This is a genomic window from Oleiagrimonas soli, assembly GCF_000761445.1.
In the GTDB taxonomy this organism is placed as follows: Bacteria; Pseudomonadota; Gammaproteobacteria; order Xanthomonadales; family Rhodanobacteraceae; genus Oleiagrimonas; species Oleiagrimonas soli.
The window spans coordinates 2,612,340-2,670,010 of record NZ_KN196470.1 but is presented as its reverse complement, the minus strand read 5'-3'; the positions used below and the strand labels follow the sequence as shown (position 1 = coordinate 2,670,010).

General features: G+C 66.7%; 46 protein-coding genes (2 of these 46 cut by a window edge). 24 read left to right on the top strand and 22 right to left on the bottom strand.

Features of this window, described 5'->3' with window-relative positions:
• The 3 genes in view from LF63_RS11925 to murD are tightly spaced (each overlapping or abutting the next) and all read left to right on the top strand, a layout consistent with a single transcriptional unit that may run on beyond the window.
• Positions 1-2,362, top strand: partial view of a bifunctional aspartate kinase/diaminopimelate decarboxylase gene (locus tag LF63_RS11925; RefSeq protein WP_043103812.1) — the 3' portion only. It extends 194 nt beyond the left edge of the window; only the last 2,362 of its 2,556 coding nucleotides appear in the window; the start codon falls outside the window, past its left edge; its stop codon occupies positions 2,360-2,362.
• The gene (gene murL, locus LF63_RS11920; RefSeq protein ID WP_043102082.1) at positions 2,359-3,711 is read left to right on the top strand and encodes a UDP-N-acetyl-alpha-D-muramoyl-L-alanyl-L-glutamate epimerase; all 1,353 of its coding nucleotides are present in this window, start codon (positions 2,359-2,361) and stop codon (positions 3,709-3,711) included. The genes LF63_RS11925 and murL overlap by 4 nt, the downstream gene beginning before the upstream one ends.
• Positions 3,692-5,047 carry a UDP-N-acetylmuramoyl-L-alanine--D-glutamate ligase gene (gene murD, locus LF63_RS11915; protein WP_043103810.1) on the top strand — a complete coding sequence of 452 codons (1,356 nt, stop codon included), beginning with the start codon at positions 3,692-3,694 and terminating at the stop codon, positions 5,045-5,047. Before murL ends, murD begins: the two co-directional genes overlap by 20 nt.
• A gap of 118 nt (positions 5,048-5,165) precedes the next feature.
• Here murD and LF63_RS11910 read toward each other — a convergent pair whose 3' ends face one another.
• The 6 genes from LF63_RS11910 to LF63_RS11885 all read right to left on the bottom strand — a co-directional run bounded on the left by LF63_RS11910 (position 5,166) and on the right by LF63_RS11885 (position 16,883).
• A complete protein-coding gene (locus LF63_RS11910; RefSeq protein ID WP_043102081.1) occupies positions 5,166-7,295 on the bottom strand; it encodes a M13 family metallopeptidase in 2,130 nt (709 codons plus the stop codon).
• Positions 7,296-7,396: 101 nt separating this feature from the next.
• On the bottom strand, positions 7,397-11,149 hold the full coding sequence (locus LF63_RS11905) for a translocation/assembly module TamB domain-containing protein (RefSeq protein WP_043102079.1): 3,753 nt from the start codon (positions 11,147-11,149) through the stop codon (positions 7,397-7,399).
• Positions 11,146-12,918, bottom strand: a complete 1,773-nt coding sequence (locus LF63_RS11900; protein ID WP_043102078.1) for an autotransporter assembly complex protein TamA — start codon at positions 12,916-12,918, stop codon at positions 11,146-11,148. Before LF63_RS11900 ends, LF63_RS11905 begins: the two co-directional genes overlap by 4 nt.
• Positions 12,919-12,999: 81 nt before the next feature.
• Entirely contained in the window at positions 13,000-15,537 is a 2,538-nt protein-coding gene (locus LF63_RS11895) for a glycosyltransferase (RefSeq protein ID WP_425477065.1), read from the bottom strand.
• A gap of 249 nt (positions 15,538-15,786) precedes the next feature.
• Positions 15,787-16,197 carry a hypothetical protein gene (locus LF63_RS11890; RefSeq protein ID WP_052395028.1) on the bottom strand — a complete coding sequence of 137 codons (411 nt, stop codon included), beginning with the start codon at positions 16,195-16,197 and terminating at the stop codon, positions 15,787-15,789.
• 218 nt (positions 16,198-16,415) lie between these two features.
• On the bottom strand, positions 16,416-16,883 hold the full coding sequence (locus LF63_RS11885) for a Dps family protein (protein ID WP_043102074.1): 468 nt from the start codon (positions 16,881-16,883) through the stop codon (positions 16,416-16,418).
• 193 nt (positions 16,884-17,076) lie between these two features.
• Between LF63_RS11885 and hrpA the strand changes: the two genes are divergently transcribed.
• The 4 genes from hrpA to LF63_RS11865 all read left to right on the top strand — a co-directional run bounded on the left by hrpA (position 17,077) and on the right by LF63_RS11865 (position 25,514).
• On the top strand, positions 17,077-21,087 hold the full coding sequence (hrpA, locus tag LF63_RS11880) for an ATP-dependent RNA helicase HrpA (RefSeq protein WP_043103807.1): 4,011 nt from the start codon (positions 17,077-17,079) through the stop codon (positions 21,085-21,087).
• 55 nt (positions 21,088-21,142) lie between these two features.
• Positions 21,143-23,242, top strand: coding sequence for a RelA/SpoT family protein (locus LF63_RS11875; RefSeq protein WP_043102071.1), 2,100 nt, complete (start codon positions 21,143-21,145; stop codon positions 23,240-23,242).
• A gap of 75 nt (positions 23,243-23,317) precedes the next feature.
• Complete coding sequence (locus LF63_RS11870) at positions 23,318-24,997, top strand: hypothetical protein (protein WP_043102069.1); 1,680 nt, start codon at positions 23,318-23,320, stop codon at positions 24,995-24,997.
• A gap of 124 nt (positions 24,998-25,121) precedes the next feature.
• Positions 25,122-25,514, top strand: coding sequence for a DUF1761 domain-containing protein (locus tag LF63_RS11865; RefSeq protein ID WP_043102067.1), 393 nt, complete (start codon positions 25,122-25,124; stop codon positions 25,512-25,514).
• A 9-nt stretch (positions 25,515-25,523) separates the two neighbouring features.
• Here LF63_RS11865 and LF63_RS11860 read toward each other — a convergent pair whose 3' ends face one another.
• Positions 25,524-26,891, bottom strand: coding sequence for an adenosylmethionine--8-amino-7-oxononanoate transaminase (locus LF63_RS11860; protein ID WP_043102065.1), 1,368 nt, complete (start codon positions 26,889-26,891; stop codon positions 25,524-25,526).
• A 66-nt stretch (positions 26,892-26,957) separates the two neighbouring features.
• Here LF63_RS11860 and LF63_RS11855 point away from each other — a divergent pair, with 66 nt between their 5' ends.
• The 5 genes from LF63_RS11855 to mazG are packed head-to-tail and all read left to right on the top strand — an operon-like array spanning position 26,958 to position 30,767.
• The gene (locus LF63_RS11855) at positions 26,958-27,716 is read left to right on the top strand and encodes a type II secretion system protein N (RefSeq protein ID WP_043102063.1); all 759 of its coding nucleotides are present in this window, start codon (positions 26,958-26,960) and stop codon (positions 27,714-27,716) included.
• On the top strand, positions 27,713-28,492 hold the full coding sequence (locus LF63_RS11850) for an inositol monophosphatase family protein (RefSeq protein ID WP_200877550.1): 780 nt from the start codon (positions 27,713-27,715) through the stop codon (positions 28,490-28,492). Before LF63_RS11855 ends, LF63_RS11850 begins: the two co-directional genes overlap by 4 nt.
• 26 nt (positions 28,493-28,518) lie before the next feature.
• A complete protein-coding gene (nudE, locus tag LF63_RS11845) occupies positions 28,519-29,076 on the top strand; it encodes an ADP compounds hydrolase NudE (RefSeq protein ID WP_043102060.1) in 558 nt (185 codons plus the stop codon).
• Positions 29,077-29,085: 9 nt separating this feature from the next.
• Positions 29,086-29,895, top strand: coding sequence for a 3'(2'),5'-bisphosphate nucleotidase CysQ (cysQ, locus tag LF63_RS11840; RefSeq protein WP_052395026.1), 810 nt, complete (start codon positions 29,086-29,088; stop codon positions 29,893-29,895).
• A gap of 29 nt (positions 29,896-29,924) precedes the next feature.
• Positions 29,925-30,767 (top strand): nucleoside triphosphate pyrophosphohydrolase, encoded by an 843-nt coding sequence (gene mazG / locus LF63_RS11835; protein WP_043103803.1) that lies wholly within the window; start codon positions 29,925-29,927, stop codon positions 30,765-30,767.
• A 56-nt stretch (positions 30,768-30,823) separates the two neighbouring features.
• Here mazG and LF63_RS11830 read toward each other — a convergent pair whose 3' ends face one another.
• The 3 genes from LF63_RS11830 to LF63_RS11820 form a co-directional block, all read right to left on the bottom strand.
• On the bottom strand, positions 30,824-31,303 hold the full coding sequence (locus LF63_RS11830; protein WP_052395024.1) for a hypothetical protein: 480 nt from the start codon (positions 31,301-31,303) through the stop codon (positions 30,824-30,826).
• Positions 31,304-31,391: 88 nt separating this feature from the next.
• Positions 31,392-33,872: an ABC transporter permease gene (locus tag LF63_RS11825; protein WP_043102059.1), complete on the bottom strand. Its 2,481-nt coding sequence runs from the start codon at positions 33,870-33,872 to the stop codon at positions 31,392-31,394.
• Positions 33,869-34,555, bottom strand: coding sequence for an ABC transporter ATP-binding protein (locus LF63_RS11820; protein ID WP_043102056.1), 687 nt, complete (start codon positions 34,553-34,555; stop codon positions 33,869-33,871). The genes LF63_RS11825 and LF63_RS11820 overlap by 4 nt, the downstream gene beginning before the upstream one ends.
• Here LF63_RS11820 and LF63_RS11815 point away from each other — a divergent pair.
• From LF63_RS11815 to LF63_RS11800, 4 genes are all read left to right on the top strand, one after another.
• Complete coding sequence (locus tag LF63_RS11815) at positions 34,554-35,198, top strand: arylesterase (RefSeq protein WP_043102054.1); 645 nt, start codon at positions 34,554-34,556, stop codon at positions 35,196-35,198. The two genes, LF63_RS11820 and LF63_RS11815, sit on opposite strands and share 2 nt — an antisense overlap.
• A 91-nt stretch (positions 35,199-35,289) precedes the next feature.
• Positions 35,290-35,661: a BlaI/MecI/CopY family transcriptional regulator gene (locus LF63_RS11810; RefSeq protein ID WP_043103801.1), complete on the top strand. Its 372-nt coding sequence runs from the start codon at positions 35,290-35,292 to the stop codon at positions 35,659-35,661.
• Between the two features lie 19 nt (positions 35,662-35,680).
• A complete protein-coding gene (locus LF63_RS15310; protein ID WP_161782347.1) occupies positions 35,681-37,162 on the top strand; it encodes a M56 family metallopeptidase in 1,482 nt (493 codons plus the stop codon).
• Between the two features lie 183 nt (positions 37,163-37,345).
• The gene (locus LF63_RS11800; protein ID WP_043102051.1) at positions 37,346-38,293 is read left to right on the top strand and encodes an aldo/keto reductase; all 948 of its coding nucleotides are present in this window, start codon (positions 37,346-37,348) and stop codon (positions 38,291-38,293) included.
• A gap of 168 nt (positions 38,294-38,461) precedes the next feature.
• Here LF63_RS11800 and LF63_RS11795 read toward each other — a convergent pair whose 3' ends face one another.
• From LF63_RS11795 to LF63_RS11785, 3 genes are all read right to left on the bottom strand, one after another.
• Positions 38,462-39,037, bottom strand: coding sequence for a response regulator transcription factor (locus tag LF63_RS11795; protein ID WP_043102050.1), 576 nt, complete (start codon positions 39,035-39,037; stop codon positions 38,462-38,464).
• A gap of 53 nt (positions 39,038-39,090) precedes the next feature.
• Positions 39,091-40,353 (bottom strand): ATP-binding protein, encoded by a 1,263-nt coding sequence (locus tag LF63_RS11790; RefSeq protein WP_043102049.1) that lies wholly within the window; start codon positions 40,351-40,353, stop codon positions 39,091-39,093.
• A 96-nt stretch (positions 40,354-40,449) separates the two neighbouring features.
• A complete protein-coding gene (locus LF63_RS11785) occupies positions 40,450-41,997 on the bottom strand; it encodes a peptide MFS transporter (RefSeq protein WP_043102046.1) in 1,548 nt (515 codons plus the stop codon).
• Positions 41,998-42,254: 257 nt separating this feature from the next.
• On the opposite strand from LF63_RS11785, the gene LF63_RS11780 reads away from it, so the two are divergent.
• The gene (locus tag LF63_RS11780) at positions 42,255-42,629 is read left to right on the top strand and encodes a diacylglycerol kinase (RefSeq protein WP_043102043.1); all 375 of its coding nucleotides are present in this window, start codon (positions 42,255-42,257) and stop codon (positions 42,627-42,629) included.
• Positions 42,630-42,718: 89 nt separating this feature from the next.
• On the opposite strand, the gene LF63_RS11775 is transcribed toward LF63_RS11780, so the two are convergent.
• The gene (locus LF63_RS11775; protein ID WP_235205318.1) at positions 42,719-44,170 is read right to left on the bottom strand and encodes an alpha/beta hydrolase family protein; all 1,452 of its coding nucleotides are present in this window, start codon (positions 44,168-44,170) and stop codon (positions 42,719-42,721) included.
• Positions 44,171-44,224: 54 nt separating this feature from the next.
• Positions 44,225-44,716 (bottom strand): hypothetical protein, encoded by a 492-nt coding sequence (locus LF63_RS16320; RefSeq protein WP_235205317.1) that lies wholly within the window; start codon positions 44,714-44,716, stop codon positions 44,225-44,227.
• A gap of 166 nt (positions 44,717-44,882) precedes the next feature.
• On the opposite strand from LF63_RS16320, the gene lgt reads away from it, so the two are divergent.
• Positions 44,883-45,812 carry a prolipoprotein diacylglyceryl transferase gene (gene lgt / locus LF63_RS11770; protein WP_052395018.1) on the top strand — a complete coding sequence of 310 codons (930 nt, stop codon included), beginning with the start codon at positions 44,883-44,885 and terminating at the stop codon, positions 45,810-45,812.
• 10 nt (positions 45,813-45,822) lie between these two features.
• Here the strand turns inward: lgt and LF63_RS11765 are convergent, their stop codons facing one another.
• Positions 45,823-46,830 (bottom strand): TIGR00266 family protein, encoded by a 1,008-nt coding sequence (locus LF63_RS11765; protein WP_043102040.1) that lies wholly within the window; start codon positions 46,828-46,830, stop codon positions 45,823-45,825.
• 131 nt (positions 46,831-46,961) lie between these two features.
• On the opposite strand from LF63_RS11765, the gene LF63_RS11760 reads away from it, so the two are divergent.
• The 3 genes from LF63_RS11760 (at position 46,962) to mutT (ending at position 48,759) form a co-directional block, all read left to right on the top strand.
• Positions 46,962-47,756: a thymidylate synthase gene (locus LF63_RS11760; RefSeq protein WP_043102038.1), complete on the top strand. Its 795-nt coding sequence runs from the start codon at positions 46,962-46,964 to the stop codon at positions 47,754-47,756.
• A gap of 105 nt (positions 47,757-47,861) precedes the next feature.
• On the top strand, positions 47,862-48,347 hold the full coding sequence (locus LF63_RS11755) for a dihydrofolate reductase (protein WP_043102037.1): 486 nt from the start codon (positions 47,862-47,864) through the stop codon (positions 48,345-48,347).
• A complete protein-coding gene (gene mutT, locus LF63_RS11750) occupies positions 48,340-48,759 on the top strand; it encodes an 8-oxo-dGTP diphosphatase MutT (RefSeq protein WP_276525075.1) in 420 nt (139 codons plus the stop codon). Before LF63_RS11755 ends, mutT begins: the two co-directional genes overlap by 8 nt.
• Positions 48,760-48,763: 4 nt before the next feature.
• Here the strand turns inward: mutT and coaE are convergent, their stop codons facing one another.
• From coaE to pilB, 4 genes are all read right to left on the bottom strand, one after another.
• Positions 48,764-49,396, bottom strand: coding sequence for a dephospho-CoA kinase (coaE, locus tag LF63_RS11745; protein ID WP_043102035.1), 633 nt, complete (start codon positions 49,394-49,396; stop codon positions 48,764-48,766).
• A gap of 34 nt (positions 49,397-49,430) precedes the next feature.
• Entirely contained in the window at positions 49,431-50,306 is an 876-nt protein-coding gene (locus tag LF63_RS11740; RefSeq protein WP_052395016.1) for a prepilin peptidase, read from the bottom strand.
• A gap of 95 nt (positions 50,307-50,401) precedes the next feature.
• Entirely contained in the window at positions 50,402-51,658 is a 1,257-nt protein-coding gene (locus LF63_RS11735) for a type II secretion system F family protein (protein ID WP_043102033.1), read from the bottom strand.
• Positions 51,659-51,726: 68 nt separating this feature from the next.
• A complete protein-coding gene (gene pilB, locus LF63_RS11730; RefSeq protein ID WP_043102032.1) occupies positions 51,727-53,457 on the bottom strand; it encodes a type IV-A pilus assembly ATPase PilB in 1,731 nt (576 codons plus the stop codon).
• A 200-nt stretch (positions 53,458-53,657) separates the two neighbouring features.
• On the opposite strand from pilB, the gene LF63_RS11725 reads away from it, so the two are divergent.
• From LF63_RS11725 to LF63_RS11715, 3 genes are read left to right on the top strand one after another with little or no spacing between them, the layout of a single operon-like run.
• Complete coding sequence (locus LF63_RS11725; protein WP_043102029.1) at positions 53,658-54,509, top strand: glycosyltransferase family 2 protein; 852 nt, start codon at positions 53,658-53,660, stop codon at positions 54,507-54,509.
• A 45-nt stretch (positions 54,510-54,554) separates the two neighbouring features.
• Positions 54,555-55,715 carry a glycosyltransferase gene (locus LF63_RS15590; RefSeq protein WP_161782346.1) on the top strand — a complete coding sequence of 387 codons (1,161 nt, stop codon included), beginning with the start codon at positions 54,555-54,557 and terminating at the stop codon, positions 55,713-55,715.
• The gene (locus LF63_RS11715; protein WP_052395011.1) at positions 55,712-56,752 is read left to right on the top strand and encodes a glycosyltransferase family 2 protein; all 1,041 of its coding nucleotides are present in this window, start codon (positions 55,712-55,714) and stop codon (positions 56,750-56,752) included. Before LF63_RS15590 ends, LF63_RS11715 begins: the two co-directional genes overlap by 4 nt.
• Before the next feature lie 32 nt (positions 56,753-56,784).
• Here LF63_RS11715 and LF63_RS15585 read toward each other — a convergent pair whose 3' ends face one another.
• Positions 56,785-57,561: a class I SAM-dependent methyltransferase gene (locus LF63_RS15585; protein WP_152569321.1), complete on the bottom strand. Its 777-nt coding sequence runs from the start codon at positions 57,559-57,561 to the stop codon at positions 56,785-56,787.
• A 13-nt stretch (positions 57,562-57,574) separates the two neighbouring features.
• Positions 57,575-57,671, bottom strand: the 3' end of a protein-coding gene (locus LF63_RS15580; protein WP_161782345.1) for a glycosyltransferase. Its footprint extends 914 nt past the window's final position; only the last 97 of its 1,011 coding nucleotides appear in the window; its start codon lies beyond the right edge, outside the window; its stop codon occupies positions 57,575-57,577.

Sequence of the window (57,671 nt, the reverse complement as noted above, 5' to 3'; positions counted from 1 at the left end):
CGAGCGCCATCGCGCGCTGGCGGCGGCGATGCAGATCGCGCTGCCGGAGCGCGTCGGAACGCTGCTCGACGGTCTGCGCCAGCTGGCCGAGCGTGGGCCGGAGGCCGACGGCGATCCGCTGGCCTGGAAGGCGCTGGTGCAGGGGCACGGTGAACTGCTTTCCAGTGCGCTGGGCGCGGCGTTCCTGAGCGCCCAGCATCTGCCGACGCAGTGGATCGACTCGCGCGATTGCCTGCGCGCCGTGGCGCTGCCGAACCAGAACACGCGCACGCGCACGCTGTCGGCGACGGTCGATGCGCAGCCCGACGCCGCGCTGGCCGAACGCCTGGCCGCGCAGGGCGAGGTGCTGATCGCGCAGGGCTTCATCGCCCGTGACGAAAACGGCCGCTGCGTGCTGCTCGGACGCGGCGGGTCGGACACCTCCGCCAGCTGCTTCGGCGCCGTGCTGAAGGCCGCGCGCGTGGAGATCTGGACCGACGTGGCCGGCATGTTCAGCGCCAATCCGCGTCAGGTCGCGGGCGCGCGCCTGCTGCGTCAGCTGGACTACGAGGAAGCGCAGGAAATCGCCACCACCGGCGCCAAGGTACTGCATCCGCGCTGCCTGTCGCCGCTGCGCGCGCCGCGCGTGCCGCTGTGGATCAAGGACACGAATCATCCGGACATGGAAGGCACCGAGATCGGCCCGCAGGTGCGCGAGGCCGCGCCCAGCGTGAAGGCGATCTCGACGCGCTCGGGCATCACCCTGGTGTCGATGGAGTCGGTGGGCATGTGGCAGCAGGTCGGCTTCCTCGCCGACGTGTTCGATGCCTTCCGTCGTCACGGCATCTCGGTGGACCTGATCGGTTCGGCCGAGACCAACGTCACGGTGTCGCTGGACCCGACCGAGAACCTGCTCGATTCCGACGCCGTCGCCGCGCTGGCGACCGATCTGGCCAAGGTGTGCCGGGTCAAGGTGATCGCGCCGTGCGCGGCGGTGACGCTGGTCGGACGCGGCATGCGTTCGATGCTGCATCAGTTGTCCTCGGTGCTGGCCGAGTTCGGGCAGCTGCGCGTGCACATGATTTCGCAGTCGTCGAACAATCTGAATCTGACCTTCGTGGTCGACGAGGACGTGGTCGACGACCTGCTGCCGCGCCTGCACGAACTGCTGGTGCGCGCCGGCAGCCTGCGCAGCGACGACTCGCAGCTGTTCGGTCCGAGCTGGCAGGCGCTGTACGGCAGCGGCGAGCAGGACATCGCGCCGGCGTGGTGGCGCGGCGAGCGCACGCGTCTGCTGCAGCTGGCCGCCGAGCGCAGCCCGCGCTACGTCTATCACCTGCCGACGGTGCAGGCGCGCATCGACGGACTGAAGCACCTGCAGGCGGTCGATCACGTGCACTACGCGATCAAGGCCAACAACCACGCGCGCATCCTGCAGGCGGTGGCCGCGTCCGGCTTCGGGCTGGAGTGCGTTTCGCCCGGCGAACTGGCGGCGGCGAAGGCGGCCGCGCCGGACGCGCCGCGACTGTTCACGCCGAACTTCGCGCGTCGCGACGATTACGCCGCCGCGCTGGACGACGGCGCCACGGTCACGCTGGACGCGCTGCATCCGATGGAGCACTGGGGCGAACTCTTCACCGGTCGCTCGATCATGCTGCGTGTCGATCTGGGTCGCGGCCTGGGCCATCACGAGAAGGTGCGTACTGGCGGCAGCGGCTCGAAGTTCGGCCTGCCGCTGGATCAGCTGGATCGTTTCCTGGAACTGGCGCGCACGCACGACGTGCGTGTGCAGGGCCTGCATGCGCATCTGGGGTCGGGCATTCTCGACGCCGGCCACTGGGGCGAGGTCTACGCGCAACTGGCGGCGCTGGCCGAACGCATCGGCAGCATCGAGATTCTCAACATCGGCGGTGGCCTCGGCGTGCCCTCGCATCCGGGCGAGCAGCCGCTGGACCTGAACGCGCTGGATCGCGTGCTGAGCGAAGTGAAGGCGGCCTATCCGCAGTACCGCTTGTGGATGGAGCCGGGCCGCTATCTGGTGGCCGAGAGCGGCGTGCTGCTGGCGCGGGTGACGCAGGACAAGCGCAAGGGCGGTCATCACTACCTCGGCATCGACGCCGGCATGCATAACCTGATCCGCCCGGCGCTGTACGAGGCCTGGCACGAGATCGTGAACCTGTCGCGCCTGGACCAGCCGGCCATCGCGTTGTACCAGGTGGTCGGACCGATCTGCGAGACCGGCGATGTGCTTGGCAACGACCGCCGCCTGCCGGTGTCGGCCGAGGGCGACGTGATGCTGGTCGCCCAGGCCGGCGCCTACGGCGCGGTGATGGCGTCGAACTACAATCTGCGGGAAACCGCCGACGAGATCGTGATCGAATGAGTGCACTGAGCGACCCGCGCGAGGCCGCGAGCTTCCGTTTCGTCCGCTGCGGCTACGCCGACGGCGTGGCCGAGCTGGCCTACGCCTTCGACGACGGTCCGGAGCTGATCGAACGCATCCGTTTTGCGGATGCGCCGGCGTTGTCGGAGGCGCGTCGCGGCGCGTTCGACGCCGCGCTGCGCCTGCTGCATTTCGTCGCCGGCATCAGTTACTACAAGGCCGGCGTGCCGCAGCGTATCGTCGTCGACGGCGATGCGCCGGACGCCGACACCGCCGAGCTGCTTGACACGCTGTACCTGCATGGCCTGGCCGAGTTCGCCTACCGCAACGGGTTGGACCTGCGCGGGCGTATCGCGTTTCCGCGCGATGGCGCAGCGTCGGCCCCGGCGGCGTCGCTGAACCTGCCGCGCCGCACGCTGGTGCCGATCGGCGGCGGCAAGGACTCGCTGGTGGCGATCGAGGCGATCAAGGCCGTCGGCGGCGAGGCCACGGCGGTCTGGGTCGGCAACTCGCCGCTGATCGCGCACTGCGCCGCGCGCACCGGACTGCCGACGTTGAACATCGGCCGCGAACTGTCGCCGGTGCTGTTCGACTACAACCGCATGGGCGCGTGGAACGGCCACATTCCGGTGACGGCCGTGAACTCGGCGATCCTGGCCGTGGCCGCGATTCTGTACGGCTTCGACAGCATCGCCTTCGCCAACGAACGCTCGGCCTCGGCGGCGACGCTGGAATACGAAGGTCAGGAGGTCAATCACCAGTGGAGCAAGGGCTTCGACTTCGAGTGTCGCCTGCACGACTGGTTGCATCGCCACGTGGCCGCGGACCTGGACTACTTCTCGCTGCTGCGTCCGTTCGCCGAGCTGGCGGTGACGCGCGCCTTCGCGCGCCTGGGCGGCGACTATTTCGACGCCTTCTCCAGCTGCAACCGCAACTTCCGCATCCTCGGCCCCAAGCCGGCCGACCGCTGGTGCGGGCAGTGCCCGAAATGCCACTTCGTGTTCCTGGCGCTGGCGCCGTTCCTGCCCAAGCCGCGCCTGATGGGCATCTTCGGCCGCAACCTGCTGGACGACGAATCGCAGCGCGCCGGCTTCGACGCGCTGATGGAATATCAGGACCACAAGCCCTTCGAGTGCGTGGGCGAAGGCGCGGAGGCGCGCGCGGCCATGTACGCGCTCAGTCAGCGTCCGGAGTGGCGCGAGGACGCGCTGGTGGCGCGTTTCGCCGACGAGATCCTGCCGCAGCTCGACGCATCCGAGCTGGCGCTGGAGCCGTGGCTGGACGCCGCCGATGCGCATCGCATTCCGTCCCGGCTGGCCGGAGCGCTGGATGACATTCGCGGCGCTTGAAGGCCAACGCGTCGCGGTCTGGGGCGCGGGACGCGAAGGACGTGCAGCGCTGGCCGCACTGCGCCAACGGCTGCCGGGTCAGGCGCTGACGCTGTTCTGTCGCCCGGGCGAGGCGGACGATCTGGCGGCGATGGCCGAGCTGACGGTGCGCGTCGAAGCGCCGGATGCGCAGGCGCTGTCGGCGTTCGACGTGGTCATCAAATCGCCGGGCATCTCCGCCTACAAACCCGAATTGCTGGATGCGCAGGCGCAGGGCACGAGGTTCACGTCGGGCACCGCGCTGTGGTTCGGCGAGCGTGCCGACGCGCGCGTGATCGGCGTCACCGGCACCAAAGGCAAGAGCACGGTCAGCGCATTGCTCGCGCATCTGGCGCGTTCGCTGCGCGTGCGCACGGCGCTGGCCGGCAACATCGGTCTGCCGCTGCTGGAGCTGCTCGACGGCGACGCGGCGCTGTGGGTGACGGAACTGTCCAGCTTCCAGACCGGCGAAGCCGGGCCGCTGGAACTCGGCGTCATCACCAGCCTGTACGAAGAGCATCTGGATTGGCACGGCTCGCGCGAGCGCTACGTCGCCGACAAGCTGAAGCTGGCCGACGCCGCGCGCACGCTGCTGGTCAACGCCACGCAGCCGGACCTGCTGGCGCGCACGGCGGCGCATCCGAGACGCGTCGTCTTCGGCGCGACGGATGGCTGGCACGTGGCGGACGGCGGTTTGCATCGCGGCGCGTCGCGCCTGTTCGAGGTTGCCGACCTGCCGCTACCGGGCGCGCACAACGCGCTCAACGCCTGCGCCGCGCTGACGGCGCTGGAGCAGGTAGGTCTGGATGCTGAAGCCGCGTTGCCGGCGCTGCGAACCTTCCACGCCCTGCCGCACCGTCTGCAGCCGCTGGGCGCACGCGACGGGCTGCGCTGGATCAACGATTCCATCAGCACCACGCCGCAGGCGGCGCTGGCGGCGCTCGACAGTCTGCCGCGCGCGCGGACCGTGCTGATCCTGGGCGGCCACGATCGCGGACTCGACTGGCACGGTTTTGCCGAGGCGCTGCGCGACCGTCCGCCGCACGCGGTGGTGGTGCAGGGCGCCAACCGCGCCCGCGTGCTCGACGCGCTGCGCGTGGCGGGATACGCGGCTTCGCTGATCGAGACCGACACGCTGGAATCCGCCGTCGACCGCGCCCGCGAAACGGCGCCGGTGCAGGGCGTCGTGCTGCTGTCACCCGGCGCGCCGAGTTTCGACCAGTTCCGCGACTACACCGAACGCGGCCGTCGCTTCGCCGCGCTGGCCGGCTTCGACGCCGCGCGCATCGCCAGCATCGAAGGGCTCGGCATCGCCTGAGTCGTTCGGTGTCCAGTCCATGCACAGGCATGGAGTCGGGGTGACGCGGGTCGTGATCCGGATATGAAAAAGGCCGCGCATTGCTGCGCGGCCTTTTCGTTTTCGCGGTGGTGCGGTCTTACCAGATCTGCACGCGCTGTTCCGGCTTCAGGTACAGCTTCTGGTCCGGCTGCACGTCGAACGCCTTGTACCAGCCGTCCAGGTTGCGCACCGTTTCGGCGCGGAACTGCGGCGGCGCGTGCACGTCGGTGTTCACGCGCTGGCGCAGAGCAGCTTCGCGCATCTTGCTGCGCCAGGCCTGGCCGAAGGACAGGAAGAAGCGCTGGTCGCCGGTCAGGCCGTCGATCACCGGCGCCGGCTTGCCGTTCAGCGACTTGTGGTAGGCGATGTAGGCGGCGGTCAGGCCGGAGACATCGGCGATGTTCTCGCCCAGCGTCTGCTCGCCGTTGACGTGCAGACCCGGCAGCGCGACGTACTGGTTGAACTGGTCGACCAGCTTCTGCGTGGCTTCCTTGAAGTGCTTGGCGTCGGCCGGCGTCCACCAGTTGTGCATGCGGCCCTGGGCGTCGAACTGCGAACCCATGTTGTCGAAGCTGTGGCTGATCTCGTGGCCGATGATCGCGCCGATCGCACCGTAGTTGTGCGCCGGGTCGGCCTTCGGGTCGAAGAATGGCGGCTGCAGGATCGCGGCCGGGAAGTTCAGCGAGTTCTCCAGCGGGATGTTCAGCGCGTTGACGGTCTGCGGCGTCATCCACCAGTCGGCGCGGTCGACCGGTTTGCCCAGCTTGGACAGCGCGAAGTCGTAGTTGAACTTCGACACCGCCATCGCGTTGGCCAGCGGGTTGTCGGCGCTGACCTTCAGGCCGTCGTAGTTGCGCCAGTGGCCGGCGTCCGGATAGCCGACGAACACCTTCAGCGTGTCCAGCTTCTCCTTGGCCTTGGCGCGCGTGGCCGGGGTCATCCACTCCAGGTTGTCCAGACGCGAGCCGAAGGCGGCGACGAGGTTGTTGACCAGATCCTCGACCTGCTTCTTGGCCTCGGGCGGGAAGTACTGCTTCACGTACAGCTTGCCGACCGCGTCGCCCAGCGCGTAGCTGGTGGCGGCGATGGCACGCTTCTCGCGCGGCTGCTGCTTGGGCACGCCGGTCAGGGTCTTGCCGTGGAAGTCGAAGGCGAGATCGGCGTAGGCCTGCGGCAGCAGGCCGGCGTGCTCATCCAGCGTGTGGAAGCGCAGCAGCGCGCGCCAGTCGGCCAGCGGCGCGTCGGCGACCAGCTTGGACAGGCCGGCGAAGGCCTTGGGCTGCCACACGTCGATGACCTTCTGGTCGCTCAGGCCGGCGGCCTTGAAATAGGCGTTCCAGTCCAGACCCGGCGCCTTCTTGGCGAAGTCGCTCATCGACCACAGGTTGTTGGCCTTGTGCACGTCCTGGCTGTCGACCAGGCTTTCCTGCGCCTTGGCGATCTTCATTTCCAGATCGAACACGCGCTTGGCTTCGGCCTCGGCGTTCGGCGTGCCGGCCTGCTTCAGCAGGGCGGCGATGTAGGCCTTGTACTTGTCGCGGAAGCCGGCCATCGCCTTGTCGTCGGACAGGTAGTAGTCGCGGCTGGGCATGGTCAGACCGCCCTGCAGCAGGTAGGCGATGTTGTGCGACGGATCGGTCAGGCCCTGGGCCACGAACAGGCCGAACAGGTGATCGGTGTGGAAGTCGGTGTTGTTGACCGGGTCTTCGTCCTGACGCAGGCGGCTGCCCAGCACTTCGGCCAGCTCCTTGCGATTCTTGATCTTGGCGATGGCGTCAAGCTCGGGCTGGATCGGCTGCAGGCCCATCTTCTCGATGGCGGCGGTGTCCATGTAGGCGGCGTAGTAGTCGGCGATCTTGCGGTCGTCGGTGCCGGCCGCCGGGTTGCTCTTGGCGGTGTTCTCGATGATGTCGTCGATGCGCTTCTGGGTGCGCTCGTAGATGGTCAGGAAGTTGCCGATGCTGGAACGGTCGTCCGGAATCGTCGCGGTCTTCAGCCACGCGCCGTTGGCGTAGTCGAAGAAGTTGTCGCCGGGCTTCACCGAGTGGTCGATGCCGGCCATGTCGACGCCGCTGTCGGGCTTCGCGGCGACGGTTGCGGCGGTGGCCGGTTTCGGCGCGCTGGCGGCGGGCGTGGCCGTCTTCTGCTGGTCGCTGTTGGACGACGGCGAGCAGGCGCTCAGCGCCATCGCGACGGCGGCGGCGAGAATCCAGGATGTACGTTGCATGGTGCGTCACCTCGACATGGAAAGTGAATCACCTTAGTACGACGACGGGGCGCGTGGAACGGTTGGACGGGCCTTCTAGGCCATAAGTCACGGACGCCCGTTCAGCGTTCGTAACGGTAGTTGAAGCTCGCGCGGCTGAACTCGGTGGCCTGCTGCGCCTCGAAATTCCAGCGTCGGCTGAGGATGTAGCGCAGGGTCACCACCTGACCGGGCTGGAACAGGCCGACGCCGTAGCTGAGGTACAGCCGTGGCGAGAGGTACTTGCCGACGGTGAACGCGGCGGTACCCAGCGCGTCGTTGCTGGACACGCCGATATCGCTGATGCCGAGCTTGGAGCCGATGCCCTTGGCCAGCAGGTCGCCGGTGGCCGAGCCGAGCGCCTGCGCGGCCGAGTTCACCATGCTGCCTTCGCCGCCCTTGACCTGCGACAGCGGCTTGCCGGTGATGAGGTAGGACAGCGCGTCGGATTGCTCCATCACCGGATTCGAGAACACCGTCAGCTCGGGCCGCTTGGCGGTGCCGCGCACCTGCAGGCCGACCACCTGGCCGTCGTCGACGGTGGCGTTCGGGTTGAGCTTGCGCACGGCACGGATGTCGAGGCCGGGGTCGTCCAGCGGCGTGGAGGCGAACAGCAGCCGGCCCTGTTCGATGTGCAGGTCCTGGCCGTAGGCGCGGAAGGTGCCGTCGACGCGGATCTGGCCCTGACCCAGCGCGCCCTTGCCGCTGCGACCGATCACGTGCAGGTTGCCGCGCAGATCGCCGTCCAGGCCGTAGCCGACGACGTGGGTGTGCCGGCCCAGATCGATGCGCACGTCGGTGCTGACGGCCAGCGCGGCGCCGGCTTCCTGCGGCGGTTTCTCGGCGTCGACCACGACCACGTCGGGCGAGGCCTGGGTGGTGCCCGCACCGGGCAGTTTCTCCAGCTTCACGTTGGCCTTGTCCACGCCGAGTGTGCCGCCGATGTGCAGACCGTTGGCGTCGTGCGTGACCGCCAGGTCGGGCGAGATGCTGACCATCGCCGAGGGAATGTCGGCGACCTGCACCTTGCTGCCGGTGAGTTTGATGTCGGTGCCGCCGCCGCTGCCGAGGCCGAGTGTGCCGGCGATGTTCAGGTCGCCGTCGCCGGAATGCACGCGACCGTCGATGCGCAGCTGCTGCGCGTTGCTGCCGCTGACGCGCACTTGTCCCTGACTCAGTTTCAGGCCGAGACCGGGAATTTCGCCGGAGAAGCCGTCGACCACCGCCTCGCCGCTGGCCGCCGGCGCGGCCAGGGTGCCGGCCAGGGCGAGGTCGGCCTTGAGGTCGCCCTGAAGGTTGGCGACCTCGCTGCTGAACAGCTCGACGAAGCGCAGGTTGTCCAGATGCATGTGCAATTGGCCGCTGAGTGCATGCTGGGGGCCCTGCATGCGCAGGTCGCCGTCCAGGCGACCGTTCTGCTGTAGCGACGCGCCGATGCGCAGCCGTTGTTCCTGCGGCGTCATGGCGAGGTTGGCGTCGAGTCCGCGGAAGCGGATCAGCGGCTGGTTCGGATGATCGACGTAGAACACCTGGCCCTGCGCGGACTGCAGCCGCGCCTGACCGTCGAGGTGGCCCTTGGCGTCGCGGCGGATGTCGCCGTCGCCGCTCAGCGTGCCGTCGGCGCGCATGGGAAGATCGTTGCCGGCGACGGCGAGGATCATTTCCAGCGGCAACTCGCGCATGCGGTACTGCGCGCGCAGGCTGCCGTCGCGTTTGCGCTCGGCGGACATGCACAGCTCGGGTTGGCCCGGACTCAGGCAGGTCTGGCCCAGGGAGCCTTCGCCGCGGTTCCAGGCCAGCGCGGCAGGCGCGCGCAGCCGCCATTCGGGAATGCCTTCCAGGCCGAGGTCGAGGCGGTCCAGCGAGCCTTTCCAGGCGTCGCCCTGCATGCCGCCGGACAGCGCCAGCTGCAGCGACAGCGGATCGCCCTTGGCAGCCACGCGCAGGGCGTGGCGCTGGCGGTTGCCGCGGCCGTCCACACTCAGCGTCGCGAAGGCGAAACCGGCGGCTTCGACCTGTTGTGCGTTCAGTGTCAGCGTGCCGCCGGGATGGCTGAGATCGTCGACATCGACGTTCAGGTGCAGCTGTTCGGCGCGCTGATCGTTCCAGGCCAGCTTGGCGCCGTCGAGGTTTCCGCGCACGCCGAGCTTCGGCCACAGTCCGCGGACGCGGAACTGCCCGTTCAGCGCGCCGCGCGCCTGCGGCAGCCAGTCGCCAAGCGAGGCGATGCGCAGCCGCACGTCGAGGTCGTTGCGTGCGCCGTCCTTGCCGTCCAGTTGCATGTCGCCGGAGCCCGAGCGCAGCTGCAGCGTGCCGCTGAGGACCTTGGCGGCCGACAGCTTCAGGGTGCCTTTGCCGGACACCGGGCGTTGCCGCAGCGTGCCTTCGAGTCGGTCCAGTTGCAGCGTGGCGTGGGTGCCCTGGTCGGCAATCAGGCCCTGAGTCGACAGCTTGGCGTCGAGCGCGCCGTTCCAGCCGGCCAGCAGCGCGCCGGGGTCGAAGCGCGTGGCCTGCGCGTCGAACTGCCATTGCAACTGCGGCGTCCATTGCAGCTCGCCATGCGCTTCGAGCTTGCCCTTGGGTTGCTGGATGGCGAAGGTCTCGATGGTCGCGCGCTCGGCCGTGCCGTGCAGCGTGGCGGTGAGATGGGAAGGCTTGCCCGGCGGTCCGGCCTGGGCGTCCAGCGTGGCCTGGTAGCGCTCGGCGTTGCCGTCGAAGTGCAGTTGCCCCTGGCTGGCGAGCGTCTGTCCGACCAGCGTGGCGGGCAGGGTCACGTCGCTCCACTGCAGGTCGAGCGCGGCGGTGAGCGGCGTCGGGTCGAGCCGAATGCTGCCGTGTCCCTGCAGCACGCCCTGGTGCTGCGGCGAGGTGATCCGCAGCCGATCCAGCAGCCATTGCTTGCCGTTCTTGTCCGCATGCGCCGTCAGCGCGGCGAGTTGCACGCGCGTGGCGTCGAGTTCTAGCGTGCCGCTGGCTTGCACGGTACGCAGGTCGCCATGGGCGTCGAGCGAGGCGGCCATCTGCTGGACGCTGCCGGCGCCGATCCACGGCGCCGCATCGCCGCGCGGCAGCTCGATGCGGGCTTGCCAGGTGTACGGCGAGCGCGGCGCGAGCGTCAGGTGCACGTGGGCCGCGGACGGCTGAGTCAGGTCGATGCTGGCGCTGGCGCGGCGGCCGTTGTTGTCGGCGGTCAGCGTGCCGGCCCAGCGCTTGTCGGCGGCCTTCCAGTCGAAGTGCAGCGTGCCCTTGCCGGGATAGCCGCCGCCGAAGGCCATCGCGCCGTCGAGGTCGGCCTGGCCGTCCGGCGCACGCAGTTGCAGGCGACGCAATTGCAGGCCGTCGTGCGTCCACGCGCCGGACAGGTCGAGGCGGTCGGACACGAACACGTCCTGCGCGCCCTGGTGCACGCGCACGTGGCCGATGTGGGCCTGGTCGAGTACGACGTTGAACGGTGCGCGCAACGTGAGGGTGCCGCCGGTGTCGCTGGCGGAGGCGCTCGGTCGGGTCGGCAGCGCCACGTCGACGTCGCGCACGTCGAGCTGAAGCAGATGCGCGCGTCCGGCAAGCAGTGCGAACGGACGCAGGTCCAGCTGCACGCGGGCGATCTGCACGTCGAGGCCGCTCTGCCGGTCGCGGTAGCGTACGCCGGTCAGCGTCAACGGTCCGGCGAGACGGCCCTGCGCCTGCTGGACCTGCAGCGCGTCGCCGGTGAAGTGCTCGGCGCGCGCTAGCGCGAAGCGCAACCCCGAGGCGGTGCCCAGCAGCCAGCCCAGGGCCAGGCCGGCCACCAGCAGCAGCACGGCGAGAGCGATGGCGGTGCGCTTGAGCCACTTCACAGGTCGGGTCCTATCACCAGGTGCAGCTCGACGCCGTGCGCGTTGCGATCATGCACCGGCACGCCAAAGTCGACGCGGATCATGCCCACGGGCGAGCGCCAGCGCACGCCGAGACCGGCGCCGATGCGCGGCCGGTAGTCGGTGCCGTTGAAGGCGTTGCCGGCGTCGACGAAGGCGGCCATGCCCCAGGACTGCGTGAAGTAGTGTTCGACGGTGACGCTGCCGACCAGCAGGTTGCGTCCGCCGATGACGCGGTCGTAGCTGTTGCGCGGGCCGATCGACTGGTAGCCGTAGCCGCGCACGGACTGGTCGCCGCCGGCGAAGAAGCGCAACTGCGGCGGCAGCTGGCTGAAGTCGCCGACCACGGTGCTGCCGGCGGTGCCGCGCAGGATCAGACGGTTGCGGCGGCTGAAGGCGTCGATCCACTTGGCGTCGGCGACGACCTGCGCGAAGCTCGTATCCGACAGCACCGTGCCCAGCGTGCTGCGCGCGGTCAGGCTGAGCATCCAGCCGTGGCGCACGTAGTTCGGGTCCGCGCCGTGCTTCTTCACCAGCGAGATTTCCGGGTACACCAGCGTGCTGCGGCCGCGTTCGATGCCGAGCGCGTTGGCCGGATCGCCGCCGCGCTTGCCCACGGTGAACGTACCCGACAGCGCGTGGATGCCGACGGTGCGCAGCCAGCCATGCCACAGCTGGCTCTCGTTGGCGACCAGTTCCAGGGTGCGCGACTTCGAGGTGTCGGTGTCGGCCTGACGGAAGTTCGCGCCGTAGTTCAGGCTGCGCTGATGGGGGCCGGGCAGGGGCACCTGATACAGCGTGCTGAGTGTCTTCAGCCGCTGCGCCAGCACCAGCTCGTTCTTCCACTTGTGGCCGCGGTCGTTGACCCAGCGACGCTCCAGGCCGAGACGGATGCCGACGCCGGTGTCGGTGCCGATGAAGGGGCCGCCGGTGTAGACGCTGCGCTTAGCCGGCTTCAGCTGCACGTCGATGTCGACCACGCCGTCGTGCGCGTGCTCGACGTCCGGCAGCACGTTGACCACCGCGAAGTAGTCCGCGCCGGTCAGCGTCTGCTGCAATTGCAGCAGATCGGCCTGTGAGAAGTAGTCGCCGCGCTTGAACGGCACGTAGCGGTCGAGAAAGCCCGGGCGGAACTGGCCGCCCTCGAAGTGCACCTTGCCGAAGCGGTAGCGCGTGCCGACCTTCCATGCCAGCCGCACCACGGCGCTGTGGGTGGCGCGCGTGACTTCGACCTTGTGCACGGTCAGACGCGCGTCGAGGTAGCCGACCGCGGTCAGCGCCGAGGCGATGGCATCGCGCGAGGCGGTGTACAGACCGTCATCCATGCGCTCGCCCTTGCGCGGCTTGAACTGACGGATGGCCTGGCGCACTTCGGGCAGCTTACGCGCGGCGGCGTCGAGCTGGATGTCCAGCGCGCGCACGACGACCGGATCGCCCGGCGTCACCTTCAGCGTGACGACCCAGTCGGCGCCGTTCTGCTTCAGGTCCGCGTCGACATGCGCGTCGTAGTAGCCGTAGGGGCGCAGCGCCTGGCGCGCTTCGTCAGGCGCTTCGGCGTACAGCCGCCGAACCTGCGCCGCGCTGGCGTCGCGCTTGGCGTACTGGCTCAATCGCACCGAGGCGACCACGGCCTGCTTCAGGTTGTCGTCCAGCCCTTGCACGCGCACGCTGACGCCGGCCTGCGCGCACAGCGGCGCCAGCACCAGCAGAGGGAGCAGCAAGGCGTGGACGATGCGCGTGAAAGGACGCATGTAAAGGTGACAACCGGTTCCGTGGCAAGTTTCTGGACGACGGGCCGACCATAGCATCGGCCGTCTGCGGCGGGTGGGCGATCAGGCGCTGCGGTGCGCCACCCAGGCGCCGGTCAGGGCGGACACATAGGGTATCGCCTGTGCGCCCAGGATGATCATCCACAAGGTGCCTTCCAGGTAGGTGCTGCCGAACGAGAAGGCCATGCCGCCGACCGCCAGCGCCAGCGCCACGGCCATCAGCAGTTCCTCGCGCACCGGCGCGAACGCGGCGAAGCTCGATTCGCCCAGGCGCCGGCTCTTGGCGGTGACCACGAAGGCGGTCTTCTGCCGCGTCAGCCCGTGCATGATGCCGCGCGCGATGGCGTGCGACAGGCCCATGCTGGCGACCGAGGCGGTCAGCGTGTCGCGCCAGCTGCATGGCACGCGGGCGCGGTACAGCACGATGCCGAACAGCGCCTTGGCGATGAAGAAGCCGATCACCGGGATCAGGAACAGCTGCATCGGCAGGCTGAAGTACTGCGGCAGGGCGATCATGCCGGCGGTCCAGAACAGCGCCATCATCGTGAACACGAAGTGCAGCGCATCGGCGAACCAGCTGAACCAGCCGGTCAGGAAGTGGAAGCGCTGGCCGGCGCTGAGCGGGCCTTTCTGCACCAGCCAGTCCCAGCGGCCCTTCAGAATCTGCATCGCGCCGAAGGCCCAGCGGTAGCGTTGGCTCTTGTAGGCCTTGAAGTCGGCCGGGGTCAGACCCTTGCCCATCAGTTCGTCGACGTAGACCAGCTGGTAACCGGCGTGCATCAGGCGCAGGCCCAGCTCGGCGTCCTCGCAGATGGTCCATTCCGACCAGCCGCCGGTGCCTTCCAGCGCGCTGCGCCGGACCATGGTCATGGTGCCGTGCTGGATGATGGCGTTGCGCTCGTTGCGGTGGTGCATGCCGATGCGGAAGAAGCCGTCGTATTCCCACGCGGTCCAGCGGCGGAAGGTGTTGTCCTCGAAGTCGCGGTGCGCCTGCGGGCACTGCACCACGGCGACGTCGGCGTCGTGGAAGTGCCCGGTCAGGCGCGACAGCCAGTCCGGGCGCACCACGTAGTCGGCATCGACCACGGCGATCACCTCAGCGCGGTCGTCGGTTTCCTTCAGGCCGAAGTTCAGCGCGCCGGCCTTGAAGCCCGGCCACGGTTCCAGATGGAAGAAGCGGAAGCGCGGGCCGAGCTGTTCGCAGTAGGCCTCGACCGGCTTCCACACGTCCGGATTCTTGGTGTTGTTGTCGATCACCAGCACTTCGTAGTTCTGGTAGTCGAGCGCGGCCAGCGAGTCCAGCGTGACCTGCACCATCTCCGGCGGCTCGTTGTAGCAGGCCAGATGGATCGACACGAACGGCTGCTTTTCGGGCGGGTCCGGTTCCAGCAGTTCGGCATGGCGCAGCCAGCGCTTGCGCCACAGCACCTCGGTGAACTCGAAGCCGTTGATCAGCAGGATCGCGATGATCGCGATCTGCGCCGGGAACAGCAGCACCAGCATCGCCCAGTCGAACGGACTGAGGTAGAAGTTGAAGGGCAGGGTCGCGGCCCACACGATCACGCCGGCCGCGAGCTGCAGCAGCAGCATGAAGAAGAAGCGCCCGGCCAGTTTGAAGCGACTGTAGCGGCGGCCGAACCAGATCATCGGAATCAGCGCCAGCAGGCTCGCCGCCAGCGCCTTGAACGGCCAGCCGGTGTCCTCGGTGACCGGACCCGTGAAGGGGAATTTGGGTTTGCGGTCGGCGCCGAACATGCCCCAGTACGCGCCGGTGCGGCCCTCGCCGAGCTGTTCCTTCCACGGCTGGTCGAAGGCCTCCATCACGTAGTAGGTGATGTGCTGTTCGCGTGCGGCCTGGAACCATTGGCGAAGGAAGATCGCTTCGTTCGATACCGAGGGTTCGGCGTAGTGGAAGCGGTCGCCGTTCGAGGGCCAGCCGACTTCGCCGACGACGATGGGTTTGTCCGGGTACAAACGACGCAGCTCGTAGTAGCGGTCAAGTGCGTCCTTCAACGCTCTCTCGCGGGAGACCGGCACGCCTTCCCAGTACGGCAGCAGATGCACGGCGATGAAGTCGACGTGCTGCACCAGTTCCGGATACTTCTCCCAGATGTGCCACGGCTCGGCCACCGACACCGGCTGCCGGATCGCGGCGCGCGCGCGGTCCAGGTAGGCCATCAGCCGATCCGGCTTGACGTCGTCGCGCAGCAGCACCTCGTTGCCGATCAGCACGCGGGTGATGGTCTTCGGGTAGCGGTGCGCCAGGCTGATGACGGCGCGGATTTCGTCGTCGTTGTGCACCAGACGACGGTCGATCCAGGCGCCGGCCATGACGTCCAGGCCCTGCTTCTTCGCCAGCCGGTAGATTTCCGGGTTCTGCAGCGCGTCGTAGGTGCGGATGTGCTGCGTGTAGCGCGCCATCAGTTTCAGATCGCTGGTGATCTGCGCATCGCTCGGCTTGTCGTTGTCGAACGGACTCTGGTAGCGCTGGAACGGGCTGTAGGCGAAGCCGCTGATCGAGCCCTGCAGGTCGGCCGGACCGTTCGGCCGGTTGGCCCACCACCACAGCCCGATGTTGAGCACGGCCAGCAGCAGCGCCATGACCACGGCAGCGAACACGGGATGTCGGCTGTCGTGGGTTCGGGCTTCGGAAGTCAAGTGCAGTCCTGCTGACGCGTCACGGGCATGGCCTGGCCCGCCGGTGCGGGGGTGAAGGAAACGAGCTTACCCAAGGCCTCGCGCAGGCTCAACGCGGCGGAGCAGGACGGTCAGCTTGCACTCAGGCGGCGGACACGCGAACGCCGCGGATCGACGACCCGCGGCGTTCGTGGTTTCGGATGTGTGCGGGGCTCAGGAGAGGATCGTGAGCGCCTGGCCCATCGAGCTCATCGCGCCCCAGGCGTATTCGTCCATGCCGCCCATCGCGACGGCCATCTGCATGTTGGCGTCGGAGAACAGCTTGGCCACCGCCAGCGCGACCGCCGACAGCGAAATACCCAGACGCGTCGCCATGCGCTTCCACACCAGACCGTTGGCCGGGTCGTGCGCCTGATCGGCCTGCGCGCGCAGCAGCCAGGGCATCGGGTCCTGCTCCAGCTTGCGGCACATCATCTCGATCAGCTTGGGCTCGGCCTGACTGCCACGCGTGCGCCAGTTGCTGATGGTCTGCGGCTTCACGCCCAGGATCTGACCGGCCGCGTGATCGGAACGCACGGTGAGGCGTTCCTTGAAAAGTTCGAAAAGTTCGATCGTCGCGCTCATATCCCCAACCTGTTGATTTTTGGGCCTCAGGATTATATTGCCTCAATCGGAGGAGTTTGGCGATAGGAAGGTTTCAGACCCCGAATCCGGGTCTTGCAAGGGCGTCCTGACGGCCCTGTTCGGCTCTTGTCGACAGCATGCGCCGAGTCTGTCGTGCACCATGAAAAAGGCGCGCCATCGGGGCGCGCCTTTTTTCGTTGCATGCCGTGTCGCGTGGCTCACTGCAGCAGCGAGCGCAGCATCCAGGCGGTCTTTTCGTGGTCCTTCAGGCGGCCGATCACCAGGTCGGCAGTGCCTTCGTCGCCGGCGTCTTCGGCGACTTTCACGGTCTTGCGCGCGGTGGCGGCGGCGATCTCGTGGCCCTCGACGAGCTGTTCGACCATGTTCTTCCAGTCCGGCACGCCGGTTTCCTCCTTGATCGAGGTCAGCTTGGCGAACTGCGTGTAGGAACCCGGCGCGACGACGTCGAGGGTGCGGATGCGCTCGGCCACTTCGTCGGCGGCCATCCACAGCGCGTTGTACTGCTGCTCGAACATCAGGTGCAGGCTGTTGAACTGCGGGCCGGTGACGTTCCAGTGGAAGCTGTGCGTCTTGAGGTAGAGCGAGTAGGTGTCCGCCAGCAGGCGCGAGAGGCTCTCGGCGATCGCCTCGCGATCCTGTTGTGCAATGCCGATGTCGATGGCCATGTGCGTATCTCCTTTGCTGAGGGGGAAACGATGGGTCCGCATGTTACGCGGGGCGCCCTGAATCCGATGTGGACGAGGACGGGAACGCCGTGTTTGCGACCCGCCATGTACATCAGGATGGGGGCGATGCAGGCGCGAGGGAAATGGATAGTGCTGATCGCGGCGATAGCGTCGGGCTATCATGTCCGGTCCCATGAACGACACCACCGCCGACCACGACGCGATCCGCGATCTGCCCGCGCTGCGCAAGCGCCTGGGGCAGGTCTGCACGCGCGACTTCGGACGCCTGCTCGGGCAGTGGCGCAAGCTGTCGCGTCAGCGCCAGGCCGGGGGCGAGGCGCTGGCGAAACTGCAGGCGCGCGTCGAGGCTTCGGTCGCCCGTCGCGCGGCGCGCGCGGCGGCGGTGCCGAAGGTGGCGCTCGATGCCGCGCTGCCGATCAGCGAGCGCGCCGACGACATTCTGGCGGCGATCCGCGATCACCAGGTCGTCGTGATCGCCGGCGAAACCGGCTCGGGCAAGACCACGCAGCTGCCGAAGCTGTGCCTGGCGGCCGGACGCGGCGCGGCGGGGCTGATCGGCTGCACCCAGCCGCGGCGGCTGGCGGCGCGTTCGGTGGCGCGCCGCGTGGCCGAGGAACTGGGCACGCAGATCGGCCAGCAGGTCGGTTTCCAGGTGCGCTTCACCGAGCAGGTCAGCGATGACAGCCTGGTCAAGTTCATGACCGACGGCATCCTGCTGGCCGAGACCCAGCGCGATCCGTGGCTGAGTGCCTACGACACGCTCATCATCGACGAGGCGCACGAGCGCAGCCTCAACATCGACTTCCTGCTCGGTTACCTGAAGCGGTTGGCGCAGCGGCGGCCGGACCTGAAGATCATCGTCACCTCGGCGACCATCGACACCAAGCGCTTCGCCGAGCATTTCGACGACGCGCCGGTGATCGAGGTCGAGGGCCGCGCCTACCCGGTCGAGGTGCGCTGGCGGCCGCTGGAAGCGCTCTCGGGTTCGGCGGGCGGCATCCAGCAGGGCAGCGCCGAACACATCGCGCGGGTGCTGGACGAACTCACCGCCGAGGACCCGCGCGGCGATGTGCTGGTGTTCCTGCCCGGCGAGCGCGAGATTCGCGACACGCATCTGCTGCTGTCGCGCCGCCAGTACCGGCACACCGAAGTGCTGCCGCTGTACGCGCGGCTGTCGGCGAAGGACCAGGACCGCGTGTTCCATCCGGGACCGGCGCGGCGCGTGGTGCTGGCGACCAACGTCGCCGAGACCTCGCTGACCGTGCCGCGCATCCGCTACGTCATCGACACTGGCACCGCGCGGGTGAAGCGCTACAGCCAGCGCAGCCAGCTCGAACGTCTGCATGTCGAGCCGATCTCGCGCGCCGCCGCCGACCAGCGCAAGGGCCGCTGCGGACGCGTCGGGCCGGGCGTGTGCGTGCGCCTGTACGACGAGACCGATTTCGACGGTCGGCCGCGTTTCACCGATCCCGAGTTGCTGCGTTCGTCGCTGGCCAACGTGATCCTGCGCATGCTCAGTCTGAAGCTGGGCGAAGTCGAGGACTTTCCGTTCCTGGAGACGCCCGAACCGAGCGCCATCGCCGACGGCTACCGCCGACTCGCGGAGCTCTCAGCCATCGACGATGCCCGCGCGCTGACGCCCATCGGTCGCGAGCTGGCGCGCCTGCCCATCGACGTGCAACTGGCGCGCATGCTGATCGAGGCGAAGCAACGCGATGCGCTGGATGCTCTCCTCACCGTGGTCGCGTTCCTCAGCGTGCAGGACCCGCGCGAACGTCCCGCCGATGCGCGCGGCCAGGCCGATGCCGCACACAAGGTCTTCGCCGATCCGAAGTCCGATTTCGTCGGTGTGCTGAACCTGTGGCGCGCCTACGCGACCGCCCACGAGGAGCTCACGCAGTCGAAGCTGCGCGACTGGTGCCAGAAGCATTTCCTCAGTTACCTGCGCATGCGCGAATGGCGCGAGCTGCATCGTCAGTTGAAGCTGGCGATGGGCGAACTGGCGCGCGATGCGGTGCAGTCGGACGCGCCACCGCGGCAGCGTCGTGGCAAGGCGTCCGCACCCGCGGAAAAGACCGTGTCGGAACGGACCGTGAAGAACGCGCGCGCGGCGTCACGGCAGGACGACGCGGAGACGCTGCCCGCCGACGCCTACGAGGCCATCCATCGCTGCCTGCTCGCCGGTCTGCCGACGCAGGTCGCGCACAAGGACGAGAAGGGCGTGTTTCGCGGCACGCGTCAGCGCAGCTTCAAGGTTTTCCCGGGCTCGGCGCTGGCGAAGTCGCCGCCGAACTGGTTGTTCGCGGCGCAGATTCTCGACGTCGGCGGACGCGTGTGGGGCATGCTCTGCGCGCGCGTCGATCCGCGCTGGATCGAGGAGCAGGCCGCGCATCTGATCCGCCGCTCGCACAGCGATCCGCACTGGTCGCGCAAGCGCGGCAAGGTGGTCGCCTACGAACAGGTCACGCTGTTCGGGCTGAGTCTGGCCGAGCGCCGCACGGTGACGTTCGAGCAACAGGACCCGGCGCTGGCACGCGCGATCTTCCTGCAGCAGGCCTTGGCGACGGGCGACATCGATACCCGCGTCGATTTCGTGCGCGCCAACCAGCGCGTGCTGGAGCAGGCCCACGAACTGGAAGCCAAGCAGCGTCGCGAAGGGCTGCTGAAGTCGCCGCAGGACCTGGCGGCGTTCTTCGAGGACAAGCTGCCCGCGGACATCGCTTCGCGCAGCGCGCTGGAGAAGTGGTACCGCAAGGCCGCGCCGGCCAAGCAGGCCGCGCTGCGCTGGACGCTGGACGACATACTCGACGTGTCGCCCGAGCTGGACGCGCACGCTTTCCCGGCGCGGCTGGAGATCGACGGTCAGCGCTATCGTCTCGAATACCGTTTCGTGCCCGGCGACGAGGCCGACGGCGTGACGCTGCACCTGCCGCTGGCGATGCTCAACGCGTTGCCGGCCACGCGTTGCCAGTGGCTGGTGCCGGGGCTGCTGGCCGACAAGGCGGCCGCGCTGATCCGCAGCCTGCCGAAGGGCCTGCGCCGCAACTTCGTGCCCGCGCCGGATTTCGCGCGGGCGTTCTGTGAGGCCGTGTCCGCCGCCGACGAACCGCTGCACGCCGCGCTCGCGCGCTTCCTGCAGCGTGCCACCGGCGTCGAGATCGAGGCCGCGGCCTTTGCCGGCGCCGAATTGCCGGCGCATTTCGCGATGCGCTTCCGGCTGCACGACGAGCACGGCCGCACGCTGGCGACGTCGCGCAGTCTGGATGCGTTGCGCGCGGACTGGAGCGGCGACGCGCGCGCGGCGTTCTCGCGTCAGGCCGATGCCGACCTCACCCGGGAGGACGTGGTCAGCTGGGACTTCGACGATCTGCCCGAGCGCGTGCGTTCGGAAGGCGGTCTGGATGCCTGGCCGGCGCTGGTCGATCAGGGCGCGTCGGTGGCGCTGCGCGTGTTCGAGCGCGCGGACGAGGCGCGCGCGGAGCATCTGCGCGGCGTCGAGCGGCTGCTGCGGCTGTCGCTGGGGCCGGCGCTGAAGCAGGCGCGCCGCAAGTTGCCGATCGGCAACGCCGTCGGCCTGAAGTACGCGCCGCTGGGCAGCATCGACGGCCTGCGCGAGGATCTGGTCGAGGGCGGTCTGGCCGATCTGCTGCAGGCGCGCGACCTCGACCTGCGCACGCGCAGCGACTTCGACCGCGTGCAGGACGAACTGGCGCGCGGCGTGTTCGCGGCCGCGGTCGAACGGCTGACGTGCGCCGAGCCGATCATCGAGGCGCAGGCCGAACTCAAGTCGTGGCTGGAACCGCCGCTGATGGGCTTCGCCGCCGCCAGCTACGACGATCTGGGCGAACAGCTCGATGCGCTGCTGCAGCCCGGTTTCCTGCGCGATCTTCCGTTGGATCGCCTGCGCCAGTTTCCGCGCTATCTGCAGGCTATGCGCCTGCGTGCCGAGCGTCTGCGGCAGGACCCGAAGAAGGATCAACAGCGCCTGCTGCAAGTCCTGCCGTACTGGCGTGTCTGGTTGCAGCGGCGCGCCGAGGGCGGCGAGGACCTGGACGAACTGCGCTGGATGATCGAGGAATTTCGCGTCTCGCTGTTCGCGCAGGAACTGGGCACGGCGGTCACGGTGTCGCCCAAGCGCATGGCGCGCGCGCTGCACAAGGTCGAGCGCGGCGGCGACGCCTGAGCGATACCACGCGCCGTCATTTCGTCCGGCCCACGCTTCGTACTAGGCTCGTCCCATGACCGCATCGTCTCGTCCACCGCAGGCTTCCGCCCCCGCCTCGCCGTTGCTGCGCGACGCGCTGGACGCCTGTGCCGGTCTGCCCGAATCCGCGCGCGAGACACAGCAGCACACGCTGGAACTGCTGGCTGCGCTCGGCTGCGACGAGGAAACCCGCGCCGCGGCGCTGTGGTTCGCCGTCGCCGAACACGACCGCGCCGCCTGGGACGCGGTGAGCGCGGCGCTGCCGCAGACGCTGGTGCGTCTGGTCGAGGGTCAGTTCGCCGCCGAGCGCGTGTGGGCGCTGCACGCCGAGCGCAGCGGCGCCAGCGAAGGCTTGCGGCGCCTGCTGCTGGCGATCATCCGCGACGTGCGCGTGGTGTTCGTGCTGCTGGTACGCCAGCTGTTGCGCATGCGCGGCGCGGCCAAGTTGCCGGCGGAGGAAGCGCGTCGGCTGGCCAAGCTGACCGCCGACATCCACGCGCCGCTGGCCAACCGTCTCGGCATCTGGCAGCTGAAGTGGGAGCTGGAGGATCTGGCCTTCCGTTTCCAGCAGCCCGATGTCTACAAACGCATCGCCAAGTTGCTCGACGAGCGCCGTGTGGATCGCGAGCGTTTCATCCGCGAGTGCATCGACACGCTGGGCGGCAAGCTGCGCGAGGCGGGCATCGCGGCGGACATCGCGGGCCGGCCCAAGCACATCCATTCCATCTGGAAGAAGATGCAGCGCAAGCATCTGGATTTCGACGAGCTGTACGACATCCGCGCGCTGCGCGTGCTGGTCGACGACGTGGCCGACTGCTACGCCGCGCTGGGCGTGGTGCACGGTCTGTGGCCGCACATTCCCAAGGAATTCGACGACTACATCGCGCGGCCCAAGCAGAACGGCTACCGCTCGCTGCATACCGCCGTGCTGGGGCCGGGCGGGCGCACGCTGGAAGTGCAGATCCGCACCCACGCGATGCATCGCGACAACGAACTCGGCGTGGCCGCGCACTGGCGCTACAAGGAGGGCGGCTCGAACGACGCGCAGTTCGAGAAGCGCGTCGCCTGGCTGCGCACGCTGCTGGAATCGCGCGGCGACGACGATGCCGGCCTGCTGGCCGATTTCGAGACCGCGCTGGACGAGGATCGCGTCTACGTGCTGACGCCGCGCGGCGAGGTCGTGGACATGCCGCGCGGCGCGACCGTGCTCGATTTCGCGTATCACATCCACACCGACGTCGGGCATCGCTGCCGCGGCGCCAAGGTCAACGACCGCATCGTGCCGCTGACCCATCAGCCGCGCAGCGGCGACCGCGTGGAGATTCTCACCGCCAAGCAGTCCGAGCCCAGTCGCGACTGGCTGTCGCCGCATCACGGCTACCTGCATTCGGGACGCGCGAAGGACAAGGTGCGCGCCTGGTTCCGGCGCAAGGAGCACGCGACCAATCTGGTTGCCGGGCGTGCGCTGCTGGAACGCGAACTCAAGCGACTGGCGATGACCGACGCCGACCAGGACGCGCTGGCGCGCAAGCTCGGCTTCCAGCAGCCGGAAGAGATGCTGGTGGCGCTGGCGCTGGGCGAGCTGTCCACGGCGCAGGTCGCGCGCAGTCTGACCGAGAGCGAGACCGATGCGCCGGCGCCGCGTCCCGCGCCGCCGCGGCGCAGCGAACGCGTCGACCCCGGCGCGATGCGCGTGCAGGGCGTGGGCGATCTGATGACCACGCTGGCGCGCTGCTGCCAGCCGCTGCCGGGCGATCCGGTGCGCGGTTACATCACCAAGGGGCGCGGCGTCTCGGTGCATCGACGCGATTGCGCCAGCCTGATGCGCCTGGCGCGGCGCGACCCCAAGCGCGTGATCGAAGTCGAATGGGGACGCGCGCCGGAGCGCGCCTACGAAGCCACCGTGCGCGTGCTCGGCTACGACCGCAAGGGGCTGCAGAAGGACGTTACCGGACTCATCACCAATTTCGGCGCGCCCATCGTCGCCTCGTCCAGCCGCCTGTTCGCGCGCACCGGCGAGGCGGAAATGACCTTCACCCTGCGGGTGCGCGATTTCGAGCAGTTGTCGGTGCTGCTGGCGCGTCTGGAAACCCTGCCCAACGTGATCGAGGTGGAACGGCTGGCTGCCGGCTGAATGCGGCCCCGACACAAGTGCTGGCGCGGGTTTGACGATGCTAAGCTGAACGGAGTCAAGGTTTCGAGCTCTTCCATGGGCGAACAACGCAACTCCGGGTCGCGAGGCCGCACCGAACCGAGCCTGGGCGATCTCGACCAGCTGCACGGCCGTCCGGCCGCCGCGCCGTCCGCTTCCCCGCCGTCCGCGCAGCCCGACATGGTGCTGCCGGGCGAAACGCGTCGCCGAGCGAGCGCGCCGCCGCCGCCGTCCCCGCGCCGCGGCGGTTCCCGGCGTGGCTGGCTGTGGCCAGTGCTGGCCGTGATCGTGATCGCCGTCGGCACCCTCGCCTGGCTCAATCAGGATGCGTTGCGCGGACTGTTCCCGCGCACCCAGCTCAACAGCCTGCTGGCGCGCGCCGACGCGGCCTATGCCGCCGGCAACCTGGAAGGCAATGACGGCAACAGCGCGCGCGAGTTGTACGGAGCCGTGCGCGCCCTGGAACCGGACAACGAGCAGGCCAACGCCGGCCTGCGCAAGGTTGGCGAGGCCGAATTGCAGCGCGCCCGCGACGCCATCGCCAAGGGCGATTACGCCGACGCGCAGGCCGCCGTCGAGGACGCGCGCGAGTTGCTCGGCGGCGGCGACGACGTGCACGACGTGTCGCAGCAGCTGCTGAAGGCGCGTCAGTCGCAGGCGCAGACCGATGCGCTCATCACGCAGGCGCAGTCGGCGCTGGCGGCGGGCAAGCTCGACGGCGACCAGGGCGCGGCCAAGCTGTTCCAGCAGGCGCTCAAGGCCGATCCGGACAACGCCGTCGCGCGCCATGGCCTGGACAAGGTCGGCGACGCCTTGGCCGGGCAGGCGCGTGCCGCGCTCGACGCCGGGCAGCTGGATCAGGCCGACAACCTGATCGGCGACATCGCTTCGCTGATGCCCGGTTACGGCGATCTGCCGTCGCTGCGCGCGCATCTGGCGCAGGCGCGCCAGCAGTCCGAAGCGGCGATCCAGCAGCATCTGCAGCAGGCCAGCGACGCGCTGCGCGCGGGCAAGTTCACCGGCGACGGCGACGACAACGCGCTGGCGCAGTTCCAGGCGGTGCTCAAGCTCGATCCGGACAACGCGCAGGCCAAGGCCGGCGTCGGTCAGGTGGCGCAGGCGCTGATTCTGCGCGCCAACGCGTCGATCGATGCGCAGGACTTCAAGGATGCCTCGACACTGCTCGATCAGGCCCAGCAACTGGCGCCGCACTCGTCGGATCTGGCCGCGGCGCGCTCGCGTCTGAGCAGCCAGCAGCAGGCGGCCGGGCAGGATCAGCCGGCCACTCCGCTCAGCCCGCAGCAGCAGGCGCGTGTCGACGATCTGCTCAAGCGCGCGCAGGCCGCGCTCGACGCTGGCGACATCATGCTCCCGCCCGGCGCCAGCGCCTACGACCTGTACAGCGAAGTGCTCAACATCGACGGCAACAACCGCGATGCGCTGGCCGGTCTGCAGGGACTGGCCGGACACGCGCGCATCCGTTTCGATCGCGCCATGAGCAAGGGCGACCTGGCGCAGGCCAGCAAGATGCTCTCGGTACTCGAACAGCTCGTGCCTGGCGATACATCGCAGGTCGGCATGCGACGCCGGCTGGCCAGCGCCTGGCTCGACCAGGCCGAGAAGCGCCTCGACGAAGGCAATCGCGCGGCCGCGCAGCAGGCGCTGCAGGCCGCGGGTAAGCTGCGTCCCGATGCGCCGCGTCTGCAGGCGCTGCGCACGCGCCTCGGCAACGGCTGACATCCGCCCTCGTTGCGCTCACGCGGGCGTGGCACGCCGAACGGCCTGCGCCTTTGGTTGCAATGACATGGACGTCCATATCGGGGTAGCGTTGCCCGAAAGGACGAGCGGCGCGGGGTGAACCATGCGGGATGTCGAACTGTGGGCGGTGCTGGCGGCGGCGATGTCGAGCTTCGTGCTGGGCAGCCTGTGGTACGGCTTCGTGTTCCAGCGTCTGTGGACGCGCGAAGCCGGCGTCAGCCCGGAGAAATCCCCGCCGCTGCTGCGCACGTTCCTCAGCGCGTTCGTGCTGAGTCTGCTGTCGGCGTTCGTGTTCTCGCTGTTTCTCGGGCCGTCGCCGGAATTCCGTTTCGCGGTCGGCGCCGGACTGATCGCCGGCCTGTGCTGGGTGGCGACCAGCTTCGGCATCAACTACCTGTTCGCGCGGCGCAGCCTGAAACTGTTTCTGCTCGACGGCGGCTACCACACGCTGCAATTCACCCTGTACGGCGTCGTGTTCGGCGCGTGGCCGGTCTGAGCCGTCGGTTCAGGCCACCGCGCGTTCGATGCCTTCGATGGCGACGTCGACCAGATGGTCGATCTCGCTCTCCGTGACCACGTACGGCGGCATGAAATAGACCACGTTGCCGAGCGGCCGCAGCAGGCATTCGCGGGTCAGACCGTGCAAGTACACGCGCATGCCGCGGCGTTCCTCGAACGGGAAGGGCGTGCGCGAGGCCTTGTCGCGCACCAGTTCGACCGCGGCGATCATGCCGGTCTGGCGCACGTCGGCGACGTGCGGATGATCGCGCAGCGGCGCCAACCGCGAGGCCAGGTGGGCGGCGAGGCGGCGGTTGTTCTCGATCACCGGTTCGTCGCGGAAGATCGCCAGCGTCTCCAGCGCCACGCGGCAGGCCAGCGGATTGCCGGTGTAGCTGTGCGAATGCAGAAAGGCCTTGCCCGAGGCGTATTCGGCGTAGAACGCCTCGTACACGGCGTCGGTCGTGAGCACGGCCGACAGCGCCAGCGTGCCGGCGGTCAGCCCCTTCGACAGGCACATGAAATCCGGACGCACGCCGGCCTGTTCGCACGCAAACATCGTGCCGGTGCGGCCGAAGCCGACGGCGATCTCGTCGGCGATGAAGTGCACGTCGAACTCGTCGCACAGCGTGCGCAGGCCGGCCAGATAATCCGGGTGGTACATGCGCATGCCGCCGGCGCACTGCACCAGCGGTTCGACGATCACCGCGCAGATCTCGCCGGCCTGCCGTTCCAGCACGGCGCGCAGATCGCCCAGACGGCGCGTGGCGACGTCGGCGGGCGTTTCGCCCGGCTCGGCGTCCCAGGTGTCCGGCGACGGCGCCAGGATCGGTTCCAGCAGCAGCGGCGCGTAGGTCTTGCGATACAGCGCCACGTCGCTGACCGACAGCGCGCCCAGCGTTTCGCCGTGGTAGCTGCCGGTCAGGGCGACGAAGCGGGTCTTCTCGCCGTGGCCCTGGTTGAGCCAGTAGTGGAAGCTCATCTTCAGCGCCACCTCGATGGCGGACGAACCGTTGTCGCCGTAGAACACGCGGTTGAGGCCTTCGGGCGTCACCCGCACCAGTTCCTCGGCCAGCTGCAGCGCCGGCTCGTGCGTGAAACCGGCGAAAATGACATGCTCCAGTGTGCGCGCCTGGTCGGCCAGCGCGGCGGCGATGCGCGGATTGGCGTGGCCGAACAGGTTCACCCACCACGAGCTGATGCCGTCGATATAACGTTTGCCGTCGGCGTCGAAAAGCCACGCCCCTTCGCCGCGCACGATGGGTACCATGGGGATGGTTTCGTGGTCGTGCATCTGCGTGCACGGATGCCACACGTGTCGAAGATCGCGCGCTGCGAGTGCGGCATTGCCGGAGAGCTTTTTGGTGTCGTTCATGCCTTACATCATCCCCGTCCAGGGCGCTTGTACTCAAGCGCCGGACTGTGGCAGGCAGGTGAAGCCGTGATCGGCCGGTTCTTGCGTGGACTGCTGCTGGTGCTGCTGATCGTGGCGGTGCTCGTGGCCTTCTTTCCCGCGTCCTGGGCGTGGCGGCTGGCGCGCGATCATGCGCCGCAGCTGCAGGTCGGCGCGCTGCACGGCAGCGTCTGGAACGGTCGCGCCGAGGACGTGGTCTACGCCGGCATGCCGCTGGGCGAGGTGGACTGGACGCTGTCGCGGCTGGCGGTTTTCGGGCATCTGCGACTGGATGCGCGCGTGGACGGTCCGCTGTTGCGCGGCGACGGTCGTCTGCAGCGCCGCGGCGATGTCCTGATCGGCCGGGATTTGCACGCGGTGGTGCACGCGCAGCGTCTGCCCATCACGGTCGGTTCGCCGGGGCTGCAACCGATGGGCGATGTGGAGATCGACATTGCACGGCTGCACGTGCGCGATCGCTGGCCGCAGCAGCTGGACGGCACGGTGAGCTGGCAGGCGGCCCTGGCCGATGCGCAGGGGCCGGTGTCGCTGGGTCGTTTGCATGCGCGGCTGCACGAGCAGGCCGGCACCACGCTGATCGCGACGCTCGGCGACGACGGCGGTCCGCTGGCGCTTTCCGGACAGGCGCAGGTTTCGCTGCTGGGCTGGCGTCTGGACGCGCGTCTGCAGGCGCGCGACGGCGCGACGCGCGTGCGCCAGGTGCTGTCGCACCTCGGTCCGCTGCAACAAGATGGCACACTGATCGTTCGCCGCCAGAGCGGGGCACTGATGGGAGCAGCACGTTGAGCGACACGTTTTCTCTGCAGCAGGCGCTGGACACGGCGCGCGAGGCGGCGCAGGCCGCGGCCGAGGTGATCCGCCACTACTGGCAGCACGGCGCACAGGTCGAACTGAAGGCCGACGACACGCCGGTCACCGTGGCCGACCGCGAGGCCGAGCAGGCCATCCGCCGGATCATCGGTACGCGCTACCCTGAGCATGGTTTCTACGGCGAGGAATTCGGTCGTCAGGGCGAGGGTGATTTCCTGTGGCTGGTCGATCCGCTCGACGGCACCAAGAGCTTCGTGCGCCGCACGCCATTCCTGTCCACGCAGATCGCGCTGATGCATCGCGGCCAACTGGTGCTGGGCGTGTCCTCGGCGCCGATCTTCGGCGAGACGATGTGGGCCACGGTCGGCGGCGGCGCGTTCCTCGACGGCGCGCCGGTGCATGTCGCCGGCACCGAAACGCTGGCGCAGGCGTCGATCTCCATCAGCAACGTCGCCACGCTGACCGCCGATGCGCGCTGGGACGCGCTCGGTCAGCTGATCCGCGACAGCAACCGCATCCGCGGCTATGGCGATTTCTGTCACTACCACCTGCTGGCGCGCGGCGGCCTGGACGTGGTGATCGAGTCGGACGTGAACATCCTCGACATCGCCGCGCTGGCGGTGATCGTGCGTGAGGCCGGCGGCGTGTTCAGCGATCTGTACGGCAACGAGCTGAATCTGGACACGCGCAGCGTGCTGGCCGCCGTGCCGGCGCTGCACGAGCCCGTGCTGCGGCGGCTGCAGCGGACCTGACATCCCGGCGGGCGTACAATGACCGAATGAGCCGCAAGTATCCGATCATCCACGACACCCGCACCGTCGAGCGCAGCCGCTTCCTGCACATCGAGGAAGTGGATCTGGAATTCTCCAACGGCGAGCGGCGCACCCACGAACGTCTGCTCAGCTCCGGACTGGGCGCGGTCATCATCGTGCCGATGCGCGACGACGACACCGTGCTGCTGGTGCGCGAGTACAGCGTCGGTCTCGACCACTACGAGCTGGGCCTGCCCAAGGGCCGCATGGATCGTGACGAGAGCGTCGAGCAGGCCGCCAATCGCGAACTGAAAGAGGAAGCCGGTTTCGGCGCGCGTTCGCTGCGGCACATCGGTTCGCTGTCGCTGTCGCCGGCGTACATGAGCCACGTGACCAACGTGGTGCTGGCGCAAGACCTGTTTGCCGAGAAACTGGAAGGCGACGAACCGGAGCCGCTCGACGTGGTGGCGTGGAAGCTGTCCGAGCTGCACCTGCTGCTGGCGCGCGACGACGTCACCGAGGGGCGCTCCATCGCTGCCCTGTTCATGGCGCGCGAGTATCTCGCCGGCCGCTATCGACCCTGAAGGAAGGACATGAACGACCTGCTGCGCGACGACATGCTGACCGCCGCCGTGATCGGGATTGCCCGTCGCGCCGGCGACGCGATTCTGGAGGTTTACGGACGCGACTTCGACGTCGAACAGAAGGCCGACGATTCGCCTCTGACCGCCGCCGATCTGGCCGCGCACCGCATCATCGTCGACAGCCTGCAGGCGCTGACGCCGGAGATTCCGGTGCTGTCCGAGGAGTCGGCCGACATCGCCTGGGACGTGCGGCGCGGCTGGCAGCGTTACTGGCTGGTCGATCCGCTCGACGGCACTCGCGAGTTCGTCAAGCGCAACGGCGAGTTCACCGTCAACATCGCCTTGATCGAAGGCGACCGCAGCGTGCTCGGCGTGGTGCAGACGCCCGTTACCGGCGACCTCTACTACGCACGGCACGGTCATGGCGCGTTCCGTCAGGAGCGTCCGGACGACGAGCCGCAGCGGCTGCGCACGCGCCAGGCCGACGCGCCGCTGACGGTTGCCGGCAGCCGCTCGCACGGCAGCGAACGCCAGCGCGAGCTGCTGGCGCGACTGGGCGAGCACGAGCTGATCGCGCGCGGTTCGTCGCTGAAGTTCTGTCTGGTCGCGCGCGGCGACGCCGACCTGTATCTGCGTGCCGGCCTGACGTCCGAGTGGGACACCGCGGCTGCGCAGTGCGTGCTGGAAGCCGCCGGCGGCGCGGTGCGCACCTTCGACGGCGAGCCGCTGCGCTACAACCGCAAGGACTCGCTGCTCAATCCCGAATTCATCGCCGTGGGCGACGCCGGCGTCGATTGGGCCGCGCGCCTGGCGTCCTGAGTGCGCACGCGAGCGCGGAAACCGACATCATGAGCGAACCTCGTTCCATCGACGAACTGCTGACCATCATGGCGCGCCTGCGCGATCCCGAGCGCGGCTGTCCGTGGGACGTGCAGCAGGATTTCGATTCCATCGCCGCCTACACGGTCGAGGAAGCCTACGAGGTCGCCGACGCCATCGACCGGCGCGACTACGGCGACCTGCGCGACGAACTCGGCGATCTGCTGCTGCAGGTGGTGTTCCATGCGCGCATGGCCGAGGAGGCGGGCCTGTTCGATTTCGCCGATGTGGTCGGCGCGATCAGCGACAAGATGGTGCGGCGCCATCCGCACGTGTTCGGCGACGCCCGCTTCGAGGACGCTGAGGCGCAGACGCGCGCCTGGGAGCAGATCAAGGCGGCCGAGCGTCGCGACAAAGGGGAAGAAGACACCAGCGCGCTGGCCGGCGTCGCGCGCGGCTTGCCCGAGTGGAAGCGCGCGTTGAAGTTGCAGAAGCGCGCGGCGGCGGTCGGCTACGACTGGCCCGATCACCGTCCGGTACTGGACAAGCTGGACGAGGAACTGGCCGAGGTGCGCGCCGAGTTCGACGCCGGCAGCGAGCCGGCGCGACTGGAGGACGAGATCGGCGACGTGTTGTTCGTGCTGGTCAACCTGACGCGTCACGCCAAGGTCGATTTCTCGCGTGCGTTGCGCCACGCCAACGCCAAGTTCGAGCGGCGCTTCCGCCGCATGGAAGCGCTGGCCGCCGCGGACGGCACGCTCATGGATCAGCGCGATCTGCGCAGCCAGGAAGCGCTGTGGCAGCAGGTCAAGCAGGAAGAACGCGAAGGCGAGAACACGGCATCGTCCGACCGCGCCGCCGCCGCACCCTGAAACGACAAGCCCCGGCATCGTGCGATGCCGGGGCCGCGATCCGACGCGCGGTCACCTTACTTCGGCGCGTTCGCCTTCATGGCGTTCAGACGCGTCAGGTCCTCGTTGAGGCTCTTGCGCAGCGTGGCGATGGCCGCGCCGCTGTCGCGCGGACGCATCTGCGCGCGGGCCAGGGCGTGGTAGGCGTAGTTACGCACCATCGGGTCCTGGGTCTTGGCCAGCACGTCGTTGTACAGCGACGGCAGCTGGTCGGCCTTGCCCGAGCGCACGTAGAGATGCGACAGCTCGCGCAGGTCGGCGATCACCGCACCGGCCGGACCGCCGTGGCGGCCCATACGGTGCATGCCGCGTTTGCCGTGTTGGCCGTGGCGATGGCCGCCCATCGAACCCTTCCAGGCAGGACGCGCGCCGTCCATCTTCATCGGCTGGCTGGCCGGTGCCGGCGGCGCGGGCGGCGTAGTCTGTTGAGCCAGAGCGAAACCGCCGGTGGCGATCAGCGCGGTGGCGAGCGCGGACAGCAGAAATGTGCGTTGCATGAGGCGTTCCTCGGTTCGGGGTGGTGGGAGGAAAAACGCGTCAGCCTCGCAAACGGTTGACGTGCGCCGCGCATCGAGAGGTTTCCGTTCAGCCTCGGCGCAGCAGTCCCAGCGGCGAAGTGCGGATCACGCGACGGGTGCCGGCCAGGCCGATCAGCATCACGGCCAAAGCGGCCAGCGCGGCGGTCACGATCAGCGGCTGCAACGGCGGCAGGTAATGCGGAATACGGAACACTTGCCGCGCCAGCCAGAGGCCGGCGCCGGCCGCGCCGAGCGCCGCGGTCAGTCCCGCGATCAGGCCCAGCAGCGCGAATTCGCAGGCCGCGGCGATGCGCAGTTGCGTCTTGTGCGCGCCGAGCGTGCGCAGCAGGGCGGCTTCGTGTTCGCGTTCGCGCGCACTGGACGCCAGCGCGGCGACCAGCACCAGCACGCCGGCCAGCAGGCTGAAGCCCAGCACCCAGCGCACGGCCACGCTGACGCGGTCGATGATGCCGCGCACGCGATCGAGCAACGCATTGACGTCGATCAGGCTGAGGTTGGGGTAGTCGCGCGACAGTGTCGCCAGGGTGTTCGAGGCTTCGCGCGGCAGATAGAAACTGGCGATCCAGGTATGCGGCAGGCGTCCGGCGTGCGCGGGGTCCAGCAGCAGGAAGAAGTTGACCTGGAACGAGGTCCAGTCGACCTTGCGCACGCTGGAGACGGTCGTGGTCAGGTTCGCTTCGCCGACCTGGAACGTCATGCGGTCGCCGGGCTTGAGCTGGAACAAGTCGCGCCAGCGCTCGTCGATCGAGACCATCGGCGTCGGCGGATCGGCGCCTTGCCAGGTGCCGGCGACCACGCGGTTCGAGGAAGGAAGTTCGGCGCTCCACGACAGGCGCAGCTGGCGGTCGGCCCAGCGCTTGGCGTCCGGGTCGTCCAGCTTCATCGCATCGATCGGCGTGCCGTTGATCGACACCAGTTTGCCCACGGCCAGCGGCAGCATGTTGAGTTTGTCGGCATGCATGGATCGCAGCGCCTGCTCGAAGCCCGGGCGCTGGTCGGTCTGCAGGTTCAGCACGAACCAGTTGGGCGTGTCCGACGGCAGTTCGCTGCGCCAACTCTGCAGCAGCGACGGCGCGATCACGCCGAGCAGCAGCAGCGCGGTGAGACCCAGCGACAGCGCCGTGGCCTGGATCAGACTGAGGCTGCGTCGTCGCGCCAGCGCCGCCAGACCGAGGCGCAGACCGGGGTGCGCGCCAGGCGCGATGCGTCGGGCCAGCCACAGCAGCAGCAGCGACAGCAGTACCGCCGCCAGCACTACGCCGAACAGGCTGGCGGCGAGAATGGGGCCAAGACGCGGATTGCCGGCCTGCAGGCCGATCAGGGCGACTGCGACGAGGATCGGCAGCAGGTACAGCGCGTCGAAGCGGCGCACGCGTCGCGTCATGCTGCGACGGAACACGGCGACCGGGGCCACGTCGGCCAGTCGCGCCAGCGGCGGCAGGGCGAAGCCGATCAGCACGGCCAGCCCCATGCCGACGGCGGCCAGCGCCGGCAGCCACGGCAGCTCGGTCGGCACCCGCGTCAGCAGCGCGCCGGCGAGATGCCAGGCCAGCTGTGCCAGCCCCAACGCCAGCGCCGCGCCCAACGCCAGCGCGGGCAGGGCGAGTGCCGCGAGCGTACCGGCGAGCAGACCCAGCACGCGGCGTCGCGGTGTGCCGAGCGCGCGCAGCAGGGCGACTTCGTCGGTCTTGCGGCGCGCATAGCGCTGCGCGGCGAGGGCGATGGCGACGCCAGCCAGCAGCGCCGCCAGCAGGGCGGTCAGGCGCAGGAAGGCGCCGGCGCGATCGAATGCCGAGCGCATGCGTTCCTGCGTGGTCTGCGGCGTGATCAGGCGCTGCCCTTTCTGCAACTGGGGACGGATCTCGGCGACGTAGCGCGCGACCTGCGGCGGCGCGCCGGCGATCAGCAGGTCGTGGCCGGCGCGGCTGCCGACACCGAGCAATCCGGCCTGTTCGGCGTCGGCGAGATTCATCACCACGCGCGGCGCCATCGACACCAGCTGGCCGCCGTCGGGCAGTGCGCTCAGCTCGGCGGCGATGCGCAGGTCCTGACCGCCGACCTGCACCCGCTGGCCAATGCGCAGTTGCAGATCGCTCAGGGCCCGGTGATCGAGATAGACGTTGCCGCGCGCCGGACCGTGTACGACGTGTTCGTGCCCCTGCGCATCCCGCGTGCGCAGGCTGCCGCGCAGCGGATAGGCCGCGTCGACGGCGGTCACGTCGAGCAGCTGATTGCGGTCGCCGGCGAAGGCGACGCTGGGGAAGGTGGCGACGCGGCTGGTCTTCAATCCCAGCGCATGAGCGCGTGCGGCGAAGTCGTCCGGCAGCGGCGAGGCGCCGTGCACGCCGATGTCGCCGCCGATCAGTTCGGCCGCGCTGGCGGTGATGCCGTGCTCGACCCGCGTCGACAGCGTGGCGACCACGCCCAGCGCGGCCACGGCCAGCACCAGCGCCGCCGCCAGCGTGCGCAGTTCGGGCAGCCGCCATTCGCGGCGCAGCGTGCGCAGGGCCAGGCGCAGCAGCTTCACGCGGATTCCTTCAGGCGGCCGTCGTCGAGCTCGGCGATGTGCATGCAATGATCGGCCAGGCGCATGTCGTGCGTGACCAGCACCAGCGTGGTGGCGTGGCTCTGGTTGAGATCGAACAGCAGCTCGCGGACCTTGTCGCCGGTGTGGCGGTCGAGGTTGCCGGTCGGTTCGTCAGCAAACAGGATGCGCGGCTGGTGCACGAAGGCGCGCGCCAGCGCGACGCGTTGCTGTTCGCCGCCGGACAGCTGATGCGGGTAGTGGCCGCGTCGCGCGTGCAGGCCCACCGCATCCAGCGTGGCGCGTGCGCGTTCGCGCGGGTTCTCGCCGCCGTCCAGTTCCAGCGGCAGCATCACGTTTTCCTCGGCGGTCAGCGCCGGCATCAGGTGGAATGACTGGAACACGAAGCCGACCAGTTGCCGGCGCAGCGCGGCGCGGGTTTCCTCGTCGCTGTCGTGCAGGGCGTGGCCGTCGAGATGGATCTGACCGCCGCTGGGCGTGTCCAGACCGGCCAGCAGGCCGAGCAGGGTGGTCTTGCCGGAACCGGAAGCGCCGACGATGGCCAGGCTCTCGCCATGCGGAACGCGCAGGTTCACGCGTTCGAGGATGTCGATGCGTCCGGCCGGTCCCACGACATGCTTGCTAACATCGCGGGCATCGAGTGCCACCTTGTCGGATTCCGTCATGCGTCGTTTTCCCGTGTTGCTGAATGCCCTTTGGACCCTCTGCATCCTGGCGTGGTTCGCGATGCCGGTGCAGGCCGCTGCGCCGCGCACGGTGCTGGTGCTGGGGGATTCGTTGTCCGCTGCGCACAATATCGCCGCCGAACAGGGCTGGGTCCACCTGCTCGATGCACGTCTGAAGGATATGCGGCCGGCCTGGCGCGCAATCAATGCCAGCATCAGCGGCGAGACCAGCCTCAGCGGTCGCAACCGTCTGCCGGCGCTGCTGAAGCAGTACAAGCCACGGGTCGTGGTGCTGGAACTGGGCGCCAACGACGGCCTGCGCGGTCTGCCGCTGGATCGCATGCGCGACAATCTCGCGGCCATGATCGAGGCCAGCCAGGCGGCCGGCGCGCGCGTGCTGCTGCTGGGCATCGAACTGCCGGTGAACTACGGGCCGCGCTACCGCGACGCCTTGCGCGAGGTCTATGTCGATCTCGCCCAGCAGTACCACACGGCGCTGGTGCCGTTCCTGCTCGACGGCGTTGCGCTCGATCCCGCTCTGATGCAGGCGGACGGCCTGCATCCGACGGCAGCCGGCGAACCGCGCGTGCTGCAAAACGTCTGGAAGGCCTTGTATCCGCTGCTGGAAAAGCCCGTGCACTGAGACGTGCTTCAAAGGCGCCATGAAGTGCTTGACCTTTTTCTGTTTACGTGTGTAAATGAATCATCGTTTACACGTGTAAATGGAGTTCCCGATGGGCATCAGCGAAGCCGAAGCGGCGGTGATGGAAGTGCTGTGGCGCGGTGCGCCGCGCAGCGCGGAAGAGATTCTCGAGGCGGTCGGCGCCGACCGCGACTGGCGGGAAGGCACGGTCAAGTCCCTGCTCAACCGTTTGCTGAAGAAGAAGGCGATCCGCGCCGAACGCGACGGTCGCCGTTACCTGTATACGCCGCTGATTGCGCGTGAAGCCTACGTCTCGCAGGAGAGCAAGGGGCTGCTGGACCGTCTGTTCGACGGCCGCGTCGCGCCGCTGGTGGCGCATTTCAGTGAACAGCGCAAGCTCAGTCGGCGCGATATCGCCGAACTCAAGCGCCTGATCGAGGAGCTGGACGATGAACGCGGCTGAGCTGCTGGATCGTCTGTGGATGGCGACGCTGGCCGTCACGGCCGGCCTGTGTCTGGTCGGCCTGATGCGTCGACCGTGGCGACGCGCGTTCGGCGCGGAGCAGGCCTGCCGTCTGTGGTGGCTGCCGCTGTTGGCGTTGGCGGCCAGCCAGATTCCGCACATCGCGCGCGGGACACAGGCATGGCCTATCTGGTTGAGCATGCGCTGGGATGCCGTGCCTGCGGCCGCCACGTCGACGGCGAGGCTTTCCTTCGATGCCGCCACGGTTTGGTTGGTCGTGTGGTTGCTCGGATGGGCCCTGGTGCTGCTCTACGAGACGGTTCGCCAGTACCGTTTCGCGCGTCGTGTGCGCAGGGTGGGGCAGCCGACGCAAAGCTACGCCGGATTACCGGTCGTGCGTTTGAGCGGTAGCGCCGAGGGGCCCGCATTGTTCGGATGCTGGCGACCGAAGATTCTGGTTCCGGCGGATTTCGAGCGTTGCTACGACACCGATGAACGCACGTTGATCCTGGCGCACGAACGCATGCATGCCCGACGCGGCGACTTGCCGTGCTTGTTGATCGGCGTGGTGCTGCGCGCGGCGTTTTGGTTCAACCCGATGTCCTGGTGGGCGTTGCGTTGTCTACGCCAGGATCAGGAACTGGCTTGCGATGCGGCCATGCTGCGCCGTGAAGGGACACGTCCGCGTCGTTACGCCGATGTACTTCTGAAAGCACAGTTTTCTTCCACCTTGCCTGCGCCGATGGGATGCGCGTGGCAAACCCATCCCGTCAAGGAGCGCATCACCATGCTGAAGAAGCATCGTCCGACCGTTGTTCGCCGTATCAGTGGCGTCTTGAGCGCCGCATTGTTGGCGGGTGTCCTTGTCACCGCCGTGTATGCAAACACGGCGATACCCGGGGAGCCCACAGTGTCGGCGCACGGCACGGCGACCGGACCGGAATATCAGCTGTCCATCGCCATGCAGGTCGAATCGCATCACGGCAAGGATGTGCATGCGCAGAGCGCGGACATGGCGTTGTGCATGCGCGCGGCGCAGTACGGCCAGGTGATGTTGGGCGATGTCGTATTGAATACGCATCTTCACGTGCTCTCGGATGACCGCGTGGCCGTGGACGTGAAGGTGAATAAGGGAGCATACGCACCGGACACGAAACAGCTCACGGGTGCGTTCGGGCATGTCATGCATACCGAGTTCCTGGGCCAGGGCGATGCGGCAGCGGCCGAACGCCGTGTGCGGCTCGACGTCACGCCGATTCGCGGCTGCCCGGCGCGCAACACGGTCAGCACGAAAATGCGAGACAAGTCCGTACGCGATGCCGCAGAGACGATTGCGGCGACGGCGGGTCTGATCCTGGACAACCCGCAGGCACTGAGCGTGCGCGAGGTGAGCTTCCACTTCAAGGACATGGATCCCGTCAAGGCCATGCATCTGCTGGCGCAGGTCGACGGCAAGCGTGCGGTATTCGACGGCAAGCATGTGCGCTTCGAGGCGCAGTGAACGGCGTGCGTTGCATCGCGTGCGCGGTCACGGTTGCGCTGAAGGACCCCAGTGTGGCGCGATGCGATGATGGCCGGCGTGCATGGCTTGCCATGGAGTGCAGGGCAGGGCGCTGATGTTTGACAGCCTGCGTGCGCCGCGCGCAGGCTGTCTTGCTTTGGACCGTCACGTTCGGAGCAAGGCATGGAACTTCGCAGGCTGGGTCGCTCGGCGCTGGAAATCGCGCCGCTGGCGCTGGGCGGCAACGTGTTCGGCTGGACCGCGGACGAAAAAGCCTCGTTCGCCGTGCTCGACGCGTTCGTCGAGGCCGGTTTCCAGCTCATCGATACCGCGGATGTCTATTCGCAGTGGGTGCCCGGACATGTCGGCGGCGAATCCGAAACCGTGATCGGCAAGTGGCTGCGCCGCAGCGGCAAGCGCGATCGGGTGCTGATCGCGACCAAGGTTGCCAAGGACAGCCGGCGTCGCGGGCTTTCGCCCGACAACATCCGTCTTGCGGTCGAGGAATCGCTGCAGCGCCTGGGCATCGAGACCATTGATCTGTACCAGTCGCACGAATTCGATCCCGACGTGCCGCAGGCGGAGACGCTGGGCGCCTACGCGCGGCTGATCGAGCAAGGCAAGGTGCGCTTCATCGGTGCGTCCAACTTCACCGCGGCGCAGATGCGCGAGGCGCTGCAGGTCAGCGCCGAGCACGATCTGCCGCGCTACGAGTGCATGCAGCCCGAATACAACCTGATGGAACGCGTGGAGTACGAGGATGCGCTGCAGACGCTGGCCGTGGACGAGCGCATCGGCGTGATCAGCTATTTCGCACTCGCCAGCGGCTTTCTCAGCGGCAAGTACCGCAGCAGCGACGACCTGGGCAAGAGCGCGCGCGGCGGTTCGGTGCAGAAATACCTCAACGCGCACGGTCTGAAGGTGTTGCGGGCGATGGACGACATCGCTGCGCATCATGACGCCAGCACCGTGCAGATTGCCCTGGCGTGGCTGATGGCCAAGCCGGGCATCACGGCCCCGATCGCCAGCGCGACGAGCACGCAGCAGTTGCAGGAGCTGGTTGGCGCGGCGCGCCTGAAGCTGGCGGCGGAGGAGATCGAACGGCTGGACCGGGTCAGCGCACGAAGCTAGGCGCGTGGGTGGCGTACGCTGTTCGGGCGATCAAACCGTCTGCTCGGTCCATCTCGCTGCCGTCGCTTGGCCCATGGCGACGAGCAAGGGAACGCAAGGCGTCGAAGACCGGTTTCGCTGGAGCTGACTTGTCGCCGCGATCTTTTCTGACGCCTGGATACCTGGGCGTCAGTCGTCGCGTTCCTGCGGCCGCTCGCGCACCGGATGCTTGGCGAGCTTGCGCTGCAGCGTGCGGCGGTGCATGCCGAGGCGGCGGGCGGTCTCGGAGATGTTGCCGTCGCATTCGTTGAGGACGCGCTGGATGTGTTCCCACTCCAGCCGCCGCAGCGGCAGCGGTCCGTCCGGTGCCTGCGCGCCGGGATCGACATCGGCGTGATGATCGTCGCCGCCGGTCAGCGCGCGCACCACGGCATCGGCGTCGACCGGTTTGGCCAGATAGTCGTGTGCGCCGCGCTTGATCGCCTCGACGGCGGTGGCGATCGAGGCGTAGCCGGTCAGCAACAGGATGCGCATGCCGGGCGCCTGGCGTCGCAGTTGGGGAATCAGCTGCAGGCCGTTCTGTTCGCCGAGCTTCAAATCCAGCACGCAGTAGTCGGGTTGCAGACGCTGCACCTGGGCCAGGGCGTCTTCGGTGTCGTGCGCGATTTCGATCTGGAAACCGCGCGATCCGAGCGCGCGGGAAAGCACGCGTGCGAAGGTGATGTCGTCGTCGACGATCAGCAGTTTGGCATCGGAAGCATTCATGATGTCGCGAAGTGTACCGGATGGAAGCGGTCTTGCCGTGGCCGTCGCATGGCTCAGTAGGTCGTGATCGGCAGACGCAGACGGATTTCGCCGCCGCCGTCGATATTGCGGGCGACCAGCTCGCCGTCCATGCGCTCGGCGGTCGCCTCGGCCAGCGCCAGGCCGAGCCCCAGACCCGACTGCTTCTGCGTGTAGCCCAGCCCGGTCAGCGTATCCAGGTCGGCGAAGCCTGGGCCGCGGTCGCGCACCGCGAGCTCGAACCATGACCCGTGAATGCTGGCGTCGAGAAACACGTCGTCGTGGCCGTTGCTGGCGGAGGCATCGGCGGCGTTGTTGAGCAGATTGATGAGCGCATGATTCAGGCCGGGCTGCAGATGCAGCAGGAATTCCGGCGGCGCCTTCAGCGTCAGCTGCACGTCGGTCTCCGGGCGCAACAGGCGGAAACGCTCCAGACAGCGCTGCACGAAGGCCTGCATGCTGATGGTCTCCGGGGTCTGACTCAACTGCGCCTTGCCGAAGCTGACCATCTCGCGCAGGCTGTCACGGCAGCGTTCGACCTGCGTCTGCAGCAGTTCGAGATCCTCGTCGAGCTGATCGTCATCGGTGTGTTCGCGGCGCAGTTCGGGCAGCAGCGTGCGCATGGTCGACAGTGGCGTGTTCATCTCGTGCGCGGCGCTGGCGGCCTGGGTGGCGATGGCGAGAATGCCCTCGTCGCGCAGCGCGCGTTCGCGGATGCGCTGCACCTCGCCCTGCTGCTCGCGCAGCGCCTGCGCCAGCCGCGAGATGAACACGCCCAGCAGCAGCGCGGTGATGATGAAGTTCACCACCATGCCGGCCACCAGCAGGCGGAAGTCGGTGAAGCCGTAGGTATGGATCGGCGGCAGCGGCAGCGACCACAGCAGCAGCACCAGGTACGCCAGTCCGCAGATCACGGCCACGCCGAGCACGGCGGCAGTGGACAGCGCGGCGGCGCTGAGGCCGATCGGCACCACCATCAGGGTAATGAAGGGGTTGCTGGCGCCGCCGGTCAGGTACAGCAGGTAGCTCAGCACCAGGGTGTCGACCAGGATGTGGCCGACGCATTCCAGCTCGCTCAGCGGCCAGGTGCGCTGCAGGCGCCAGGCGGCGAAGGCGGCGAACACGGCCAGCGCGCCGACGCCGACCAGCAGCGACAGCAGCGGGATGGCCATGTCCAGCCAGAAGTAGACGGCGAAGATCGCGAAGCATTGGCCGGCGATGGCCGACAGGCGCAGCCAGGCCAGCGAACGGGCCAGTGCGCGCGGGCCGGTGCGCAGGGTGTGGGCGTTCGAGTGCACGTCGAATCCTGCAGAAAGAAGCGCCGTCATCCTAGCGCAAAAGAAAAGGGCCGCCGGGGATGCCGGCGGCCCTTCGATGCGCGGAACGCGTGAAACTTATTCTTCGGAGCCGATGGTCGGCACGCCGGTGTCGGTGGCGACGTTGTGCTCGTGATGCTGCATGTTGAGCTTGCGCATCAGCGGCAGCACGGCCAGCGCGATCACCGTGCAGACGATGCCGGCCACACCGAGCTTGAAGAACAGGTTGGTGTAGATCGGCATGGTCTGCAGCGGTTCGGTGATGTCCTTCGGCACGCTCGCGTAGTTGGCCACCACGCCGCCCAGGTACTGCGAGATGCCCGAGGCCACGAAATAGGCGCCCATCATGAAGCCGCCCATGCGCGCCGGCACGTAGCGGGCAATCATGGCCAGGCCCAGACCGCTCACCAGCAGTTCGCCCAGCGAGGAGAAGCCGTAGCCCCAGACCATGATCCAGGAGCTGGCCTTGCCCGGCTCCGTGGTGAAGTGCGGCGCGGCGCTGTAGATGAAGAAGCCGATGGCCACGGCGGCGAAGCCGAGCGCGAACTTGGTGGCGATCGACAGATCCTTGCCCTTGTTGCCGGCGCTCGTATACATCCACGCCAGGATCGGGCTGAGGATCATGATCCAGATCGGGTTGAACGACTGGAACTGCGCCGGCTTCCAGGTCCACAGATGCAGGCCGAAGACGTTGAAGCTCCAGTCCACGTTGCGCAGCGCGAACAGGTTCAGCGAGGTCGACATCTGCTGGTAGAACACGAAGAAGAACACCGTCTGCACGGTCAGCACCAGGGCGGCGATCAGGCCCGGACGTTCGTTCTTCTTGCCGATGACGATGAGGTAGATGAAGATCGCGGCGACCACGATGCCGGCCAGGATCACGAACGCGCGCGCCACGCTCTCGTAGTTGAGGATGATGGCCGCGGCCACCACCGCCAGGGCGCTCAGACCGAGCACGGCGCCGAGCTTGCCCCACTGCACCGGCTTGTCGTCCGCCGGCGAACCGACGTGGCTCATGGTCAGGCGCATGAAGGAATAGTTCAGCAGCCCCAGCAGCAGACCGAAGCTGCACACGGCGAAGGCGGCGTGCCAACCCAGTTCGCGGCCCCAGTGCTGGTTGACGAAGTCCTTGATCCAGGGCGTCAGCAGCATCGAGATGGTCGAGCCGATGTTGACCGCCATGTAGTAGATGGTGAAGGCGCTGTCGATCTTGGAATCGTCGCCTTCGTAGATCTTGCGCACCAGATTGCCGGCGTTGGGCTTGAACAGGCCGTTGCCGACCACGATCACGCCCAGCGCGGAATACAGGAACCACACGCTTTCGGTAGGCACGGCCATCAGCGCGTAGCCGGCGGCGAGGATGGTGGCGCCCAGCAGCATGGTGCGGCGGGTGCCGAGGATCTTGTCGCCGACCCAGCCGCCGATGGCGGGTGCGACGTAGATCAGGGCGGCGGCGGCGCTCCAGGTCAGGTTGGCGCGATCGTCGTCGAAGCCCAGACGCTGGACCATGTAGTAGATGATCAGCGCCTGCATGCCGTAATAGCCGAAGCGCTCCCACATCTCGATCAGGAACACAGTCGTGAACGAGCGGGTCTGCGATACAGGTGGTTTTATTGTGGTACTCATAATGTTTCCGCTGTGACGGTCAGAAAACCCTGACGGCGCGCAGCCGCCTCCCCTAGGCGTGCCTTCTTCGAGGCACATTTCCTCAAGAGTACCTGATCGGCACGCGTGTACTTGTTGCGTTGCAACACGAGTATCTCGGTCACGGCGGAGCCCTGGGGGAGCGCCTATGGCATGATGCCGCCCTTGTGGAGCGTTGCGCGGACTGCGGTTCCGGGCGTGACGCTCCCGCCCTCATTGTGCATATCGGGAAACAGGCGATGGCCAGCATCGAATCACGCGGTCCGCGGCAAATCTGGAAGGCTTTCCAGTGGTCGATCAAGGGCCTGGGCGCGGCCTACCGACACGAGGCCTCGTTCCGTCTGGAACTGTATCTTTCCGTGGTCCTGATCCCGCTCGGCCTGTGGCTGGGCGACGGCGCGGTGGAGAAGATTCTGTTGGCGGGCACGCCGCTCATGGTGCTGAGTGCGGAGCTGCTCAATTCCGGCATCGAGGCCGTGGTCGACAAGGTCAGCCCGGAATTCCACGAGCTGGCCGGGCGCGCCAAGGACATGGGCTCGGCGGCCGTGTTCCTGTTGATGCTGCTGGTGACGATGACGTGGGGGCTGCTGCTTGGGCCGCGTCTCTGGTCGTGAGCGCGAAGGTTCGATCCTGATCTGCGGACAACGAAAGGCCCGGCATCTTGCCGGGCCTTTCGCTTGTCGGTTCGGCTTAGTCCGGCCGATTACTGGGTGTTTTGCGTCGTATTGACGACCGGAGCGCCCGGACCGATGTTCTGCTTGAGGAAGGCGAGCAGCTTGGTGAACATCTCGAGGTTGTTGTTCTCGTCGTAGAAGCCATGGCCCTCGCCGGACTTGGCCATCCACTCGACCTTCTTGCCAGCCTTCTCCAGCGCGTCGCGCATGTCCGTGGCCTCGGCATAGGGGACGCGTTTGTCGTCTTTGCCGTGTATCAGGAAGACCGGCACTTCGATCTTGTCGACCAGATTCACGGGCGAGTTCGACGCGCGGATTTCCTTGGTCTTGCCCAGCACCATGGCGAAGTAGTTGCGTCCGCCCTGGAACTGCGCGGTATCGCTCTTCTCGGCCTGCATGTTCAGGTCATACACGCCGTCGTAGCCGACGGCGCACTTGTACAGCTTCGGCTCGCGGATCACTTGCATGAGTGCGGAGTAACCGCCGAAACTGCCACCGTAGACACAGATTCGCTGAGGATCGGCGAAGTGCTGCGCGATGGCCCATTTCACGCCGTCGGTAAGATCCTGCTGGATTCGCGTGCCCCATTGCCTGTAGCCGGATTGCACGAAGCGTGGACCACGGCCGTCCGAACCGCGGAAGTTGACCTGCAGCACCAGGTATCCCCGGCTGGCCAGCATCTGCGCGTCGCTGTCGAAGAACCACGAGTCCTGGACGTTGTATGGACCGCCGTGCGGCACCAGTACCATCGGCAGGTTGCTCTGCGCGCGGCCCTTGGGCAGCGTCAGGATGCCTTCCAGTTCGGTGCCGTCGCTGGCCTTGAATCGGAATGGCCGGCGTTCGGACATCTGCTCGGGATGAATCCACGCTGCCGCATCGAACAGCTTGCGCACCTTGTTCGTGCGGCGGTCGATCAGGTAGTAGGTGCCCGGATTGCGATCGCTGCGTGTCGAGAACAGCAACTGCATGCCATCCTGGCTGAAGTTGATGAAGTCCACGAACTGTCCCTTGAAGGCATTGCTCAGCGCCTTGTACAGCTTGGCCGAGGGCAGCGTGTCGTTGATGTAGTGTGGCTGCGGAATGCCGGTAGCGTTGACGGCCGCGAAAGGCTGGTAGGGGTAGGGCGTCCACTCCATATCGTCGAAGCTGAAGAACGGATCGGACATCAGCGTCTGCGGATCGCTGGCGTCGGCGTTGGCGACGATCAGCTGATAAGGGCCCCGCTTGTGGCTGGAGAGGGCATACAGCTTTTTCTGGTCGGGTGTATAGGCGAACGGTCGGAAATACGAGCCGGTGATGGCGTCGGGTAGGCTTTCCCAGCGTCCGTCGACCTTGCGGTAGGCCTTGAATTCGAATTCGGTATTGGAACCGTAGGCGTAGGTGGTCTGGCCATCCTTGTCGAGCAGGAAACTCATGCCGCCCTGGTGGATATCGCCGATCAGGTGTCGCGTGTTGTGCAGGGAATCGATGTTGTAGAGCATCGTGATGTTTTCGTTGTCCCACGGGAACACGTCCACGTACACGTGGCCGTCGAACTAAGGGGGCACGCCGGCGATGGCGCCGGAGCCTTCGTCACGAGCGCGGGTGGCCGCGCGACCAGCCTGCCCCTGGTAGCCGTAGATGTAGCGCTGGTTCTTGCCGTCGAAATCGGCCGAGATGATCTCGCCGGTGGTGGTGGGAATGTCCAGCGATCCCATCGCGCGCGCTTTCTCGACCACGATGCGCGTCGGACTCACCCAGGTGATGTCCGAGGGCATCTCGTAGACCGGCATCTTCAGCAAGCCGACCGTCTGCATGTCGCTGATGCGGAAGATCACGATGGCGTGATGCTTGCCGTCGGCATCGTCCATGCTCACCGCGAGGTACTTGCCGTCCGGCGACAAGGCCGGATCGTGGATGTGGGCGTGCTGGGTGAAATCCTTCAGCGGAACCGGTGCATCGGCCGGTCCGGACTGGGCCAGTGCGGAATGAGCACCTAGAAGCAGGCTTGCGCCGAGCAGAAGCGGGCGCAGTCGACAGCAGTTCATGTTTTCCCCCTTTGTCTTTGTTACGAGGCACGCCATCCAGCGTGCACCCCCAGGGTGAGTATAAACCGCGCTTCGGCTGTCTGTATGCCAACGAAAGCCCGTGCCCGGCTGGCTTTGCGGCCCGCGCCCGGTACACTTGCCGTTTGCCCCACTCGACGTATCCGCCATGATCCAGCCCTTTGTCGATCACATCGACCCGGTCGCACTTCGTCTGGGGCCGCTGCAGATTCACTGGTACGGCCTGATGTATCTGCTGGGCTTCGCGGCCGCCTGGTTCCTCGGCGAACGCCGCCGGCGTGCCGGTTTTCTGCCGGTCAACGCCAACGCGTTCAGCGATCTGCTGTTCTTCCTGATGATGGGCGTGATCGCCGGCGGACGCCTCTGGTACATGGCGACCTACTACCGGCCGGCCGACTGGCTGTGGACCGATCCGCTGGCGCTGTTCCGCATCTGGGACGGCGGCATGTCGTTCCATGGCGGGCTGCTGGGCGTGGTGCTGGCCGGGTGGTGGTGGTCGCGCCGGCACAAGATCCATCCGTTCGATACCGTGGACTTCGTGGCGCCGCTGGTGCCGATCGGCCTGGGATTGGGGCGTTTGGGCAATTTCATCAACGGCGAGCTGTGGGGCAAGCCGACGCACGTGTCCTGGGCGGTGATGTTTCCGGACGCGCACAACGAGGATCTGGAATTTCTCGTCAGCCATCCGGCCTGGCAGGCGACCTGGCAGCGTTACGGCATGCTGCCGAGGCATCCGTCGCAGCTTTACGAACTGCTGCTGGAAGGCGTGGTGATGTTCAGCGTGCTGTATCTGTACTCGCGGAAGCCGCGGCCGCGCTTCCGCATTTCCGGTCTGTTCGCGCTGATGTACGGATGCTTCCGCATCGCGGTCGAGTTCGTGCGCATGCCGGACCCGCAGTTCGGCCATCACGGTCAGCCGGGCTACCTGTTCGGTACGCACTGGGTGACCATGGGTCAGGTGCAGTCGGTGCCGCTGGTGCTGATCGGCCTGTGGCTGCTGTGGCTGTCGCGAAGGGCGCCGGTTCCCGAGCGCAAGGTCGTGCCGCAGGAACCGGAGTCCGACGCGAAGCCGTCTTGAGCGGGAACGCTCAGAAGTTGCGGTCGCCGCCCAGCAGGTCGCCGATGCCGCCGAGGATCGAGCCTTCGCCACGGCGCTCGCCGCCGCCCTGAGGCGCGGCTGCCAGCATGCGGCCGGCCATACGCGAGAACGGCAGCGACTGCAGCCAGACCTTGCCGGGGCCGGTCAGCGTGGCCAGGAACATGCCCTCGCCGCCGAACAGCATGCTCTTGATGCCGCCGACGGTGCGCACATCCATGTTCACCGTGTCGTGGAAGGCCACGACGCAGCCGGTGTCGACGTCCAGACGCTCGCCGGCCTTGAGCTCACGTTCGACCACGGTGCCGCCGGCGTGCACGAACACCCAGCCGTCGCCCTCCAGCTTCTGCATGATGAAGCCTTCGCCGCCGAACAGGCCGGTGAGGATCTTGCGCTGGAAGAAGATGCCCAGCTGCACGCCGCGCGCGCCGGCCAGGAAGCTGTCCTTCTGGCAGATCAGGCGGCCGCCGTGCTCGGCCAGCTTCATCGCCATCACGGTGCCGGGATAGGGCGCGGCAAAGGCCACGTGGGCCTTGCCCGAACCGCCGTGGGTGAACACGGTGGTGAACAGGCTTTCGCCGGTGATGACGCGCTTGCCGGCGGACAGCAACTTGTCCATGAAGCCGCCGTTCTGGCCGCTGTGCGAGCCGTCGCCGAACACGGTGTCCATGTTCACGGCGGCGTCCTTGTACATCAGCGCACCGGCCTCGGCGACGGCGCTTTCGCCCGGGTCCAGCTCGATCTCGACGAACTGCATGTCGGTGCCGACGATGCGGTAGTCGATCTCGTCGGCGCTGCCGGCGGCGATGGGCGGTGGCGGAGCCGGCGGTGCGATCGCGTTGCCGGCGCGCAGTTCGGGCGTGTCGGCGATGCGCTGCCAGGCGCCGAGACCTTCGCGCCAGCAGTGTCCGTCGGGACGGCGCGCGGCCTGTTCGCGGGCGGCGGCATCGTCCATCGGGCCGACCTGCTCGCCGTTGTAGCTGAAGAACCACTGAGCCATGGGCATTCCTTGTTCGGGAGTGGAGACCCACGATTCTAGGTCGCTCTCGACCTTCATTCGAGTGACGCTCGTCATGGCTTGGCGCGGCAGGCATTGGCGACCGGATCGTGCGCTTGGGCTATGCTTGCGGCATGCAAACCTACCTCGATCTTCTGCGTCACGTACTCGAACACGGCACGCCCAAGTCGGACCGCACCGGGACCGGCACGCGCAGCGTGTTCGGCTGGCAGATGCGTTTCGATCTGCGCCAGGGTTTTCCGCTGGTCACGACGAAGAAACTGCATCTGAAGTCGATCGTCCACGAGCTGATCTGGTTCCTTCGCGGCGACACCAACATCGCCTATCTGAAGGAGCACGGCGTGCGCATCTGGGACGAATGGGCGGACGAGAATGGCGACCTGGGGCCGATCTACGGCAAGCAGTGGCGGGCCTGGACCGCAGCCAACGGGCAGGCGATCGACCAGATCGACTGGGTAGTGCGCGAGATCGCGCGCAACCCCGATTCGCGACGCCTGATCGTGTCGGCCTGGAACGTCGGCGACCTGCCGAGGATGGCGCTGATGCCCTGCCACACGATGTTCCAGTTCTACGTCGCGGACGGTCGGCTCTCCTGTCAGCTGTACCAGCGTTCGGGCGATATCTTTCTTGGCGTGCCGTTCAATATCGCCAGCTATGCGCTGCTGACGCACATGATCGCGCAGGTGACCGGACTCGGGGTGGGTGACTTTGTGCACACGCTGGGCGATGCCCATCTGTATTCCAATCATGTCGAGCAGGCGCGCGAGCAGCTGACCCGCACGCCGCGTCCGCTGCCGCGATTGAAGCTCGCTCCGCAGGTGCGCGCACTGGCCGACTTCCGCTACGAGGATGTGCAGTTCGAGGACTATGACCCGCATCCGGCCATCAAGGCGGCGGTGGCGGTCTGAACGTTCCCTTCATCCGATGGTAGGCGCTGTCCGCCTTCGCACGTAAACTTGCACGCAGTTTCGGACGCGGCGAGCGCCGCTTTCCCATCCATTGCAGGAGAATCCATGTCCATTTCCCTGATTGCAGCGCTGGACAACGACAGCGTGATCGGCAAGGACGGCGCGATGCCGTGGCATCTGCCGGACGACCTGAAGCGTTTCAAGGAACTGACCGTCGGCAAGTACGTGCTGATGGGCTACAACACCGCGCTCTCGATCGGGCGCACGCTTCCGGATCGCAGCAATCTGGTGCTGAGCCGGCGTCACAGCGCGCCGTTCCCGGGACAGGAAACCGTGCGTTCGTTGGCCGAGGCGCAGGCGCTGGCCGGCGGCACCGGGCTGATGGTGATCGGCGGCGGCGAGGTCTACCGCGAGACGCTGCCGTTCGCGCAGCGTTTGTATCTGACCTGGGTCGATACGCATGTCGATGGCGGTGACGTGTTCTTCCCGAGCGTGCATTTCCGCGAATGGGTCGAGGTGTCGCGCGTGCATCATCGCAAGGACGACCAGCATGCCTTCGCCTTCGACATGGTCGAGTACGTGCGTGAGTGAAGCGTCGCGCGCCGCGCCGGTGACGATTCACGTCGTCGCCGGCGTATTGATCGATGTCTCGGGGCGCGTGTTGCTCGCACAGCGCCCCGAGGGCAAGCATCTGGCGGGTCTGTGGGAATTCCCAGGCGGCAAGTCCGAACCCGGCGAGACCGCCGCGCAGGCGCTGGTGCGCGAGTTACAGGAAGAGATCGGTATCGTCGTCGAACCCGGCGAAGTGCTGATGCGCTTTCCCTGGACCTACGGATCCAAGTGTCTGGATCTGGAAACCCTGCGCGTGTTGCGCTGGAGCGGTGAGCCGCGTTCGTGCGAGGGACAGGCGTTGCGCTGGGTCGAGCCGAATGGCTTCGATGACGCACGTCTGACGCCGGCCGACCGGCCGATCATGGCCCTGCTGCGCAGCGTCGCGCCATAGCGTTTCAGTCGTTGCCTGCGCGTTTTCGCTCGGCGAGGTTCAGATAGCGCTGGTGCAGTATCCGCACCTGGGCATCCAGCGCTTCTTCGGCGCCATCGTTGTCGATCACGTCGTCGGCCAGAGCCCGTCGGCGTTCGCGGGTCGCCTGGGCGTCCATCATCTTCTGCGCCAGTTCGGCCGAGATGTCATCGCGGCGCATCAAGCGTTGCCGACGCACTTCGTCCGACGCGTCGACCACGATCACCCGATCCACCCAGGCATACTGCGGCCAGGTCTCCGCCAGCAAAGGAATGGCCAGCAGACAATAGGGGCCGCGATCCGATGCCACGCGTTCGCGCAGTTTCGCGCGAACGGCCGGGTGCACGATGGCTTCCAGTTGCAGACGCGCGGACGGCTGCTCGAACACGCGTGCGCGCATGGCGCGGCGGTCGAGTGCACCATGTTCGTCGAGTACGCCTTCGCCGAAGCTTGTGACGATCGCGCGCAACCCCTCGCTGCCGGGGGCGACCGCTTCGCGCGCGGCCACGTCGGCGTCATGCACGGCGATGCCGAGGCGCTCGAAGCGTTCGGCCACGGCGCTCTTGCCGGAGGCGACGCCGCCGGTCAGCGCGGCGACCCAGTGCGTGGAAGCATTCATCCCCGTGTGCCCATTCGCAAGATGGTTCCGCGTTTCATCGCAGACCGAAGAACACGGCGTAGGCGTGCATCAACCAGGGACCGAAGACGAACCAGGTCCAGCCGGCCGCAGCGATGAACGGTCCGAAGGGCATCGGCACATCGCGCTCGTGCTTGCGCAGGGCAATCAGACTGACACCGACGATCGCGCCGATCAGCGAGGACAGCAGCATGATCGGCAGCAGCGCCATCGGCCCCATCCATGCGCCCAACGCCGCCAGCAGCTTGAAGTCACCGTAGCCCATGCCTTCCTTGCCGGTCAGCAGCTTGAATAGCCAGTACAGACTCCACAGGCTCAGGTAGCCGATGGCGGCCGCCAGAATGGCGGTATGTGGCAGCACGAACATCGGCAGCAGGCTGAGCAGAAGTCCGAGCCACAGCAGCGGGTAGGTGAGTTGATCGGGGAGTAGCTGGGTGCGGAAATCGATGCCCGACGCCGCGACCAGGATCCAGGTGAAGACCAGGCCGGCGAGTCCGACCCAGCCGGGTCCGAAGCGCCATACGATGGCCGCGCTGAGCAGGGCGGTGAGCAGCTCGACCAGCGGATATTGGATCGAGATGCGCGCCTTGCAGTAGCGGCAGCGACCGCCGAGCAGCAGCCAGCCGAACAGCGGAATATTGTCTCGCGCGGACAGCCGGTGTTTGCACTGCGGGCAGTGCGACGGTTGGCGGACCAGATCCGGCGGCGCCGTCTCATCGACGGCCTCCAGTTCAAGAATCTCGCGCGCTTCGTTGCGCCACGCAAAGGCCATGCGCTCGGGCAGGCGCAGCATGACGACGTTCAGAAAGCTTCCCACCATCAGGCCGAGCACGCCGGCCACCACGATCCAGGCCCAGTACGGCAAGATGGCGAGAAGATGCGGTTGCAGCATGGCGTGTGGAGTCCCCTGTCAGTGGTTCACAAGCAAGAAGGGGCGAGTGATGCTCGCCCCTTCCGATGAAACAGATGTCTCGACCGATGGCCGCTTCAGACGGTGCCGGCGAGCTTGAAGATCGGCAAGTACAGCGAGATGACCATGCCGCCGACGATCACGCCCAGGACGACCATGATCAGCGGTTCGAGCAGGGTGCTCAGCGTATCCACCGCGTTGTTGACCTCTTCCTCGTAGAACTCGGCTACCTTGAACAGCATGCTGTCCAGGGCGCCGGACTCTTCGCCGATGGCGGTCATCTGCACCACCATGTTCGGGAACAGGCCGGTCTGGCGCATCGCCAGCTGCATCTGGTGGCCGACGGCGACATCGTCGCGCATCTGACGAATGGCGTCACCGTAGACGATGCTGCCGGTGGCGCCGGCCACGGCGTCCATGGCCTCGACCAGCGGCACGCCGGCCTGGAAGGTCACGCCCAGGGTGCGGGCGAAGCGGGCCAGGGCTGACTGACGCAGGATATTGCCGATGATCGGAAAGCGCAGGAGCATGCGATCCAGGAAATGCGCGAACTTCCTGGAGCGTTTGTTGGCCATGACCAGCGCGACGATGCTTCCGATGATGACGATCAGAATCAGCCACCAGTAGGCCTGCACGAACTTCGAGGCATTGATGACCATCTGCGTCGGTGCGGGAAGGGCCGCGCCGGCGTTCTTGAAGACGTCCTGGAACACCGGGACCACGAACAGCAGGATGACCATGCTGACCAGGAAAGCCACGGCCATGACCATGGCCGGATAAAACAGGGCCTTCTTGATCTTGGCCTTGATGCCTTCCATGCGCTCTTTGTACGTGGCCACCGTATCCAGCACGGTGTCGAGCACACCGGCCGATTCGCCGGCCTGGACCAGATTGCAATACAGCTCGTCGAACTGGATCGGGAACTGTCCCAGCGCCTCGTGCAGAGTCGAGCCGCCCTCGATCGACTGCTTGACCTCGGTGAGCATGTTCTTGAAGCGTGGATTGCGCTGGCCGCCGGCGATGATCTCGAAGGCCTGCACCATCGGTACGCCCGAGGCCATCATGGTGGCGATCTGGCGACTGAAGATGGCGACATCGCGCGGCTTGACGCGGCTGCCGGTGGAGCCGAACAGCGGCTTGGGCTTCTCGCGCACGGTCTGCGGATTCATGCCCTGGCGGCGCAACTCGGCCTTGACGAGGGATGCATTCTTCGACTGCATCTCGCCCTTCATCTTCTTGCCGCGCTTGTCCAGCGCGACCCAGTCGTACACGGTGAGCTTGCTCACGCTGGCGCGTGAAGCGCCGACATTATTGGTGGCGGTGGCGGTAGCCATAGGCGCGTTCTTCCACGTTGGTTGTGCTGTGACTTCGTCGAGCCGTCATGCCTGGCGCGACGTCGCCGTTAATCCTTGGTCACACGATTGATCTCGGCGAGGCTGGTCATTCCATTCTTGACCTTGAGCAATGCCGAGGTGAACAGGTCGGCGATGCCGGCCTCGCGGGCGACCTGCGCAATCTGCATGGCGTTGCCGCCCTCGAGGATGATCTTCTGGATGTCCTCGAGCATCGGCATCACCTGATAGATGCCGACGCGGCCCTTGTAGCCCTCGTTGCAGCCGTCGCAGCCGTTGGCGTCGTAGATATGCAGCCCGGCGTCGATTTCTTCCTGCGAATAACCCTCCGCCAGCAGTGCCGCGGGCGGCAGTTCCAGATGCGTCTTGCATTCGTGCAGTCGACGCGCCAGACGCTGGGCGATGATCAGCGTCACCGACGAGGTGATGTTGTAGGGCGCGATGCCCATGTTCATCAGTCGCGCGACGGTCTGCGCGGCATCGTTGGTATGCAGGGTCGATAGCACCATGTGGCCGGTTTGTGCGGCCTTGATGGCGATCTCGGCGGTTTCCAGGTCGCGAATTTCGCCGACCATGATCACGTCCGGATCCTGACGCAGGAACGAGCGCAGGGCAGCGGCGAAGGTCATGCCGCGCTTGACGTTCTGCTGGACCTGGTTGATGCCCTCGACGCGGATTTCGACCGGGTCCTCGACCGTGGAGATATTGCGCCCCTCGGTGTTGAGAATGTTCAGCGCGGTGTACAGCGAAACGGTCTTGCCCGAGCCGGTCGGACCGGTCACCAGCACCATGCCGTAGGGCTTGTGCATGGCATCGAGGAAGAGCTGCTTCTGGTCGTCCTCGTAGCCGAGCTTGTCAATGCCCATCTTCGCCGCGGACGCGTCGAGGATACGCAGCACGATCTTCTCGCCGAACAGGGTCGGCAGGGTGCTGACGCGGAAGTCGATGGCCTTGGTCTTGGACAGGTTGAGCTTGATGCGGCCGTCCTGCGGCACGCGACGCTCGGCGATGTCCAGGCCGCTCATGACCTTCAGGCGCGAGGAGATACGGTTGCTCAGCGACATCGGCGCCTTGGCCGAGGTGCGCAGAATGCCGTCCATGCGCAGTCGCACGCGGAACTGGGATTCGTAAGGCTCGAAATGGATGTCCGAGGCGCCGCGACGGATGGCGTCCAGCAGCACCTTGTTGACGAACTTCACCACCGGGGTGTCGTCGCCGCCGGTGGCGTCGACGCCGGAACTGTCGGCCGGCTCGAGGTCGCCGGACTCGGTCATCAGTTCGTCCAGGCCCTCCTCGTCGTCCAGTCCGTCCATGGTGGTCGAGGCGGACGCCAGCGCGTGGTCGATGGTGCGCGTGAGTTGCTGGCTCTCGATCAGGATGGGTTCGACGATGCAGTTGGAGTGGAACTTGACCTCGTCCAGCGCATGCGACTGGGTGGGATCGGCGACGCCGACGAACAGCCGCTTGCCGCGCTTGAACAGCGGCAGCACCTTGTGTTTCGTCATCAGCGCTTCGCTGATGCTCGAAAGCGGCATCTGCTTGACCGGGATCGAATTGGCGTCCATCAGCGGGATGCCGAATTCGGCGCTGGTCACGCGCGCGATCTGCGCGCTGTCGACCATGCCTTTCTCGATCAGCCACTGTGTCAGGGGCACCTTCTTCTCGGCCGCGCTTTGCGCAGCCGAACGGGCATCGGCTTCCTGAAGGACGCCGTCGAGAACCAGCCGCCGGGCCATGCCGGTCAAACCCGTGAGCGGCGGGGGCTGCATCTGAGTTGCCATAAGAATGTTTCGTAATCCCCCGAATATGATACGAATCTACCGCAAATACGGCGGTTTGGGCAGCCCGGACGCAGCTTTTCGTGTCCGGAACGGCCTACCATGTCGCGTTTCCGGCTTTGCTTCGTTCCCGTGCCCTCCGGATGGGGCGGGTTGCCGTGGCTTCACGTTATGATCCGGGGAACCGGCAAGGGGCGAATTTCTTGATCAGCATCATCCTTCCAGCCAAGAACGAGGCCGTGGCGTTGGCCGAACTGCTGCCGCATCTGCGCAGCCTGCAGCCCGAAGCCGAGATCATCGTCGTCGACGATGGCTCATCGGACGATACCGCGGCCCTGTGCCTGCGCCACGACGTTCAGTGCCTGTCCTCACCCTATTCGATGGGCAACGGTGCGGCGGTCAAGCGCGGCGCACGGGCAGCGCGCGGAGATGTGCTGGTCTTCATGGACGCCGACGGCCAGCATGATCCGAACGACATCCCCAAGCTGCTGGCCAAGCTCGACGACGGTTTCGACATGGCCGTCGGCGCACGCGACTGGGAAGGGCAGGCAGGCGTCGGGCGTGGGGTGGCGAACGGTTTCTACAACTGGCTCGCCAGTCGTATCACGGGGCACCGCGTCAGGGACCTGACTTCGGGGTTCCGAGCGGTTCGGGCGGACAAATTTCGCCAGTTTCTCTACCTGCTGCCGAACGGCTTCAGCTATCCGACCACCAGCACGATGGCCTTCTTTCGCAGCGCCTATGGGGTAGCGTACGTGCCGATCAAGGTCGGTCAGCGGGACGGCACGACCAGCCACATCAAGCCGATGCGGGACGGGCTGCGGTTTCTGCTGATCATCTTCAAGATCGCGACGCTGTATTCGCCGCTGAAGCTGTTTGTGCCGGCCAGCGGGGTGTTCTTTGCACTGGGTTGCATCAACTATGGATTCACGGCCTATGCGTACGGTCGATTGACGAACATGAGCACGCTGCTCTGGAGCGCCGCGGTCATTGTGTTTCTCATAGGGCTGGTATCCGAGCAGATTACGGGCCTTCTCTATCGTTCGGACGAATAACGTTCGGCGCGGTTGCATCATGAAAAGTGGTCGCCGGGAGGCGCAGTGAAAGTTCAGCTCGTTTGTCAGTTCGGCGAGCCTGTCCGGGGCGTGAGTCCCTATGGGGATGCTCTGCTTGCCGCGCTCCTCGAGTCGGGTGGTGTAGAGGTCGAGCCCGTAGACTACCGGGCTGCCTACCCCGGTGTTCTTCATCCTGCCGGGACAGAGGGGGGGCGTGGGCCTGGAGAGTTGAGCTGGTATAGCCCTGAGAGTTGGCGACGTGTTGCAAACAGTCCTGCGGATATCATGCATATTCAGCATTGGGCGCCACCTTTAGCGTGTTACCTGTGGCCGCTGGCGTCTATGGCGCGGCGGCGTGGCAAGCGCATCGTGGTGACCGTGCATAATCCGCATCCGCATGAGCAGGCGGGAACTTTCAAGCGGATCGAAGACCGGTTACTTCGCTCTGCCGATGTGCTATTAGCGCATGGAGCGCGTGGAGTGCAAAGTCTGAGAGATCGTCTGGGTGCGGATGCCCCCGCCGTTTGCCAGGTGGCACACGGCATGCACGTACGAACTGAGCCTGTGGTGGCGACGGACGCCGATTACGCGAGACTTGGACTGGATGTCCATCGTCGCAACGTGCTGCTCTTCGGCAACCTTCGTGGCTACAAAGGGCTCGATGTTCTGCTCGAAGCTTGGAAGTCTGCGAGCGAACAATTGGCGGGCACCCGGTTGATTATTGCGGGCCGGTTTTGGTCGGGGAAACGTCACCTTCTGAGTCGTCTCAGTGCGCGACTTCTGGGTATGTCCGAACATGCCGAGCGCTTACAAACCCTGCTTTTAGAGGCTCGTTCTTCCGGTAACGTCATGCTGTGGGAAGGCTTTCATTCCGATGCGGACCTGGATGCGCTGATACGAGTGTCTTCCTTCGCTGTATTCCCTTATCTACGTTTCTCAGGACAGTCCGGTGCAGCTTGTCGTGCCGCCGAGCAAGGACGTCCGGTTCTGGTGAGTCATGTAGGTGGATTGCCAGAACTGGCCATCGACAACAGTTGGGTTTGCATTCCCGGCGATTCTCAGATGCTGGCGGATAAACTGGTCGAGAAAGTCATGCAGACCTCCGAATCCAGAGGATGCGATCAACGTCAGTTGGATATGGTTCGTTGTTTCGATTGGGCACGCGTGGCCGACGATCATGGGGCGATCTACCGGGAGCTGTTGTGAACGACAAAGCGGCAGGCGATGCGCAGGCGGCGATATGCATCAGCATCTGCATCGCGAATTACAATGGCGAACGGTTTCTGGATGATTGTCTGGCGTCGATCTACGCACAGAACTTCGCGCGACCGATCGAAATTCTTATTCACGACGATGCATCCACGGATGGATCGCTCGATGTTCTGCGGCTCAGGCATCCGAAAGTCTTCGTGATCGTCAGCAAGGAGAATGTTGGCTACTGCTGTTCCAACAATCGACTGGTCGAGCGTGCTCGGGGTGAATATGTGCTGCTTCTGAACAACGATGCCGCTCTGCGCCAGGGGGCGCTTCAGGCATTGCTGGATGAGATCCCGCGAACCACCGATCCTTTCGTTCTCACGCTTCCTCAATACGACTGGCATACAGGGAGGCTTGTGGACTACGGGGTGCGCCTGGATATCTTTCATACCCCAGTCGCCAATCGGGATGCCGCCTGTGGTCGGCTTGCTTATGTTCAAGGTGCATGCATGTTCATGCGCAAGGATGCCTGGGATCGCCTGGGCGGGTTTCCCGAGTGGATGGTCTCGAATGTCGAAGATACTTATTTATGCAGTTTGGCTCGATTGCGCGGCGGGACTGTCGGCGTCGCACGCGCGAGCGGCTACGACCATCGGCAGGGCAGCAGTTTTGGAGGCAACAGAATCGAAGGTGTGAAACTTTATACGACGTATCGGCGCAGATACCTGAGTGAGCGCAATCGCGCCAGCCTCATTCTCGTATGTACACCGACGGTGATCGCCTGGCTGCTATATGGTTTGCAACTCGCTTGGCTTCTGATCGAAGGGGTCGCCATGACGCTGTTGAAGCGAGATGCCAAAGTGTGGCGTGGTATCTACTGGAAAGCGGTGCGTGATTCCCTGCGCATCGTTTCCACGCTTCGCCATACCCGTCGCCAAGTCCAGGCCGGCCGGAAAATCGGATTCTGGTCCTACATGCGAATTTTTGATCCGGTGCCCCACAAGTTGAGATTGCTGTTCCGACACGGGCTTCCGCACTTCGGATAACCCGCGATGCACTCCGAGGGTCTGTTGCAGGACTAGTTTTTCTGGAACAGGAAAAACGGTTCCAGAACATTGACGCCGTAGCGCGATGCGTCCATGTTGGTGAGGAGTTCTTCGTGCGAGCGTGTGAGATCACGCAGTCCTGCGTCTGAAATCCGTTTGAAGATGTCTCGACCGAACAGTCGTACGTGATCTTCCTGCCCGTGGGCGTGCAAGCGGGCTTCGGGGGTGTCGATGCCCTTGTCCTCCCAAGTTGCCAAGAGCTTGTTCGAATAGGGTGTCTGGAGAATTGCGAAACCAGCGCGATCAAGCACGCGGTGAATCTCTCCGAGTGCCTTGCTCAGGTCCGAAACGTGCTCCAGCACATGGTTGGCGATAACGACATCGAACGAAGCGTCGGGAAACGGCATTGCTTCCATGTTTACTCGATGTACGTCGGGGGTGGCTGGATGTAAGTCGCAAGGAATGTACCTCGAGGGTCCCATGGATCGAATGCGAACAGAAAGGTGCTTTTCCGGCGCGAAGTGCAGTACGCGTTTTCCGCGTAATGTCTCGGCGATCCCCGAGGCTTTCAAATACATAAGCAGGTGGCGCTCTCTGTCATGAGCACCGCAATGCGGGCACTCGAAGTGATCGATGTCGCTTCCGACCATGTCGAGTACCTGCATCAATGGAGGTGCGGTACGCGTGCCTGATTTGTACGGCATGAATCGCCATACTGCATGCTTGCAGATGACGCACCGGCGACGCCCTCCGGGCAGCCAGCCCGCGATGGCGTAACGCATCAATTTGATCGGATTCTTGGTGAGCACAGTGCGTCCGCGTCTAGCGTCGATAGAGTATCTTGAGGCACTTTCCGTCCGGTCCTTTGCGCAGGAGACCGAACAGTACACGAACAGCAATACGAAGAGCAGAGCGCAAG

Bases quoted from the DNA above. Each gene is read 5' to 3' on its own strand.
- cysQ (WP_052395026.1), top strand. From the start codon at position 29,086: ATGAACGACCTGCTGCGCGACGACATGCTGACCGCCGCCGTGATCGGG.
- LF63_RS11780 (WP_043102043.1), top strand. From the start codon at position 42,255: ATGGCCAGCATCGAATCACGCGGTCCGCGGCAAATCTGGAAGGCTTTC.
- LF63_RS11895 (WP_425477065.1), bottom strand. From the start codon at position 15,537: ATGGCGCTGCTGCTGGCCGTGCTCAACATCGGGCTGTGGTGGTGGGCC.
- LF63_RS16320 (WP_235205317.1), bottom strand. From the start codon at position 44,716: ATGAACTGCTGTCGACTGCGCCCGCTTCTGCTCGGCGCAAGCCTGCTT.
- mazG (WP_043103803.1), top strand. From the start codon at position 29,925: ATGAGCGAACCTCGTTCCATCGACGAACTGCTGACCATCATGGCGCGC.
- LF63_RS11795 (WP_043102050.1), bottom strand. From the start codon at position 39,037: ATGAATGCTTCCGATGCCAAACTGCTGATCGTCGACGACGACATCACC.
- LF63_RS11755 (WP_043102037.1), top strand. From the start codon at position 47,862: ATGTCCATTTCCCTGATTGCAGCGCTGGACAACGACAGCGTGATCGGC.
- LF63_RS11830 (WP_052395024.1), bottom strand. From the start codon at position 31,303: ATGCAACGCACATTTCTGCTGTCCGCGCTCGCCACCGCGCTGATCGCC.
- LF63_RS11775 (WP_235205318.1), bottom strand. From the start codon at position 44,170: ATGCTCTACAACATCGATTCCCTGCACAACACGCGACACCTGATCGGC.
- LF63_RS11785 (WP_043102046.1), bottom strand. From the start codon at position 41,997: ATGAGTACCACAATAAAACCACCTGTATCGCAGACCCGCTCGTTCACG.
- LF63_RS11800 (WP_043102051.1), top strand. From the start codon at position 37,346: ATGGAACTTCGCAGGCTGGGTCGCTCGGCGCTGGAAATCGCGCCGCTG.
- nudE (WP_043102060.1), top strand. From the start codon at position 28,519: ATGAGCCGCAAGTATCCGATCATCCACGACACCCGCACCGTCGAGCGC.
- LF63_RS11760 (WP_043102038.1), top strand. From the start codon at position 46,962: ATGCAAACCTACCTCGATCTTCTGCGTCACGTACTCGAACACGGCACG.
- LF63_RS11870 (WP_043102069.1), top strand. From the start codon at position 23,318: ATGGGCGAACAACGCAACTCCGGGTCGCGAGGCCGCACCGAACCGAGC.
- LF63_RS11860 (WP_043102065.1), bottom strand. From the start codon at position 26,891: ATGAACGACACCAAAAAGCTCTCCGGCAATGCCGCACTCGCAGCGCGC.
- LF63_RS11900 (WP_043102078.1), bottom strand. From the start codon at position 12,918: ATGCGTCCTTTCACGCGCATCGTCCACGCCTTGCTGCTCCCTCTGCTG.
- LF63_RS11810 (WP_043103801.1), top strand. From the start codon at position 35,290: ATGGGCATCAGCGAAGCCGAAGCGGCGGTGATGGAAGTGCTGTGGCGC.
- LF63_RS11875 (WP_043102071.1), top strand. From the start codon at position 21,143: ATGACCGCATCGTCTCGTCCACCGCAGGCTTCCGCCCCCGCCTCGCCG.
- LF63_RS11885 (WP_043102074.1), bottom strand. From the start codon at position 16,883: ATGGCCATCGACATCGGCATTGCACAACAGGATCGCGAGGCGATCGCC.
- LF63_RS11740 (WP_052395016.1), bottom strand. From the start codon at position 50,306: ATGCTGCAACCGCATCTTCTCGCCATCTTGCCGTACTGGGCCTGGATC.
- LF63_RS11910 (WP_043102081.1), bottom strand. From the start codon at position 7,295: ATGCAACGTACATCCTGGATTCTCGCCGCCGCCGTCGCGATGGCGCTG.
- LF63_RS11820 (WP_043102056.1), bottom strand. From the start codon at position 34,555: ATGACGGAATCCGACAAGGTGGCACTCGATGCCCGCGATGTTAGCAAG.
- coaE (WP_043102035.1), bottom strand. From the start codon at position 49,396: ATGAATGCTTCCACGCACTGGGTCGCCGCGCTGACCGGCGGCGTCGCC.
- lgt (WP_052395018.1), top strand. From the start codon at position 44,883: ATGATCCAGCCCTTTGTCGATCACATCGACCCGGTCGCACTTCGTCTG.
- LF63_RS11815 (WP_043102054.1), top strand. From the start codon at position 34,554: ATGCGTCGTTTTCCCGTGTTGCTGAATGCCCTTTGGACCCTCTGCATC.
- LF63_RS11735 (WP_043102033.1), bottom strand. From the start codon at position 51,658: ATGGCTACCGCCACCGCCACCAATAATGTCGGCGCTTCACGCGCCAGC.
- murD (WP_043103810.1), top strand. From the start codon at position 3,692: ATGACATTCGCGGCGCTTGAAGGCCAACGCGTCGCGGTCTGGGGCGCG.
- LF63_RS11865 (WP_043102067.1), top strand. From the start codon at position 25,122: ATGCGGGATGTCGAACTGTGGGCGGTGCTGGCGGCGGCGATGTCGAGC.
- hrpA (WP_043103807.1), top strand. From the start codon at position 17,077: ATGAACGACACCACCGCCGACCACGACGCGATCCGCGATCTGCCCGCG.
- LF63_RS11890 (WP_052395028.1), bottom strand. From the start codon at position 16,197: ATGAGCGCGACGATCGAACTTTTCGAACTTTTCAAGGAACGCCTCACC.
- LF63_RS15310 (WP_161782347.1), top strand. From the start codon at position 35,681: ATGGCGACGCTGGCCGTCACGGCCGGCCTGTGTCTGGTCGGCCTGATG.
- pilB (WP_043102032.1), bottom strand. From the start codon at position 53,457: ATGGCAACTCAGATGCAGCCCCCGCCGCTCACGGGTTTGACCGGCATG.
- murL (WP_043102082.1), top strand. From the start codon at position 2,359: ATGAGTGCACTGAGCGACCCGCGCGAGGCCGCGAGCTTCCGTTTCGTC.
- LF63_RS11765 (WP_043102040.1), bottom strand. From the start codon at position 46,830: ATGGCTCAGTGGTTCTTCAGCTACAACGGCGAGCAGGTCGGCCCGATG.